Below are 57,671 nucleotides of genomic sequence, written 5' to 3'. Positions count from 1 at the left end.
TAGTGCAACGGCATTGCGACCTGTGGCATAAACGATATGCCCTTGAGCTACTAGTAATTCAGTTATTTTTAAGCCAACCCCACTTGTAGCTCCTGTCACAAAGATTGTTTTGTTAGGATGTTTCATGTATAAACCTACTTCCTTTGAAATAAAAAGATACCTGCTTCTGTCTTTGTTGACGTAATATACTCATTGGCCTCTAGGTAATCTAAATGACCAAGTGTTTTAGATAAAGTTAAACCAAGCTGATGCTGGAAGATAGCCGGATACAAGCGTTTTGTTACTTGGACAACTGTTAATTGATCATCGCCTAATAATTCAAAAACCTTCATTGATTGTTGGTGCTGTCGCTCTAATCGTTTATCAATTAACAACGGAATATCCTCTAGCTCTGCTCCATGCCCTGTATGCATCATTTTGACAGGTAATTGACGTAGAATTTCAAGGGATGCATTATATTGTAGTAAAGATTTTGTACGTCCTACAGTACGATCCAATGGTGGCTCTATTAATGGATTGGGTGTTATTTTTTCAAGCAATAAATCTCCACCAATCACATGATGAGTTTTTTCATCCCAAAAAATAAAGTGACTTTGTGCGTGACCTAATGTTTCGATTGCCTTTAATCCTGGATGCCCAGGAACTTCATCTCCATCTGCCAAAATTTGCGTTAATGGTCGTTCCCCTACAAGCTCCAATTCACGACGAACATGGACACTTTTTGCAATATATTCTTGTGGTACCCCATGCTCCAATAAACGTTCACTGTAAAATTGTTCATGATAGCGTAAAAAGTCTTCATCATGACGAAGCCATTTGTCATTATAGGCATGCCCTAAAATTTCTGCATATGGAAAAGCATCGACCCATCCCGCATGATCTGGATGATGATGGGTTAACACAACCTGTTCAATATCTTGCATGTCAAAGCCTGCTGCTCGAATCCCCCATTTTAAAGCATCATAGGCTTCCATTGTTTTTGGGCCAACATCAAAAATGCTAAGTGCATCGCCTTTTACAATAAATGCATTGACATCTCCTACTGCATAGGGTGTTGGTATTTCTATTTTGTATATAGACAAAGTTGTCTCCCCCTTTTCACGCACTTGTGAATACTGATTCATTCTATTTTACAAGTTTTTTCTGTTTTCGTCATCCTCCTGTTGACAGGTTGCCTATTCCTCACTATAATTTTGAATAATCTAATTATTTATGTGCGTTGAAGAAGACGAGTACGTATCTGGTGAAGGTGTTAGAGAGTGTTACATTTGCTGAGAGTAACATCACCCGCTCCCATTACCGAACCTACTTCTGAGCAGTTATGCAAACATAACCGTTTCCCTTGCGATAAGAGGGCTAAGAGTTGTGCCAACAATTGGCAAACAAAGGTGGTACCGCGGAAACGAGAGCGTTTTCGTCCTTCTAGATAAGGACGAGAGCGCTTTTTTATTTTGAACTGGAGGTTTTGTTCATGAAAAAAATTTTATTTATCGGTGCAGGCTCAATGGCGGAAGCATTGATGCAAGGCTGGATTAAACAAAAGGTGTTCACACCACAGGAAATTTACGTCACCAATCGCTCAGACAAGGAACGCTTACATTTCCTACATGAAACATATGGTGTCCATTGTGTGTTTGATCCTGCGATTTTTCAACAGGCAGATCTGATTATCTTAGCGATGAAGCCGAAAGATGCTATTGCTGCTATGTGTGATTTAAAGCCTAAACTTACGGCACACACTGCTGTACTATCTATTTTAGCAGGCATTGCGATTGATACAATTACAGAATTTTTAGGGAGTCGCCCAGTAGCAAGGGTGATGCCGAATACTTCCGCTACAATCGGCATGTCAGCAAGTGGCATTGCATTCAATAACGAGGTATCTGCAGACCAGCGTATCCTATTCCTCCAGTTATTAGAGGCTGTTGGCTCCGTTATTGAAGTCGATGAAGATCAGTTACATGCAGTCACAGCCCTTTCAGGTAGCGGCCCTGCCTATATCTATTATTTAATGGAAGCTTTTGAACGAGTAGGGACGAAGGTAGGCTTATCGAAAGATACGGTGCGCTTGCTAATGACTCAAACACTTGCGGGGACAGCTGAGATGCTCAAGCAGTCATTAGATGAACCAGATGTCTTACGCAAAAAGGTGACGAGTCCTGGTGGCACGACGGAGGCAGGGATACAGGCATTAGAGCAATATCAATTTAATGAAGCCATCGAAGCCTGCATTAAAGAAGCGGAGGCACGATCTCGTTCACTTGCAAATGGGTAGCATTATGTGCAAAATAGAGTGTATCACTAGGAATTAGGAGGCTTTATTTTGAGTAAATTATTCGAACCCTATACATTGCAATCTATCACCTTAAAAAACCGTGTTGTGATGGCACCTATGTGCATGTACTCAGCACAAGACGATGGCATGGTAACACCCTTTCATTTCGTCCATTATGCAACACGTGCAGCTGGTCAAGTAGGCTTAATCATTTTAGAAGCTACTGGTGTTGTGCCAGAAGGTCGTATCTCAAATAAGGATTTAGGGATTTGGGATGATGCACATATTGAAGGATTAAGTCAATTAGTTGAGGGGATGAAAGCGTACGGCGCTAAAACAGGCATCCAGCTTGCACATGCTGGTCGCAAAGCAACAGTAGATGGCGAAATTTTTGCTCCATCAGCTATTGCCTTTAGTTCAGACTATAAAACACCAACAGAAATGACAGAAGAGGACATTCACTATGTCATCGAGGCATTTAAACAAGCAGCTATTCGTGCCGCAAAGGCTGGCTTTGATGTACTAGAAATTCATGGCGCACATGGCTATTTAATTAGCGAGTTTTTATCACCTGCTACGAATAAACGTCAAGATCAATATGGGGGCTCACAGGAAAATCGATATCGCATTCTACGTCAAGTCATCGATGCTGTTCGCAGTGTATGGGATGGTCCTTTATTGGTACGTGTCTCTGCGGAAGATTATGCGGAAGATGGTACAACAATGGATGACTTTATTGTTTTTAGCCGCTGGATGAAATCTCAAGGTGTTGATTTAGTTGATGTGTCAACAGGGGGCGTTGTACCAGCAGCCATCAATGTCTTTCCAGGCTATCAGGTACCACATGCAGAAGCGATTAAGCATGGGGCTGATATTCCTACTGGTGCAGTTGGTCTTATTACCACAGCCATTCAAGCCGAAGAGATACTCCAAAATAATCGTGCAGATTTAATATTCTTAGCGCGTGTTTTATTACGAGACCCTTACTGGGCACTACATGCAGCTAAAGAGCTAGGAGAAGACGTGCAGCCTCCCGTACAATACGTTCGTGGTTGGTAATTACATTTCCATCAAAAAACAGCTTGTGCTCCAGCAAGCTGTTTTTTCATTAGAAAAGTGGATTTTGTTTTAATTCTACATCAATAGCCTGTACCAATGTCTCCGCGTCATCTGCTGTCACAACTTCCCCATTTACTATCGCAAAAATACCTTGCTCACAGATTTCACAATGGGATGTACAACCAGATTCCTCTATCTCAATATCTTCTCGTTCTACTAATACATCATACGCATCTGCCGCACCAAGTGCTAAATTAGTGATACAAAACTCCACTCTATTTTTTAGCTGCTGTGGTTCCTTCTTTTTTTTAAAAAGAGAAAATACCATGTTTATTGCCCCCCCTACTCTCTAAAAATAATCATACCACAATTCCATAAACTTCATGAAAACTGTAGCGTTAAGCAAAATGATTATCATAAAATACTATTAATCTTTCAGCTCAATCAACATAAGTTTTTCTTATGAAATTAATGTACAACCATTAAACGAAGATGACTGCCTTGAAAAAAGGTAGTTACAAACTTATCATGCAAAACCTTCAAGTACAATTTTGCAGTCAACTAAAATAGCTATTTATGTTGTTCAATCAAATCATCAGTCTACTCCATACATCGTGTAAACAAAACTCCCACACAAATGTAGTGCTTTTATTAAGTAAATATTAAAAACAACCAAGTCTCTTATGTATGACCTGGTTGTTTTATCTCTTATTTAACGTATTGTGTCTTTTTAATAACCGATTTTAACGCCACCCCTACTACACATATAAATCCAATAACTAACAATAAAAATCCTATTGGAATAAGAAAGAATGGTTCTTCTAATGTACCATCAGGTGCTACATTACTCCCTTTCACCATAAAGATTAAAAAACTAAGTACGCCTAATATGATTGGCATTAATGCAAAAATATATTTTTTCATAACTTTTTCTTCTCTCCTAAATATTTTTATGTTTAATTCCTACACTGCAGCTTTCTACAACTCGCTGTAACAATCATAAATCCAAAATATATTCTAAGTCAATTATTTTTTATTGATAAACAATAAATTTTTATTCTAATTCAACCAATCTCAAAATTGACATTTTGAAATTCTAACTATAAAATGACCATAATCTCAAGTGATAATATGGAAGGGTGATTTGTATGAACTATGAAGATTTAATGCAATGGAAAGGTTATTTGTTTTTAGATAATATAGTAGAGCCAGGGACAAACTCTTTGAGAGTTTCTATTTCTAGAGCTTCCGTCAGCGCCGAAAGCGAGGATATAAGTTTTGAGGAATATACTATAAATGATGTCTATCCTATTGAAATTGATAAGACATTACCGGCCATACATATAGAATTCGATTCATATGTAGCCTATACTGTTTTTGACGAATCATTTCATTTTGTCAATCAAGAAGATGATTTCTTGGGTAACTCAGTACGTCTTTTTACAAAATCAACTTATTTAGATTTTATAAGTAAAGGAACTATAGCTCTCGATATCTATTCCTACAAGGAGCTATTCCATTATCAGATTGTTTGTTTAGACCATATTATTGATATTGTCTCATTCGATAAACCCACTATTATAAGCGAATAAGTAGTTTTTAAAACAGTCAATGAAATCTTGTTGTCTGTTTTCTTTATTTCTATTAAAGCATCTCGTAAAAGAGCTCCCGTAAGTTCAATTATTTTTTAATAGAAACTTTAAAATATTTTTTGTAAACTCTTCGTATGAAGTATTCTTTCCACGTTGGTTATACCACTTTCGTATTGTTTCTACTAACCAAAACGGCACAGAATTTCCATCAATTAAATGATAGTATTGCTCATATCCTTTTTTTAAATGCTCCCATCGATGATCATTACCCTGTAGTGTGTACTCAGAGACATCAATTATTTTTGCCCTTCCATTCTGTAGCAAAATATTTTTCAAATGAATATCACGAGGGTTAAGGCCCTTCTTCCGAACATATTCTCTTGCATCCTCTACTTCATTTATAACCTGTTTTGGAATGTGAATACCTTGTAGAATGCAATCAAAAAGCGTTTTTCCTTCTTCGTAACTTAAAACAAGGTATTCTTCATGTGAAGCAAAGCATGTTGAAAAGAAAGGTGAATCTCCAAGTATTTGATACACATTTGCTTCAACTTTTACTTTGTGCACTTTGTCTTTGGCATATAGTTTAAATGCATACGCTGGGGCGGAAAGAGCTTGAAAAACAGCCGCATCTGTCCCAACACCTATACATTTCAAATCATCAGCTTCACCACTTATGGTAACAGGCTCGTTATTTGGATTTGAAAAAACGTTTATTTTAGAAAGAGAACCTATAGCTTTATCCCAATCGTTTTCCATTTCCATCTCTCCCATCATTTGCATTGAAGTATACTACACTATCTAATTACTTTAGTAGGGATTCTATATCGCCCCTAACAATATTCAAATCTCAAGTTTCCTACACACACTCTTTAATTTTAAAACGTTGGGAACTACTAGAAGTTTCTATATCCATTTCTCCATATGGAAAGTATACGGCTTTGTTAGCTACAGAAGAACCAGTTCTATCCTCTATTTACCCTTAACCACCTTTATTAAAAACTCAAAGTGATTTGGGTTTTATTTTTATCATGATTGTCACGAACTTATAGCTAGCCTTGACACAAAAAGAAACGCTGTGTCAGACTACTTCACAGCGTTTCTTCTATTAATCTTTAAAAATCATATTCAGCATCTTTTTTGGCTCGAATTTCTGCAAAAGCCTCTGTAACCATCACGGTATCCTCTGCTAACCGTTCTAAACGAAAAAGGACATCATCATTGACAATTTCTTTACGTAAAAAATCCTTTTCTTCTATAAATACATAGGTCGGTACGATGTGCGCTTTCATATAAGCAAGGATCGGCTTTAGTTGCTGTTCCACCATTAAATAATGCTTGGATGTACCCGCTGTAACAATAACACTGACGACTTTATCGCGGAAGGCATTGACAGGTAAAAGGTCAAAGATGTTTTTTAATGTAGCTGGTATAGATGCTTGGAATGTTGGCGTCCCAATAACGATCGCATCTGCAGCCATAATGGTTTCCGTCACATATTTTGTATCGCCTTCATATTCAAAGTAATTACGTCCATCACTAAAAACTAGCTGATAGTCAGCAAGATCTAGTAATGTTACTTCATGCTGTGGGTATTTTTCTTGTAACATCTCGACTAACTTTTGTGTAGCTGTTCTTGTCTTTGAGCCGACAATAGAACCCGCAAGTGCGACAATTTTCATAATGAGCCACTCCTTATTTTGCTGTGTGTTTTTTTATCGCTGGAATTATATCATTACCAATGATTTCAATATTTTTCATCAATTTTTCGAACGGTACGCCACCAAAATCGATTTGTGCCATAAAGCGTTGCATGCCATATAGTTCGTATTGATAAAGTAGTTTTTCAATAATTTGCTCTTTACTGCCCACCATTAAAGCATCACGTGTATCAGGCGCTTGTGCAAATTGTTGCTTTGGATAGCCCCCACCACGAATCGCTTGGAATCCACCGTTTAAATGTGGATACATGCCCTGTAATGCCTCTTTTGTTGTGTCTGCTACATAAAACAAGCTTGTTGTAGCAATAGGTAATTCATTTGGGTCAAAGCCTTTGCGCTCTGCCGCTTCGCGATAGGCATCCACTGATGGTTTAAAGTTGATAGCAGGTCCACCTAATGTTGTAAGCATCATCGGAATGCCCATATAACCTGCTTTAATGGCACTGGTAGGTGGTCCACCCACCGCACGCCATATTGGCAACGAGCCGTTTTTTGGCTGCGGTAAAATTTGTGCATGGTGGAGAGGTGCTCTAAATTGCCCTTCCCAAGTCACAAGCTCCTCGTCATTGATTTTCATAAGAAGCTCTAGTTTTTCCTCAAAGATTTCTTCATAATCTTGTAAATCAACACCTAATAAGTGATAGGCACCTACACGTGAACCACGTCCCGCTACTATTTCTGCACGACCATTTGATAATAAATCAATTGTGGCAAAATCCTCATATACTCGTACAGGGTCTGAAACACTTAATACGGTTGCGGAGCTAGACAATTTAATAGTCGAAGTTGCTTGTGCGATAGCACCTAACACGACCGTATGTGCCTGTGTTGTAAAATAAGACTGATGACTTTCACCTATGCCAAATACATCAATTCCAGCTTGCTCTGCTAATTGACTTGCCTCGACTAGCTCTTTTAGTCGTTGTTGAGCAGAAATACGCTCGCCTGTTAGTGGATTAGGGATATGATCACCTAAAGAGTAAAGTCCGAATTCGAGTCCTTGTGCTTGATCAATACGATATTTTTCCATCATGTGTTATCTCTCCTTATTCTAGCGGTTCTAAAATAGCTTCAATTTCTGAACGTCTCTCTTCTAAAAATGGCGGGAGGTCTAACTCTTTGCCAAGTTCTTCGACTGCTGAATCTACCGTAAACCCTGGCCCATCTGTCGCCATTTCAAATAAAATACCGTTACGATCTCTAAAATATAGACTTTGGAAATAATAACGATCAACCACACCAGTACTATCCAATCCAAGCTCCTTAATTTTGGTATCCCATTGCTGTAATTCTTCAACGGTTGCAACACGTAACGCAAGATGGTGAATACTGCCTTTACCAGGTTTCTCGCTTGGTCCTTCTAATTCTTTGACAACAATCTCGCCAAGCACTTCCCCTTCTATTGATTGTAGGACCGTTTCTTTGTCCTTTTCTGCAATAACTGTATAGTGAAATAAATCTTGTAATAAATTGACCGTTCTTGATAAATATCGCACAGTGATTTCAATAGTTCCCATGCCTAAAATACGATGTTCCTGCGGTATATCATTTCCATCCCATGGTTGCCATTGAGCAGGGGTTTCTTGTCCTTGGTGGTTTAACAATACCATCCGTAAACCTTCATGATCTTCAAAAAATAAAGCCTCTTTGCCTGCATAAGTAGTGATTTCGCTATGTTCTACCTCTAGCTGCTGAAAGCGTTCTTTCCAATATAGTAGGCTTTCGGAGCTAGGTACAAGTAAGCCAATGCGCGTAATAGCATTCGTCCCTCGCACTGTACGTCCTGCAACAGGCATTTCAAAAAATGTTAATTCTGTACCTGCTGCGCCTGTTAAGTCTCCATAAAATAAGTGATACATGGAAGGTGAGTCTTGATTCACCGTTTTTTTCACACGTCGTAACCCTAAAATAGTTGTGTAAAAGTGATTATTCTGTTTACCATTTTTCGTTAGCATTGATATATGATGGTGTCCGCTTAATTTGTTCATCATAATTGTTCCTCCTCATTATTTTCACTTGACTAAGCAAGTGATTTCACAAAAAAAATTACACGGGCGGCAATTTTTTTTCTCGGCTATGTTTTTCAAGCTTTGTCATTGCAATATATAAAGATTTAATTTCTTCAGCTGATAATACTTCTTCAAAAAACGAAGACTGGAAGTGAAGTTGACTAGGTGTTGCTGCATCAATCATTTGCTCCCCTTTTGATGTCAATGAGATGGTTTTCGTCTTCCAATTTTGTTTACGCTCGATTAGTCCCTCTTTTTCTAGTCGGGCAAGCATGCGAGACATGCCACCTTGTGTTACAGTTACTTTTTCTGCTAATTGAGACTGTGTAATCGGGGCATATGTTTTAATCTGGATTAACACATCAAATTGTGCTGTCGTTAAGTCGAAACGTTTTAAAAATTCATTCGATAACTGATTACTTTGCGTTGTAAAGCGCATCATCCGAATCCACGTTAAGGTGCCTAGTGTATGATTTCTCATGACTTCACCCTCCCTTCAGTTATCACTTTACCACGCAAGTGATACTTCCGCAAGAAAAATATCTCGAATTCAAGATATTTTTTTAACATAGGGAGACCCCCTATATGATGCCAGGTGTTGTAACAGGATATAAATTGCCCTTAAGAGCAAAAGAAATTCTACCCGTTTCTTCTGATACAACCATTACAAGTGCATCACTTTGCTCACTCAATCCCAGCGCTGCACGATGCCTTGTTCCTAATTTCTTTTCCCCTGTATACCGCTCTGACAATGGCAGTACATTGGCAGCTGACTCAATTTGATTTTGATGGACAAGTACCGCTCCATCGTGAAGTGGATTACCAGGGAAGAAAATAGATTCTAATAAAGAATGGGTTAAATCTGCACCAATATGAATACCAGGCTGAATTAAATTCTCTAAAGCATCCTGTCTTTGAATAACAATTAAACCACCATGCCTTCTCAAAGACATATTTTGCACACTGTGTGATAGCTCTGGATACTTTTCAGTAAACGGGGAAAGATAACAATTTAAATAGAACGTTGCAGCTTTCATTTCAATTGTCATAAACTTCTCTTTAATTTTCTCAAAATTACCAAGGAGACAATTTGCATCTGTATCCATTTCCTGCACACTCTGCTGTAAGGACATGATCACTTCGAGAAGCTCATCTTTTAAAGTTTCTTTCATTGGTGAAAAATCACAATTTGTTGGATCCATATGATACACACCTCTTCATTTCATCACTGTTTACGATAGTTTTTCTCTCTATATGTTTTTTATTCTCCTTTAAGTAAAACGACCTCCTACAATGTTGAATAGGAAGTCGTTAATATCCTTACATATGCCCTGCTCGGATTTTCTTTACGATGCTGAAAGTCGTGTAGGCAGCAGCGGGTGCTAATACAACAATAAAAATAATCCACACAGTTAAATTATTTGTTGCTTTTAATGTTTCATAATTTGTCATGACAAAAATAATCAGACCGAATAATAGTAAATAGCTCAGCACATTGGGAAAAATGACGATTAATCGTAATAATGCTGGCGGCATCTTTTGTTGATTCATTTAAACCACACCCCTTTTTTCAATTATACGGGAATCTAGTGATTTATCGTACTATATTTTTCCTTTTATACTTTATATTTGCCTGCTGATAGTTGGAGGTTTGCCGCTGTTGTATTTAATTGGTCGATAAATGCGGTCATGCTCTCCATATTTTCCGCTTGATGTTTAGCCTTTTGAGCAACGGCATCAACACTTTGCGATGTCTGCTTAGCCAAGAGCGAAACATCTTCCATGGTAGCTGTTACTTCCTCTGTACTAGCAGCAATTTCCTCAGTGGAGCTTGATACTAAATCCACTTGTGTTGCTAACACCTGTACATCATTATGAATTCCTTCAAACGATTGCTGTGCTTCTTGTACGATTGCACGTCCTGCATGTAAGACATCTGCTGTTGCTTGGATGGTTGCTACAATATTGGCTGTTTCCTTTTGGACATTCATCACCACCTGGGTGATTCTATCCGCCGCACTCTTAGAATCTTCAGCTAATTTCCGAACTTCTTCAGCTACAACGGCAAAGCCTTTCCCCGCTTCACCAGCACGCGCCGCTTCAATAGATGCATTTAATGCCAGTAAATTCGTTTGATCAGAAATTCCCGTAATCACATTGGTAAATTCCCCGATCATTGTGGATAGTTTTTCAAGCTCCTGTGTTCCAATCACCGCAAAATTCGTTTTCTCATGAACAGTCACTAATTGCTTTTGTAAGGACTGCATAATTTGTAATCCATTATCTGCGTTTTCCTCGGTATTACGTGAAATACTAGAAATTTCTGCTATGGATTCCGAAATATATTGAATGCTACGCGCCAATTCCTCCATTGAATGCGCACTGTCTGCCGTATTATTCTGTTGTGCAAAGGAGGCCTGAGCTACCTGACTAGATTCTCCTTGGATAATTGCGGCTGATTCAAGTGTTTCATGAGCATTTTCTTGAATTGTATAGGTAGCTTCTTTTATTTGATTGGCCCCTTGCTTTATCTCACACATAATTTGTTGGAAATTATCCATCATCCCATTAAATGATGTCACTAATTGGCCAATCTCATCTTTTGCATGGATTGGAATACGCTTGGTTAAATCTGCTTCTCCTTTACTAATTTCCTCTAAGGAGTTGCGCACGTTTAAAATACGCGATACTTGTTTCGAAATAGACAGGCCCGTAGTGAAGAAAATCACACAGACAACGATCAATGAAGCTACAATTGTGCCTACCAAAATTTGTGAGAGGATAGCATTGGATACAATAATAGCTAAGTATGTACCGTTTGATAATGGCTTTACATATTGCGTGACACGTGTGCCATCGTAGCGTCCTGAAAATTCAGTCGACTTTTGTGCTGAAAATTGGGCTGGCTCAAAACCAATATTCGCAAAATTTTGTTTTGCTGTAGCGGCAATGGCTTGGCCTTTTTCATCTACAATAGCGGCGAATAATACGGTTGAGGATAAATAGTTGTTCAGTTGATCGATATAAGATTCACTGCCGATACTTGCTTCTAAATCTAGTAGCTGCTGTCCATGGCGAGCCACCTGTACAATTTGTGGAGTTGCCGGATTCCAGCTACCTACCCCGACAAATTTGAAAAATTGATCATCGACATCGCGAATTTGTGCTTTTTGGACAATTTCTTTCGCTCTTCCATCTAAAAGTTGCATATATTCGGCAGCTTGTCCGTTTGGATCAGCGCCAAAGTTAAAATCAACAGTTGGAGCTACTGATGTCACCGTTGTATTCCCTTTATCATCTGTACTCCAAATCTCGTCGAGGCCACCACGCTCAGCAATGGCCTTTAAATCCTCATATGTAGCACCTTTGTCAATGATATAAGAAGCCATTACAGATTCGGCAATCATTTCTTTTTCCATAATTTCTTCTGCTTTTTCTCTAGATTGAATTGCTCCTTCCAACCCCATGACAATGGAGTTGGCGATTGCTTCTCCATTGCTTTTTTCACTTTTATATGTAGCTTGATAAACATAAATAGAAAATGCCGCTATAATGAACACCACAATGCCCATAATCTCCAGAAGCATTTTCCATTTCATTGACTTTCTCATGATGAGATCCCCCTAAAAATTACGATTATTTCCACTTCATCATACAATATTACTTCCATATATTTCATTAACAATTTATTAAATATAAAATAATAATTTTTGAAGAAGTTTAAATTGTCATTAATTTGTAAAAATTCTGGAATAGATAAGCAAGGAGGATAAATCTAACTATTTTGTACTAGTAGAGGCATGCAAAAAAGGATCATTCTCATGATTAAACAGTAATATTTAAACAAAATTATCTACACACCTTTAGGACTATAAACTAAAAACATCTATTAGAAGAATCTCCTCTAATAGATGTTTCTCACTTAATAACTATATCAAAATAATTTATTATGTTGCCATGTATATACGGCTTGATCAGCTGTTAGGAATGTATTCGGAAAAATCCCCTGTGCTTCAGCTAAAAATTGAGGTAAGTCATATGGAAGAAAACGTGCGCTTAAATGATTTAATAATAAATAGTGTGCTCCAGCTTGCTGTGCGACTTTTGCTGCCTCCACATTTGTTGCATGACCGTAGCTTGCTGCTAAATCTGTTGTTGTACCATCAAAAGTTGCTTCATGGACAATGATATCAGCGCCCATTGATAATTGGATTGCTTCTTCACAATATTTCGTGTCGCCTAAGACTGACAATGTAAAGCCCTTTTTGGCTGGTGCCACCACGTCTTTCGCAAGCACCACATCACCATTTTCAAGTACAATATCGTGGCCATTTTTTAATTGGCCTAGTAAAGGTCCCTTTGGAACACCAAGTGCCTGTGCTTTGTCGATTAATAATTCGCCTGGTAAATCCTTTTGTTCGATACGATACCCATAGCAAGGTACAACATGGCGTAATTCCTTAGCATGAATTATAAAATGAGCATCCTCAAAAATAATGCCTTCTTGTACTTCTACAAAGCGTAAAGGATATGTTAAATGGGTTTTTGATAGGGCCAATGTTTGTTCAATCCACTGTTGTAAGTCAGATGGTCCGAAGATCGTTAGCGGCTCATCCCCACCTTGAAAGGAACGCGAGCTTAAAAAGCCTGGAAGTCCAAAAATATGATCCCCATGTAAATGTGTTATAAATATTTTCGTCACTTTCCGTGGCTTTAACGACGTATGAAGGATTTGATGCTGTGTCGCCTCCCCACAGTCAAATAGCCACATTTCACTCACTTCGTCTAATAGCTTTACCATCAGAGCACTTGTATTTCGTTCTTTTGAAGGCATGCCTGCGCCTGTCCCTAGAAAATGTAGCTGCAACATAAGCCACCTCACTTCTTATTTATATCGTTTTATTGTACCTTATCCATTCCCATAAGAAAAACCTTTGGTGTACAGTTTCTCCAAAGGTTTCTTGATTATTTTGGTTGCCATGAAACAAGCGCTGCATGGAAATCATGACGATAATAATAACGTCCATCCTTTTCTTCGATAAAAGGTAGCAGTGATTCTTCTACATGGGCTCGCTGAAAATTCGTCGTTAATATTTTTTTACTCTGCGTTGTCACAAGCTGTTCATAGCTTTCATATTCATAGACACGTTCGAGCGGGATAATCTGACAATCCGCGTAAATATCCATTTCATAGAGTAGATTCAAAAACTCGATATAATCTCTGCGCGGAAATTTAATGTCATAACCATACTTTTCATATAACTGTTCATAGTGTGGCTGAATGGGACCTGTCGTCATCCCAATGATAGCACGCTTTCTCGCCAGCCGATTCATGTGATATAAAGCTGCTTTTATTTCATACATTCGGTAAAAACAATTCACGCCCAAGACGATATCATGTGGTTCAATCTCATCATGCTCTAAACTTTCCCACTTTGCATGAATATAGGAAACATGCTCCTCCTGCGGCATACACTGTTGTAAGTAATGCAAAATGCTTTCAGAGCTATCCACACATGTGAGCTTCCTTACTTTATCAGCTAATGGAAATGTATAATTGCCCCACCCAGGACCAATTTCTAATACAGAATGCTGAGGTTCAATCTTTTTTTGAAGCTCCTGAAAAATCAATGCAGCATAACGATCTGTTTGTCCCACTTTTTTACGTGCCACTGATTGGGCCCAAAATTGCTCCTCTAGCTGATCATTCACCATTCGTTCAGGCATATTGCCATGCCAGTCCTTCATGCCTTCCTGCCATAATGCCTCATAGTTAATGGCTAACGGTCCTTTTCTCGTCATATAGATACCTCTAACGATAATATTTCATATATTTTTTTCATATCAAGATTTGCACGAACGTGGTCGGCTAACATATTATAGGCATCTTCTCTTCGTTCTGCGTCACTTTTCACATCACTTGGTAAAGCTGCTAGCCCTTTTTTCACTCGTATTTCATTGACGAGTTGGCGGGTAAAGGGACGATTATGGAACAAGCCGTGGAAATATGTGCCAATCACTTGCTCATCTTGACTAACCGCACCATCTTCTCTTCCATCCTCTAATAGTAAAAACGGTGATACCGCACCACGTAAAATTTTTGTACGCCCTAGATGGATTTCATAGCCTGTCAATGTGTCCTGCCCTCTTACGCCTGTCATTTGCACCGTTTTTTTATTGCCTACAAAAATGGTTTCCATCGGCAATAGCCCAAGACCATCTGCAGATTCACCATTCCCCTCCACTGCTTCTGGATCAAGTAATGTTTCACCAAGCATTTGGAAACCGCCACAAATGCCAATAATTTTAGTACCGCATTCACGTAAATGTGTGATGGCTTGATCGAAGCCCTGTGCTTTTAGCCAAGCTAAATCATCCATTGTACTTTTCGTTCCTGGCAGAATGAGTAAATCTGGTGTACCTAATTCATTGACATGACCAATTAAACGTACACCCACCTCAGGCTCATCGAAAAATGGATCAATATCGGTGAAGTTTGAAATACGAGGTAAACGAATCATGGCTACATCTACAGCAAATTCGCCTGGCTTTGGTTTTTTAAAACGTAGTGACGATAATGCAAGAGAATCCTCTGCTTCAATATTGACATCGACATAAGGAATCACACCAAGTACCGGAATACCAGTTTCGCGCTCCACCCATGCCAAACCATCATCCAGTAATTCACGCATGCCTCTAAACTTATTGATAATTAATCCCTTAACACGTGCTCGTTCTTCCTCATCTAACAATGCCAGTGTACCAACAATCGAGGCAAAGACACCGCCACGATCAATATCAGCAACGAGGACTACCGCTGCATCTGCTAAATGAGCCATTCGCATATTCGCAATATCGCGATCCTTTAAGTTAATTTCTGCTGGGCTACCAGCGCCCTCTAGGACAATAACATCATATGTATGTTGAAGCGTGCGAACTGATTTTTCTACGATTGGCATCGCTTCTTGCACAAAATTATTGCGGTAGCTTTTGGCATCCATATTTAAAAAATGCTTACCATGAACGATAACCTCTGACATCATATCTTGCTTCGGTTTCAGCAAGATAGGGTTCATATCTGTCGTTGCAACAACACGAGCCGCCTCTGCCTGTACCCCTTGTGCGCGGCCGATTTCACCGCCATCCTTTGTAACAAATGAATTAAGAGCCATATTTTGTGATTTAAATGGGACTACCTTCAGTCCATCATCTGAAAATATACGACATAGTGCAGTACAAATCATACTTTTTCCAACATCGGAAGCTGTTCCTTGAATCATGATTGATTTTGCTGGCATAGTCACTCTCCTCCGTAATTATTCTATGGCAGAACGCATGTATTCGTTTTCGCTTCGTGTGTATTTCCTCCAGCAATTGTAAAGGGCTTTAAAATTCGAGCCCTTTCACCGCTGGAATCCCTTCATCATAGTAATGCTTTGTCGCCTCAATGGTTGACACTAAATCAGCCATTGCTAGTAATGCTGGATTCGCACTTCGTCCTGTGACAACCAAATGCATTGTAGAAGGGCGGTGTTGGATTGCCTCGATGACTTCTGCTAGGGGAAGGACATCATCGATTGGAAACTTGGTGATCGCTAGGGCATTGTTGAGTTCATCTAGGACCAATAAATCAATGCTGTCATCCTGTAGAGCTGCCTTCGTTTTTTTCCAAGCCTTGGCTAATGCAGCTCGATGCTCCTCAGGTGTTTTTGTCCATGTAAAACCTATGCCCATTTGTTCCATTTCTACGCCTAGCTTACGAAGGGCAATTTGCTCTCCATAAGTACGTTCTGGGGATTTGATAAACTGCAGATAACGCACATTTAAGCCTCGACCAACTGCACGCAATGTAACGCCAAGAGATGCTGTCGTTTTGCCCTTACCTTCACCTGTATATACTAAAAACAAGCCTTTTCTTGCCATGCTGATAGCCTCCTTACAGCCATGTTGTCTTTTCTGCAAACGGTGTTCGTTTCTTGTCGGTTTGTTCTTGCTCCTGTGGGTAGCCAATAAATATTGTACCAACTACTTTTTGAGCGTCGCTTGCACCAATAAACGTATGCATACGAGGATCATGTACGAGGCCAACACCACGTGTACGCCAAACAAAGCCAAGACCTAGCTCCTCTGCTGTCAACCACATAGACATAATGGCACTACATACAGCAAAGACATTATCTTCTGTCGCATCTGTGTCCCCTTCTACTATGTCAGCTGTCACCACAATGGCTACAGGGGTTGTTTGTACAACCTTTAATGAACTTTCCACTAAATTTGGCTTCGTGGGAAAGCGTTCTTGTAAATAAGCACTTGCCATTTCTTCATAACGCTTCATGGCTTCATCTTGAATGACATAAAAATGCCAGGGCTCACGCATCCGGTCATTTGGTGCATAGGTTGCTGCCTGTAAAATTTGCTCAATTTTTTCTTTCTCTACTGGTTGTGTCGTGTAATTACGAATTGCTCGACGTTTTTTTAATGCTTCAATGACAGTCATAGTGCTTCCTCCTTGTGCGCTTATAAGAAATGATTATGAAAAGGTAAGACCTTGCTCTTCAAACCATTGAATTTTTTCCCGTACATTGACAACCTCGCCAACAACAATCATAGAAGGGTTATGGTACCCTTCACGCTCAATGATGCTGGCTATCTCATCTAGCGGCCCTGTAATCGTGCGTTGCTGAGCAGTTGTTCCCCACTCAATGACCGCTACTGGCGTTGTTGCCTTCCGTCCATTTTCGATTAATTTGCGAGCAATGTAGGCAATATTACCAACGCTCATATAAAAGGCAACGGTATCTATACCCGTAGCTAAAGCGGGCCAATTCAAAAAATCTTGTCCTTTTTCTTCACGACCATGTCCAGTTACAAGGGCAAAGCTTGTCGCGAAGTCTCTATGTGTAACTGGAATTCCTGCGTATGCAGGAGCTGCAATTCCTGCTGTAATCCCCGGAACGATTTCATAGGCAATGCCATGATTTTTTAATATTTCAGCTTCCTCCGCGCCACGTCCAAAAACAAAGGGATCGCCACCTTTTAGGCGTGTAACAATTTTACCTTCTTGTGCTTTTTCAACGAGTAATGCATTTATTTCCTCTTGAATGAGATGATGCTTCCCAGGTAATTTGCCACAATAAACTAGCTCCGCATCCTTTTTTGCAAAATCAAGCAATTTAGGATTTACAAGACGGTCATAAGCAATTACATCAGACTTTTGAATACATTCCAGTCCATACACAGTAATGAGCTTCGGATCACCAGGACCTGCTCCCACGATATATACGATTCCATCCTTCATTGCGTTGCTCCCATCAATAGTTGTTGTAAATATGCTTCTCGTCGATCGATCTCACCATGACGTGTCCATTCAAGGATGTTTGGCTCTAGCAATGCTTGTAATGCCGCACGTCTTTGTGGACCTTTATCATACTTAGCAGCAATCATTAATCGAGCTTGCTGTAAAAAGCATACATAGTCATCATAAGCATCATCGAATTGCTCTTCTAAATCTGCTTTAATCTTGCGGGCTAGACTTGGGCTTGCTCCCGATGTCGAAACAGTTACCACCAATGGACCACGGCGAACAGTAGCAGGCGTAATAAAATCACTTTCACTTTGTTTATCTGTTCGGTTGATTAATTGCCAATGCTGTGCTGCTTCTTGAACGGCTTCGTTAACTGCTGTCACATTCGTTGCAGCGATAATGAGAATGGCGTCATCTAAATCACGAGGTTCAAATTCCTTTTGCTTCCAAGTAATTTGCCCTGACTCTGCAAGTGACTGTAATGTGTTATGTAAGGTTGGACTGACAATCACGATGTTTGCCTTTGCTGGTAACAGGGATGCTACCTTCTGCGTTGCCACGTGACCCCCGCCTACAATCACAACTGTTTTATATTCTAGATTGATATGAATAGGAAAATAATTAGTCATTACTTTTCACCTTCTTACAAGCTGTTAACCAATTGTCAACTAGCTTTGGGTTTGATACAAAATGGAAATGAGTATAGCCAGCCACTAAATTTCCTTCTTGATAGCCTTCTTTCTTTTTGCCAAAACGACCAATTGTTTCATAGGCTGCTGTATTGTGAGAACCACTATATTTGGAATAATGGAACTCATGGCCCTTCGCTTGTTCCTCAGCACCAATTAAGAAATTATCGGCTGTGCCAAAAATTTCACGATAACCAAGTGCTGCTAGTTTTGTTTGCATCGCCACTTCTCCAGGAATTACCCCTACCATGTCATAGCGGTCGCCATGGCTATTTGTAATGGCCTCTGTTAAATACATAAAGCCCCCACACTCAGCTAATGTTGGAAGACCTTCAGCAATGACTTGACGAATAGAGTCTTTAACGACTGTATTGGTAGCAAGTGACTCTGCAAATTCCTCAGGAAAGCCACCACCAATATACAAGCCATCTGCTTCAGCTGGTACAGGCTCATTCGCAAGCGGTGAGAAAAACTGTAGTGTCGCACCTTTCGCACGTAACAAAGCCAAGTTTTCTTCATAATAAAAATTAAAAGCTGCATCTCTTGCAACTGCTATACAAATATTTCGTGAAGGCTCCTCCCTAAATAAATGGCCTGATTCTTGCAAGATAGGAGCCTTTGTTAAATGTATTAATTGATCCAAATCAATCGTTTCCGCAATCAGGTTCCCTAGTTTATCAAAAAATGAATCTAGCTCTCCTCTTTCAATAGCAGGTACTAACCCTAAATGACGACTCGGGATATCGATCCCTTCCTCACGCTTTAGGTAGCCAATAACAGGTATGCCGCATTCTTGTTCAATAGCTGCCTTCGCAATTTCGTAATGACCGACACTACCAACCTGGTTCGCAATAACACCAACGATATTCGGCTTATCTGATAGTAATTGGAAGCCTTTCACAACTGCTGCTACGCTACGCGCCATGCTAGCACAATTAACAATTAAAATAACAGGACTCTCTGTCACTACGCTAATATCAGCAGCAGACCCAGCGTCAGATAAAGGGCTTTTACCGTCATAAAAGCCCATCACACCTTCAATAATAGATACATCTGCATCTATACTTGCACGTGCCACAATATCACGGACTGCTTCGTGTGAAAACATCCAGCTATCAATATTACGTGATACTCTGCCCGTTACAGCTGTATGATAGGTTGGGTCGATATAATCAGGACCGCATTTAAAGCCCTGCACCACGTTCCCTTTGTTTTGAAGTGCCTTCATCAGTCCAATGGTAAAAGTAGTTTTGCCTACACCACTACCCGTACCAGCTAGTACAAAGCGATTTGTTTGCATGGACTTCCTCCTTAAAATAGGTATCTAGCAACTGAAATCGTAGCATTACCCGATTTTTTCTTCTCTAATAGAAGTGATGGAACCTGTGCATAGCGCATAGCTGCTGGTTCACTCACTCCGTATGCACCTGTATATTTAAAGACTGTTTCAGAGGGTGATGGAAATTCGATTTCATTTAATTCATCCGGTGTATACGTAACGAACTCCCAATCATATTTCTTCGTAATCTCTAAGAAACATTGCTCATCTTTCTTCAAATCAATCGTGCATAAGGCTTTCACACTTTTTTTCGAAAGCTTTAGCTCTGCCAAGGTTTCATCGATTACTTGTTCAATTTCCTCTAAAGATGTACCACGGTTACAGCCCATTCCTAGCACAATGGATTTTGGGCGATAAATAACACCGTTTTCTAGAAGAACCTCTTCTTCAGGTTCAATGATTCGATCTGTTATTAATAATGTGGCATGGGGAGTAGCTTGGATGGCTGCCTGTGTTGATGGATAGATTTTAATTTGCTCTGGCATCGGTGTATCACGCATCCACCAATCACGTTCGCCTGTTTCCTGTACAATGGCTACATGTTCCTCATTTACAACAGATGCACTAACTGGTGTCAATTTATCCGCACTATCCCATACCCAGCCAAAGCGGGCTCCAAATAAATCAACTGGAATCGTCTTTTGTACATCAGAAGCCGTTGTAATAATCGGATTTGCACCAAGTGCAGCTGCCACCTCGTGTGTTAGCTCATTGGCACCACCTAAATGCCCTGATAATACGCTAATAACATTTTCCCCTCGATCATCAATCACCACAACACCTGGGTCTGTCTTTTTATCCTTTAAAATCGGCGCAATCATTCGTACAACTGCCCCTAGTGAAATAATTAAAATCAACCCTTTATATTGCTTAAATAGTGTTGGCAATAGCAGGCGCACTGTTCCTGTAAATAGTTGAATATGCTTTTCTTCTTCATCGCCTTGTTCAAATTTACTCATATAATATAAATCACTTGCTGCAAAGGTTTGCTGCAGACGACGTCCTATTTGGACACCATGCTTCGTAATGGCTACAACGGCATAAGGATTACGTTGATCAACCTCTGGTAACACACCCTCTTGTAACTCAATCACTTGTCTTCACACCTTTTCTAAAGCCGTGTGTAAAGCTTGCATCATATAACTTCGAACGATATTGATCTTTATCATGAATGTTCGGGTCTAATGCCCAGCCCGCTAAAATCATCGCATGCTTACGAATACCATTCACACGCATCGCTTCATCTAATTCGATTAAAGTTGTTCGTACGATTTTTTGATCGGGCCATGAAGCTCGTTGAATAACTGCTACAGGCGTGTCATCAGCCCAACCAGCACTTTGTAGCTCTTTGACAATTTTTTTCGTCAGCGTTGCACTAAGGAATAAGGCAATTGTACAATGATGGCTCGCTAAATCACGCAGCTTTTCAAATTCTGGTACAGGTGTGCGCCCCTCTGCACGTGTTAGAATAAGGGTTTGTGTTAGATCAGGAATTGTTAGCTCAGCTCCGATTGCAGCGGCCGATGCAAATACAGAGCTAACTCCTGGAATTACTTCATACCCAATGCCTTCCTTTTTTAATAGCGCAACTTGCTCCATAATGGCACCATACATCGCTGGATCACCTGTATGCATACGTGCCACTGTTTTACCAGCATTGACTCGGTCCACCATCACAGCAACCATTTCCTCCAAATGCATACCAGCTGTACGAATGACCTCCGCATCTGGTCTAGCTTTCGCAATAAGGTCCTCACTCACTAAAGAATCTGTATACATGACAACGTCCGCTGTTTGTAACATATGTAAACCTTTGACTGTAATTAAATCCGGATCACCAGGACCAGCGCCGACAATATAGATTTTTTTCATTATTTACGCACCACCATTAATGTTAAATATTCTAAATCGACCCCATCCAACTCACGCACATCCCAAATGATTTCTTCATCAGATGTTACCTTTGTCACCACGGATGCTTTATCTAATAAATCTAAATCGCGTAGCACTTCAAGCATTAAATCAATCACTTTCGCCACTTTAATAAAAACAACAGCATCATGTGTTTCAATCGCTTCACGCATAGCTTCGTAATTGTCATACGCAGGAATAATCGCAACACGATCATCACCATCCGCTAACGCAATGCCTAAGCGTGATGCAGAGCCATTAAACGAAGAAATTCCTGGTACCGTGCGAATTTCGACATCTGGATGCTTGTCCTGCATTAGCTTCATCATATGAATAAACGTACTATACAATAAAGGATCGCCCTCTGTAACAAAGGCTACATCTTTGCCTGCTTGTAATTTTTCGTAGACAAGTTCTACTGACTTTGTCCATTCACGTTCTAGAACAGCCTCATCTTTCGTCATTGGGAATACAAGACCAAGCATATCTTTTTCTTCTGGATTAATATACACATCTACAATACGATGGGCATAGCTTTTACTGCCTTTTAGCTTTTTTGGGTAAGCAATAACAGGTGATTCCTGAATCACTCGAAATGCCTTTACTGTAATTAATTCTGGATCGCCAGGACCAACGCCCAAGCCATATAAAATTCCTAGATTACTCATGATTTTCTTCCTTTCGATAAGCGGAAATAATGTATATTGGATTTAATGGAACAAAGCGTGTCATATCTAAAATTGGTTTACTGCGTGCCAGCTGAGCCTGTAAAATGTCAACAGCAAAACCACAAGCTTTAAATGCCTCAACAGCTTTATATAAATTTTCAATAGTCGCCGCATTTAAGACAATGCGCCCATTTTGCTTTAAACGCTGACAGCATAATTGCAGTAACTCAACCATTTCACCACCAGTGCCCCCGATGAAAATGGCATCAGGGTCTGGAAAGTTGTCTAAACCCTCTGGTGCTTTACTATGGATAGCAGTTATATCGACTCGAAATTTTTGTTGATTTTGAAGACAGTTTTCTAAATCAGGGGCATTTTTTTCTACAGCAAAAACTTGTCCCTCAGGAGCAAGCTTACCTGCCTCAATAGCCATGGATCCCGTACATGTGCCAATATCCCAAATAATGCTATCCCGTTGAAGCTGCATGGCTTGCAAACTTAAAACTCGAATTTCTTTCTTCGTAATAAGTCCTTTATCTGGCTTTCGTTGTGAAAATTCCTCATCATCAATCCCAAGTGTGTAGCGTTTCGGTGCTATTGTTTGTTTTAAAACCACGACATTTAAAGGAGAAAAATGAGTAACTTCCATTTCATCGAGCGAGTACCAGCCACTTTTTTCGTTGTCGCCCTGTAAATTTTCGGCTACAAACGCACGATATTCCGTCATACCAAAATACTTTAAATATCGAGCAAGAGCATTCGGACTATTCTCTACATCTGTTAAAAGTGCTACTTTCTTTTTGCCATCAATTCGCTGTGCCAAGCCCTTCATTGGTCGTCCATGAATACTCGTTACGTAAGCATCCTGCCAGCTCTCTCCCATTTTCGCAAAGGCCAGCTGGACAGAGCTCATATAGGGATAAACCTCTATTTGTAGCTTTTTGGCTAAATAGCCTCCGATGCCATAAAATAATGGATCTCCAGATGCAAGAATCACAGTATTTCTTGTTTCTTCAGACAATCTTTCAACAAGTGTTGAAAGACCTCCTTTTATCAAGATTTTTTCACCCATAAAGTCTGGGAAAAAATCAAGTACTCGCTCACCACCAACAAGTACCTCACAGTCTTCAATCCACTGAAGGTATTGGGGTAATAAGCTTGCTAATCCGTTATCCCCGATCCCAATCAACTTCATCGATCGATGCAATGTCATCAGCCCTTCCTAATAATTGTCCCTGCATCGAATAGATCGATGTGGAAAGCGTTAAACCGCCCTTAATATGATGGATAGAGGAATAGCAGCAAGCCTCACATAAACGATGGAAGAACGCATCATAGCCCTTCTCCATCATCATCTCACCTACTTGTGAAGCTGTATTTGCCTCCAGAACTTGTGCTATCGTTTCTCTATCTGCCCCTATATCCTTTGCCAGTTGTGCTAAAAAATTAAAATCGATTGGTGCACTTTTGGAATGCACCATCATGACTCCTTGTGCGACTTTAGAAAATTTCCCCATCATCCCAACGAGTGAAACTTGTTTGATGCCTAGACGCTTACAATGCTTTAATGTAAAACCTACAAAGTCACCCATTTCAATAAACGCTTCTTCTGCTAGATGTGGGTATTGTTTCATCGCAAACTTCTCACTTCGTCCACCTGTTGTCACCACTAAATGCTCACAGCCAGCCTCTTTCGCTACACTGATGGCTTGGACAATACTGGCCATATAAGCAGAACTCGAAAAAGGCACGACGGTTCCCCTTGTGCCTAAGATTGAGATGCCCCCAAGTATACCGAGTCGTCCATTTAACGTTTTTTTAGCAATCTCCTCACCCTTAGGTACAGAAATCACCACATTCACGCCTCGTGTAATGTGAAATTCGTCCAACACACCTTGGACCGTGCTATAAATCATTTTACGAGGTACAGGATTAATGGCTGCCTCTCCGACAGGCACTGGCAAGCCAGGCTTTGTGACACGCCCGACGCCAATACCTCCATCTAAATGAATCCCAGGTGTATCTGCCCAGCTCACTGTGCCAACGATGAGTGCCTGATGGGTCGCATCAGGATCATCACCAGCATCTTTAATCGTCTCACAGCTGACAGCATTTTCTTCAAATATGCATTTTTCAATTGTAAAGGTTGCATCTCGACCAATAGGTAAATGAATCGTACTTGTCTCTTGCTCCTCCTTAGTAATAAGGGCAAGCAGTGCAGCCTTTGATACAGCAGTTGCACAGGCTCCCGTCGTATAACCGTGACGCATGTCCTTGGGGTCCTTTTTTGGCTTCCGCTCCATTATTTTTTCGCCTGTTCGTCCGCTAAAAGTGAGATGGCATTTAAAGCAGCAACCGTCACTGTACTACCGCCTTTACGACCAACATTTGTAATGTATGGAATCCCTTCTAGTTTAAGCAGCTCTTCTTTTGACTCAGCTGCTGACACAAAACCAACAGGCATACCGATAATTAAATCTGGTTTTGCTAGCCCTTCTTTAATTAATCGAATCAATTCCAGCAATGCAGTTGGTGCATTACCAATGGCATAAATACCACCTTCATGTAATTTTGATGCCTTTTGCATCGAAATAATGGCACGTGTTGTATTTTGTTTTTTCGCTTCTATTGATACATCTTCATCCGCAATATAGCAATGCAAATCACCACCATGTTTTTGGAAACGCTTTTTACCAGAGCCACTTTCAATCATTTGCACATCTGCAATGACATGACGTCCTGCAAGAATAGACTTGATACCCGCTTCAATAGCACCTGGTGTAATGATGACACTACGACCTAGCTCGAAATCAGCTGAGGCATGGATAATGCGACGTACAACTTTCCATTCATCTTCTGAGAAGTCATGCTCGCCCATTTCCTCTGCAATAATAGAGAAACTGTAATCGTAAATTTTATCTGGGTCTACCGTTAATGGTTTAAAATCTGTTTTAAAATCCATGGAAAATGCCTCCTAAATTGTATGTTCAACAGCCTGTAATACTTCTTCAAATGTTGAATATTGTTGGCCGTACTGTATATTTGGTCGTGCAATAAGAATCGTTTCAATCTGGCATGCGAGAGCTGCCTCTAGCTTCTCATCAACTGAGCCCACTTTACCGCTTTCCTTGGTAATCATCAATGTCACTCCGTATTGACGAAATAGAGCTTCATTTAATTCCTTTGAAAACGGACCTTGAATAGCCACAATATCTCGCTGCGCCACGCCAAGTGCCTCACATTTTTCCATATTATCCAGTCGTGGAAGCATACGAGCGATTACTCTTGTGTTTTCTAAGCCCTGTAAAACCCTTGTAAATGTAGCGAGTGTTTTACTACCTGTCGTTAGCATAATGACACCGCGTTTTTCTGCAGCTAGCTGAGCTGCCTCCTCATAATCCTTTACAACAGTAATCAAAGGATGGGCATAATGTTCATGAGCTCTTTCATAGCGAATATAAGGAATCTTTGCCTGCTTTGCCGCTGCCATCGCATTTTTAGAGGCTTCCTCCGCAAATGGATGAGAAGCATCTACCACCAATTGATAGCCCTGCTCTGTCATGATGGTCGCCATTTCCTCAGCTGTCAGTCTACCGATTAAATGTGGCAGGCCAACGTCAGCAAGACTAGAGGCTGCCGACTCAGTGACGACCGTAGCGGTTACCGCATAACCTGCACGTTGTAATGCTAGGGCTAGATCCCTTGCATCACTTGTCCCTGCTAACATGAAAATCATTTTACCGGCTCCTCTTCATGATGATGGTGATGGTCATGCCCATGATCGTGATCGTGATGGTCGTGATGATGATGCGCATGTCCATGATCGTGATCGTGATCATGATGGTGATGATGATGTGCATGTCCATGTACTGCCGCATAGGCGCGATAATCTTCTAGATCTTGCATACCTGTTGATGTACCGTTGATTGCCTGTTCAATACGCTCTAATAAAACATTTTGTAACCGTACATGGTAGCCAAAATAGTTAGCAATTTGAATATCACAATCTGGATAAAGTTCATTAAACTTCTCACACATGCCATGCATGCGTTCCATCAAAATGCCTGTGAATAAAAAGTATGGTAACATGATGATTTTTTTTGCACCTAGTTTGACACAACGTTCAATTCCTTCTTCAACTCGTGGATCTGTGACACCCATAAAAGCACTTTCTACGTATTTTACAGGTAGTTTTTCCCATAAAAGTCGCGTGATTTTATAAAAATCACCATTAGCAGATGGATCACTGCCACCTCGTGCAATCAATAAAATCGCTGTGTCTTCCTGCTCTTGTTCTGAATTAAAGCCAATTTCAGCTAGGCGATCTTGTAAAATGGCAAAGATTTCATCATGGATACCAATTGTTTGACCATATGTGAAGGTAATCGTTGGATAATGCTCACGCGCATGCTCGATTTCCGCTGGAATATGCAGTTTTGAATGGCCTGCATGCAGTAAAATGATTGGAATTACATGTACCTCTGTAGCTCCCTTTTTCACACAGTTTGTAATACCTTCTTCGATGTTAGGTGAAGCAAATTCAAGGAAACAAGTTTCCACTAAAAATTGTTCATCAATACGAGGTGTCATTTGTTCGATAAATGTACGAACCTCATCATTTCCTGCTGCTAAACGGCTCCCATGGCCGACAAATAAAATAGCTTTCATCTCTCTACTCCTTACTAGTCGCCGCACGGAGCTGGCTCTACTTTTATTTTGGAAGACATATCTTGATACGTAAAATGCAGTATCTTTTTCACACGTTTAAAATATTTAAACAAGCGTTCATTTGGATGAGCATTTGCTTTATATTCTTCAATAATATCTGTAATGAGTGGAATCAGCTGCTCAGGCTCCAGCCCTTCTACAACAGGCTGTGCTGCGTGTGCTGTACGACCGACTGGTTTTGCTCCAATAAAGACATCGAATTTACTTTTGCGGTAGACAATGCCAATATCATCAAATACAGCCCGATAACAGGCCATCCCACAGCCATTAAAGCCAATATTTAATGTCTTCGGTAAGGACATACCGCCTAGTTTTTCTTGTATTTCCTCTGCATATGGTATTGAATCAGCCTTTTCACCGTAGCAAAAATCACAAGCCTTCAGTGATAACACATCACCAATCGGGGCTAATAAAAACCCTACTTTCTGTAATTTCTCTGTGATCTGTTCAGGGGCAGTCGTTGGTATTTTCAAATGAATTTGATGATCTGGTGTGTATTCCATCGTCCCCTCATCCCCAACGACCTCCGCTAACATCATCATTTGCTGGGGAGTAAAAAACTTATTGGCTACACCAGGACTTACTGCTAATTCAAAAATAGATTCTATTTTTTGCTGTACAAGCTTCGGTGTTACTTTGACTGCGCTTGTCCCTTTTACCATTGCAAGTGCCGCTGTAGCCATTTCAAGAGCTGTTTTTTTCGGCTTTGGCGTAGCGGCTATACTGGGTTTATTAAAGCGCCCTGCATTAGGGTCAGCCGTAAAGTCATTTCGCGCTGTTCCTGTCTCTTGGTTCATTGCCCAAGGTTCATTTTCTTCGCGTAAACGTTGATGTGGACGTAATGGCTGTTTCTCTTCACCCAGGGTATATTTACGTTGGTAACCGCGGGGCGTAATCATCTTATTGTCATAGAAAAATGTTGACGAATTCCCGATAATGACAGTTGTCAACATACCAATATCATGTTCTAGCATTTCTGCTAGTGTTGTCATGGTCACTTCTTGACGTTCTCGATAGGCACTTTTCACAAGCCCAACTGGTGTGTCTGGCGAACGATATTCTAAGAGTATTCGTTGAGCCTCGACAATTTGTCTTGTTCGACGTCCACTTTTAGGATTGTATAAAGCAATGACAAAGTCCGCCATTGCAGCTGCCTCGACACGCTTTGCAATTAAATTCCAAGGTGTTAGATGGTCACTCAAACTGATTGTACAAGCATCATGCATAATAGGTGCACCAAGTATGCTAGCGCATGAATTAATCGCAGAAATCCCAGGAACAATTTCAACTTCAATTCCTGTTGCTTCTGTCCAGCCTAGCTCAATTAACACCTCATAGACTAATCCTGCCATGCCATAGACGCCTGCATCACCACTCGAAATTACTGAGACGATGCTCCCTGCTTCGGCTTGACGAACGGCTTCCTGTGCACGCGACACTTCTTCTGTCATGCCTGTACTAACAATCGATTTTGCACTTACTAAATCTTGAATCAGCTCTACATAGGTTTTATAGCCTATAATCATATCACTTTGTTGTAAAGCCTCTACTGCACGTGTCGTAATATGCTTAAAATCTCCAGGTCCAAAGCCTACTACGAAAATTTTTCCTTTTTGCGCCATGTTGTTACCCCTCTTTCACCTTTTCGATCCCTTTAATGGCAGTTGTTTGAGCAGTACGCTGTAATGTACCTTCACGAAGTGTAAAGACATGTTCGTTGTATAAGGATTCATGATGTAAATCTTGTACTAGTGTTCTAGCATGCTCTGTTGATGGCACACGATACCAGTTTCCTTGAGGATAAGCGATTACCACACAAGCATCCTTGCAGCGTCCATTACAGCGCGTTCTTGTCGTATGTATTTCCTGATCGAGTGCTTGCCGCTGTATCTCATCTCGAATGGCTAAGGTAATTTCCTCCCCATCCTTTTTCATGCAGCTACTGCCATTGCAAATAAAGAGATGTGTTTTCATCCCCTCTAAATTCCAAGTTGTCATCTTCTGTCTCCCCTCATTTGCTTTTTGGAAAAAGAAAAACCTTTACTCTATAACGAAGAGTAAAGGTTTTGTAGAAGCCAAATAAAAACGAATAGAATGAAATACAGGTACTCGCTTTCGCTTCAACTTCTCCCTCCGAAAAGTTTGCATGCACAATCAAATAAGCAGGTTTCCTGACTTAAGCTTCATTTTACTGTCGCACCTTCCCAAGTTTGCACCAGTGGCTTTGCGATTTCATCAGCTATTACAGTAGCGGGGGCTGTATTGGATTTTCACCAATTTCCCTATTATCTCGAGCTATTCGAGCACTTATTGACGTTTTATATGAAATTTTTATTAGAATTTTAAATAGAAAACTGTCTTTATCATATCTTATTATTTTAAAATTTCAATATTTCTTTAAAAATTTATGACAAATTTATCAATTTTGAATGGAACTAGATATGAAATTTATATAAATCTATATAATTTGCGCACAAACTTTTATCAGAATATTCACCGTTGACCTTTAATTTTAAAAATTTTATAAAAGGTATAGCATATTTATGGAAATTCATGTTACACTTTGTCGTGAAATCTCACATTTTGAATGTTTTTCGGTGCAAAGTGTTTGTCATTTTGCTTAAAAGGGAAGCCGGTTTGAGTCCGGCGCGGTCCCGCCACTGTAATAGGGAGCTTTATAGAATATGTCACTGTCCAACGGATGGGAAGACCTATAAAGCATTGAGCTAGAGCCAGGAGACCTGCCGAAAAATAAGTGATCGTTTCAACCTACGAGGATAGGTGTGCGGCTTAGCAGATGAGACTGTTATTTGCTTTTTTAGCTATGCACTTTTCCACCAGTGGAGAAGTGCTTTTTTTAATTACGCACGCAATATTCTAAAAATCTATTAATTAGTTAGGAGGAAAGCTTTTTGAAATTATCATGGTGGAAACTTAGTTATTTTTTACTGGCCTTTTTAATCGTGCCAAAACGTGCCTTTGCCATGCATATCATGGAAGGTTTTTTACCAATCGAATGGGCTATTTTTTGGTGGGTGATCTCTATCCCATTTATCATTCTAGGATTGCGTTCTATTCGAAAAACCATTGATGAAAATCCTGAAACAAAAATGCTTTTGGGGCTTTCAGGAGCCTTTGCCTTTGTGCTATCCGCCCTAAAAATCCCTTCTGTTACAGGTAGTTGCTCTCACCCAACTGGTGTAGGACTTGGGACAGTACTCTTTGGCCCTCTAGCAATGAGTGTAATTGGAACAATCGTTTTATTATTTCAATCTTTATTATTAGCTCATGGAGGAATTACAACTTTAGGGGCTAATGCCTTTTCTATGGCTATTGTTGGTCCTTTTATTGCTTACTTTGTCTTTAAAGGGGCTCAAAAAGTAGGGTTGTCATTTTCACTAGCCATATTCTTTGCAGCTATGCTTGGTGATTTAGGTACATACATTGTGACTTCTGTACAACTAGCACTAGCCTTTCCTTCAGAGGTTGGAGGCTTTATGGCATCCTTTACAAAGTTTGCAGGTATTTTTGCCTTAACTCAAATTCCTTTAGCAGTGAGTGAAGGAATTTTAACGGTCATAGTGATGAATTTCTTGAAAAAATACAATGTTAGCGAATTAAAAACGTTACGTGTTTTCTCAACAAAGGAGGCACATTAACAGATGAAAAAAAATTTATTGTTATTAGCAATTGTTGTGTTGTTAGCCATCATTCCCTTGTTCATACAAAAAGGTGCTGAATTTGGTGGTGCTGATGGAGAAGCAGAAGCCGCTATTGGGGAAATCAATGCGGAATATGAACCATGGTTTGAAAGTCTATGGGAGCCACCAAGTGGTGAAATCGAAAGCTTATTATTCGTGCTACAGGCAGCTATAGGAGCTGGCTTTATTGGCTACTTCATCGGCTATATGCGTGGCAAACACAAAGAAGGTTAACCATTATGTTACTCATTGATAAGTATGCCTATCTGAATAAGCTAGCGTCCGTTCATCCGCTAGAAAAAATGATATTTTCACTTGGACTACTTCTCATAACGCTCATCATGAGAGATGAACGACTTTCACTCATTACATTTTTTGTAATGAGTGCTTTTATCATTTTAGGTGCAAAAATTCCGCTTGCATACTATGGCAAATTATTATTGCTACCTGGCTTTTTCTTATTAACAAGTCTCGTATCTATTTTACTTTCCTTTACATCATCAACGAATACACTCCCTGCCCATATTTGGTCGTTTACATGGAGGAATTGGACTGTCTTTATTGGGAACGCAAGTATGTTAGTAGCGCAACAGCTGTTCTTTATTGTCCTTGGCAGCATTAGTTGTTTATACTTTTTAATTCTAACCACTTCCGTACAAGGAATATGTTATGTGCTACGACAATGGCGACTCCCCTCTTTATTAGTGGAGCTCGTCGAACTAACCTATCGTTTTATTTTTATGTTTTTAGAAAGTATGCAAAATATACATCTCGCCCAGCAAGCACGTCTTGGCTATCATTCACCGATGCAATGGCTACGCTCTGTCTCCATGCTTATTGTGGCATTATTTGTGGAAATGTTTCAGCGTAGCCGAGAGCTCAACAATGCCATGCAATCACGTGGAGGCGATGCCGTCTACTGGCAAGAGATGGGCTCTTATAGCAAGAAAAATTGGCTAGGCATGGCAGCTATTTTACTAGTCCTCATCGTATACGGAGGGTATTTTACATGACAGCATTTTATTTTGAACTCAACCAATTATCTTATGCCTATGCGGATGGTACGAAGGCGTTGTCAGATATTACATTAGACATTCCAAAAGGTAAAAAAATCGCCATACTCGGGCATAATGGCGCAGGAAAATCGACTTTATTTCAACATCTTAACGGTATTTTAAAACCTACAGCTGGGACGATTGTATTCGAAGGCAACGATCTGGAATATAGTCGAAAAGCTTTAAAGGCCCTACGCCAAAAAGTCGGCATTGTTTTTCAGAATGCAGATCATCAGCTTTTTTCAGGGACCGTCAAGCAAGATATAGCATTTGGACCATTGAATCTCGGCTGGTCTACTGAAAAAACGGAAGAAAAAATAGCATGGGCCGTTGCGCAAACCGAAGTGGAAGATTTGCTTGATAAACCCATTCATTTTTTAAGCGTAGGTCAGAAAAAACGTGTAGCAATGGCAGGTGTTTTAGCGATGGAGCCCTCTGTCCTTTTGTTAGATGAACCAACAGCCGGTCTTGATAATTATTATGCTACACAAGTATTACAATACTTAGCCAAATTAGATGATGGTGAGAGAACCATTTTACTAGCAACCCATGACGTTCCTCTCGCCTATGAATGGGCAGATCTAATCATTGTTATGGAGGCTGGAAGAATTATTTATAACGGTGATCCAATCACCTTGTTTTATGAAGACGAATTGTTACATCGCGCGCATCTTGAACGTCCATGGATTTTTGAAATGGTCATAGCTTTGCAAAAAAAGAAGCTATTGCAGGAAAATATCAACATCCCTCGTTCCAAGCAGGAGCTACAACAATTAATAGAACAGATCTAAAGCTTTTAACAAGGCTTGGTTTTTTCGTTATACCTACCAAAAGTTAAAATAGCAAAGAAAAATTTTCCTCCATTACGAAACTTTTCTAATCTTTGTCCGTATTAATATAGTCGAGATTTAATTTATAACACCAAGGAGAGATAACAATTGAAAAGTTGGTATAAAAAATCAGTCGCTGTTGTAGCATCTGCTGCACTCATGGTTCCTGCTGCTTCTGCCTTTGCTGAGGCACCTCAGCATAAAGCGAAAAACATGCTGGCAAACAGTGCGAAACAAACAGAGAAGAATGAAGAAAAATGGATGAGTAAGGATACAATTGTTATCAAGCATTCAGGTCTTGATAAAAACGTACATAAAAAAATTGGCTCCAAGGTCATCCGCTCCATTCCTTCATTAGGGTATGATGTTGTACAACTAAATAAGGGCGTATCGATCGAAAAAGCCGTCTCTTACTATTTAAAGCAAAACGGAATATCAAGTGTATCTCCTAGTTACATCTATCATTCTTTTAATAAAGAAGCTGATCCTAAAAAACAAGAGATGTATCATTTAAACTTACTGCAAATGGATAAGGCACTAGAATTAGCAGGCAACCATGATGTCACAGTTGCTGTCATTGATTCTGGTGTAGATTTTAAACACCCCGATCTAAAGTCACAAGTACTCCCACCCTATAATGCAGCAGCACCTGCTAATACTACCTATTCAGGCGATCACGGAACACATGTGGCAGGTATTATCGCCGCAGCAAAAGATAATGGCGTAGGTGGGCATGGGATTAATCCGAATGCAAAGTTACTGCCAATTGATGTATTTAACGGCAAAGAAGGTGCTAATGATTTCATCATTGCACAGGGTATTCTTTATGCAATTGAGCAGGGCGTTGACGTCATTAATATGAGTCTAGGAGGCTATGGTGAATCTCCCCTGATGAAGGAAGCCGTTCAGAAGGCAATTGATAGTGGGATTACAATTGTGGCGGCCGCAGGAAATGAATCGACAGATGAATATTCCTTCCCCGCTTCTTTCGAAGGTGTCATTAGTGTTGGTTCAACAAACGAACGCAACAAACTATCAAGCTACTCCAATTACGGACCATCTGTGGATATTGTTGCACCAGGTGAAGACATTTATAGTACCGTTCATGATGCGAAGAAAGGATCATCTTTTGTCAAGTTTAGTGGAACATCCATGGCCTCTCCTGTCGTGGCAGGTATCGCCTCTCTTCTTAAATCCAAAGACCCATCTTTAAAACCGCATCAAATAGAAGCGATTTTAGAAATGACCGCACAAGATTTGGGCGAGAAAGGCTATGATCTTACTTATGGTCACGGATTAGTTGATCCTGTAAAAGCATTACAATTTGATTTAAATAAACTGCCTAAGCATTATTCAGAGACAAAGGAAGATCGTATTAAGAACGCCAAGATCCTTGCTAAAAATAAGCTAAATACAGAACAGGGTGCTTTTGAACAGCAAGACGAAAAGAAATGGTATAAAGTCGATTTAGAAGAAAATGAATATGCTCAATTAACATTAAAAGGCGCTGACAAATACGACTATGCCTTTGATTTATATTTCTACCCAAATAGCGGGATTGGTGATGTAGAGCCTATCCATGTCAATGATGTTCGCGTAGGAAAAAAAGAAGGTTATCTATTTAAAGCAGATCAAAAGGGAACGCTTGTCATTGGTGTCAAAGACCATAATGGAAGCTATAGTTTAAAAGGCAAATCTACTTACATTTTTACAGCACAAACGACGAAGGACTTGCCAATTGATACAATAGACAAGTCTACGATGGAGCCTATTAAAAAGTTCCCATATAGTACAGCAGGTAAAAACTATACATTACTGTCAAAAGATCAACAACAAGATCAAGATTACTTCACGTTCTCTGTCAAAAAACCGACGACGTTACAATTTGATCTATCGGGAATTCCAGGTGTCACTGCCTCTATGGAGCTTTATCTAAAAGATGACTTTAATCCTGTGCCACCAGAAGAAATCGATCAAGCTGAAAATGATGAAGGTGAAGAAGAAGCCTATCCAATGCAGACCGCTTATGGTACAGCAAAAGGTGAACCGGTTCGTATGATTATCGACGCTGTTCCAGATCAAGAGTACGTTTTAAGTGTATCTAATGAAAGTAATAGCGAGTTTTCTATGGAGATGTTCTTTAGTGGCGGCATCGAAAAAGAAGAAACGATCAGCGAATCGATGATCCCTTACACATTAAAAGGTGAAGTAGTTTCCCTCCCACCTGATGAGGATGGTCTACCTGTAGATGAAGCCATGATCGAAGAAAATGTTCCAGAGAGCCAATTACCGCTTATAGAAAACAACATAAAAAAACGTAATGAAATTGACAGCCTGATGAGTATGTTATTGAATCCTACGGCTTCAGGCAACCTAGAAAATGTTGACCCTATCATTAAGCAGGCAATCCGCTTTGAAATAGGTGACGATCAAAAAGCTTATTTCCAAACAGATTATGATGAGGATTATTTCTTATTTAAAGCGAAGGAAGACGCCCTTTATAGCTTCAGCTTTTTGAAAGGCATGAACCAAATGCCGACAGGTACAGTGTTTGAATATGATGAAGAAACAAAAGAATTAATTCCCGTTTCTTCCTTAACTAATGACCTTGGTATACTGGCACTACTACTTGGTTCAGCTGGTAACGAAGACGATGCAAAGGTCATACCATTGAAAAAGGACAAAACATACGTGGTAGCCGTTGTCAATGCTGGAGAACGATCTGCTGAGCCTTATACATTGAAAACAAAGAAAATAGGCGATATTCCAGCAGAGTACAATCCAAACAATCATGAGGAAGCAAAAGCGCTAAAAATTCAACCAGGTACTACTTATAGAGACCACCTGATTTATCAAGATGATGTAGATTATTATTACTATAAGCAACAAGGCAATGATGAAGTCATGAGTCTGCTTCTTTCTTCGGTTCCCTTTACAAATGAACAATTAGCTCAGCTACCTAAAGAACTACAAAAAGACTTGAAATTTGCAGGAGCTATCATCGAAGATACGAACGGCAATATGAAGATTGATGCCAAAGAAATGGAGACAGAAATTCCATTTGGCTTAGGTGATAATATTCTTGAAATGTTACTTGGAATGATGGGTACAAACGATGTAAATACATCGTTTAAGGCGAAGAAGGATCGAGGCTATTTTATTCTAGTCAACAGCATGGGGCTTGGCCAAGTATCGATTCAGCCTTATACATTAACATTGTTTGATCATAAGCATGTGGATGAAGATGCGGATTCAAAATTAGTAAATGGAGTACCTAGCAAGCCATCTGTTCTTGTGAAAAAGGATGAGAAATGGGTTGCAACGCAATATTTAAATGCAGGTATACCATTTGGTGATAAAGACTATTTTGAATGGAATAACGATCAGAAACGCGAAGTCTTCTTCTCACTCCAAACAGAAAAAGCGTTGGATGGTGTTATTCGAGTGTTAGATGCAAACGGAAAAACCGTCAAAACATTCGATCTTTACGGTGTTGGTGATGCCGAGGTTGGTACGGTGGAGCTTGATGCAGGCAAATACTATATTGAAGTAAGTGAGTTTGATGGCAAAGCTAGCACACAACCCTATACGCTTGAAATAAAATAGTTAGAATTAAAAATATCCCCTAGATCAAAACGATCTAGGGGATATTTATGATCTGAAAGAAGCATTTTCATCCAACGATGAGATTCACCACTTCGGCTTACATAAAATATTTAACATAATTACAATATTCATCTTGCTTCATTTGTAGCTTTTCATAAAGCTTACGTGCATTTACATTATCAGCCGCCGTTTGTAACGTGACATAGCGAGCATACTGTTGCTCGCAATAATGAAATACCTTTTCCATCAATGCCTTGCCCACCCCTAGGCCTCTAGCATCTTCTGTTACATAAATATCATTTAAAATATAGGCTCGCTGTAAAGCAATGGACGAAAATGTTGGATATAATTGTGTAAATCCAATTATCTTGTCATCCATCAGCGCGATAAAAATGACGGATTCTTTCAAGGCCAATCGTAATTGTAAAAATGCCTTGGCACTGCTTATATCTGACTCAATTCCATAAAATTGACGATATTCATCAAACAGTTTTGCTAAGTCCTCTAGTTCATCCATTGTTGCTTGTAGTATTTCCATTCTAGTCTCCCCTTGTGTCTACCCATGATTGTCTAGCTTTATAAAACTAGTTTTTATTATATAGGAAATACTGGTATAAAGAAAAGAATACTCCTCTCAATCCAGAAAAGATTCACTTTTATTCACCTAAATAATTGGCAACCTTCTTGACGATCTGCCTCCAATTTAATTCCTTGCGGGCAAATGCTTGAAGCTGGACACAAGTATCTGCCAATAATGATTCGTGTGCTGCAACTTGTTGCAATGTCTGACCTATCGCCTCCCAATCATGTGTAGGATGGATTGTACCAAAACGCTGTTGTTGTGTAATATCAGCAGCACCATCCACATCTGTTGTCACGATATAGCAACCATTTTTAGCTGCCTCCGCAAAGACATGGGCATAACATTCGACTAAAGACGTTAAGCAAAAAATTTTAGCCTTACGATACTCCTCTTCTAGCTGGACCTTATCAACAATAGGTCCTACCATCGTTACTTGAGCGGCAAACGGATGACTATCTAGTAATAGTCTCAGCTCTTCTTGAAATGAGACTGACATCGGCCCTACTAAACGAAGCTCCCAATCTGGCAGTTGTGCTGCTAAAAATGCCTTGACTGTCAAAATTGTTTGCTTCTCTGGTGCATCCAATCGCCCAACTGTTAGAATTCTATTTTCTTTCTCGTGAAACGGCACTGGCTCTGTGGGGAAATGTTCATAAAAACCATTGGGTATATGTTTAACATCCAATTGTGAAAAGTCTTTGATTGCTGTTTGAATAGATATGCATTCAGAGGTAAGGAGATCACAAAGCTGCAACAACTCTAAAAAATAGGGATAGGTTTTTAATCGATTTAGCCAAAATCGATTAACATCTAATTTCATATAAATTTTGCCATTTGGATTAAAATGCTTATAGGTTTTCAAAATAGCTAAATAGGATGGATAGGGTCCAATAGCAAAGGCAATGTCGATGTCCCTTGCATGCTGGGCTAAATAGGCATTCATATTCACCACATAATCATCTTCAAATGGTACAGACTCAAATTTTACAGTGGGAAAGACTTGTTGAAGTAGAGCTTCATTCATTTCTGTCGTGACAATAGTGACCTCATAGCCTAAATGTTCCCCCAACAAAATAGGCACTAGACACAAATCTTTGAAAATATGGGCATCCGAAAGTTTGTAAGATTCTACGCTACAAATAAATGCTATCCTTTTTGTCATCGTATCCCTCTTTCTAAAAAAAGCGCTCTCGCTAGTTTATGACCTCTCTTGCTAAATGTGCTTATATTAGTAAATTTTCGTCTTTCTTATGCCATATCTCTAGTAAACATAAAAATTCTATCTAAAAACACTCTCTTAAAAACATCCTAAAATAAGCAATTGCCTACAGTAGCACTACGTCTACGCATATTGTATTAAAGGATCTACTCAGTCACATGGAACAACTCTACTAATGAACATAGAATGGAGGGATCAGATGAAGATTAGTTTTTTATCACCTGCATTTAATAGCGAAGAATGGATCGTAACGATGCTTGATAGTATTCCAAAAGAATATGCCTATGAAATTATTGTGGTAGATGATGGATCTACAGACAATACGCTAGCCATTTTACAGGATTATCAGAAAAACTGTGCAGCTTTAAAAATCATCGTTCACCCAACGAATTTAGGTGCGAGTGTTGCCTACAATCGCTGCATTGCAGAAGCAACAGGAGATTATATAGCCATCATCGATAGTGATGACCACTATTTACCTGCTATTCGCAATGTACTAGCACAAGTGGATGGCACATTTGATATTTACTATTACAACATGATTATTAAAAATGGCTTTGCTTTTATTAAAGATGAATCCAACCGCTATTCCTTACCTGGGCAATTTAAGATTATCAGGAGAAGTTTAATTGGAGATGCGAAATTTACGATACGCAAAGATATTGCAGGAGATTGGGATTTTAATTGTGCCCTGATGGATAAAAATCCGACAAGTAAATATACTAACGAATTTGCTTATTGGTACAACTACCCTAGGGAGAACTCAGAATGTGACCTACATCAAAGAGGATTGAAATAATAGCATGCAGGAGGTGTAACGAACTATACAATGTTTACAGATAAAATATTATTGATTACTGGAGGCACGGGCTCTTTCGGGAACGCCGTATTAAAGCGATTCTTAAATACAGATATCAAGGAAATTCGGATTTTTTCAAGGGATGAAAAAAAGCAAGATGATATGCGAAAACACTATCAGCATACAAAAATTAAATTTTATATCGGGGATGTCCGCGATATTCAAAGCATTCACAATGCGATGTATAATGTTGACTATGTATTTCATGCCGCCGCTCTCAAGCAAGTTCCCTCCTGCGAATTTTTTCCCTTAGAAGCTGTGAAAACCAATATTTTAGGAACAGATCACGTACTAACAGCCGCCATTCAAGCTGGCGTCAAGAAAATCATTTGCCTGTCAACAGATAAGGCAGCGTACCCTGTCAATGCGATGGGTATATCCAAGGCAATGATGGAAAAAACGTTTATTGCAAAGTCACGAATGGTTGACCCTCACCATTCCCTAATTTGTGGCACTCGATACGGTAATGTCATGGCTTCACGAGGCTCGGTTATCCCATTATTCATTGAACAAATAAAGGCTGGGAAACCTTTAACGATTACGGACCCTCATATGACACGTTTTATGATGAGCCTTGAGGAAGCGGTAGAATTGGTATTGTACGCATTCTCGCATGCTCAAAACGGGGATATTATGGTGCAAAAATCACCTGCTGCCACAATAGCAAATTTAGCACAGGCTTTACTTGAGATCTTTCAAGCGAACAACGCCATGCAAATTATCGGAACACGGCACGGAGAAAAAATGTATGAAGTATTATGTACGAAAGAAGAAGCGGCAAAAGCTATTGATATGGGCCATTTCTATCGAATCCCCGCGGATAATCGGGATTTAAATTATGGAAAATACCTCGATGAAGGCTCTCCAAAAATTACATTAACGGATGAATATAACTCGAACAATACCCAACAATTAAGTGTGGCTGACATTAAAGTAAAGCTATTAACATTGCCTCTTATACAAGAAGAGCTCCTTCATTGGACAGGAGGAAAACCATGAAATTTTTAGTGCTCGGTGCTACAGGCATGGCTGGTCATACCATTGCCATCTATTTATGTGAACAAGGGCATGATGTAACAACATACTCTCGAACCCCTTTTCCCTATGGCAATAATAGAACAGGTGATGTGACAGACTCCCATTTTTTAAGGTCGCTACTACTAGACAATGAGGTAGATGTCGTCATTAATTGTATTGGTGTTTTAAACAATGCTTGTGAGGCTCATCCTGCCCAAAGTGTTTTACTGAATAGCTATTTACCGCATGCCATTGTATCTCTCCTTGAAAATCGACACACAAAGCTTATTCATCTAAGTACCGACTGCGTATTTTCAGGCAAAAGTGCTCCCTACTATGAAAATAGTGTACTAGACGGGGAAACCTTTTATGACCGCACCAAAGGTATAGGGGAAGTGAATAACGACAAGCACATAACATTTCGTAATTCCATAATTGGTCCTGATTTGAAAAAGGATGGCATCGGACTCTTCAATTGGTTTATGCAACAAAAAAGTCCCGTCTATGGCTATTCGGGTGCTATTTGGACGGGAGTGACAACACTTACTTTGGCTAAAGCCATTGAACGCGCTGCACAACAAGATTTAACAGGACTCTATCATCTCGTCAATACGACAAATATTTCTAAACACGATCTACTGCATCTATTTAATAAGCACTTCTTGAACAACAGTATAAAAATTCTTCCTCATCACGTTGTTCAAATCAATAAAACATTAATAAATACAAGAAATGACTTTTCATTTATTGTCCCTAGCTACGAAGAAATGATGATAGAGATGAAGGAATGGATATTGCAGCATAAACACTTATATCCTCACTATTTTCAATGATCCATACATCAACTCCATTATGGATGACGATTCGTAATGGGGTTCCCCTACCGAATAACTGTCCCTTCAGGTAATTGACCATCCTTAATCCAATTCTCTACAAAGCGATTAAAAAATGCAGGTTGGGCTAATGAGACGCCGTGACCGATGTTCTTCAATAACACACCCTTGCTATTTGGATGACTTCGCACAAGTGCTTTAGCAGATTTTCTCATGTTGCTTTTCTCTTTTTCTCCCACAGTTATTAGAATCTTTCCTTGAGCTTTGTTAAAGTCAGCTGGGATGGAAAACGACATATTTTCTCGCAAAATTTGAATCAATGTATCTACTTTCATCGTGGCACTCTCTTGATAGTAACGCTCAAAATAATCTTCTTGAATGTACAGGGCTTTTGCTTGAAGTTTCGCAAATGTTTTATTTTTTATAAGCGGAAATGACAGTCGAATAAAAGGTTGAAGCATCCTTTCTACAGTAGGAGAGGGTATCACGAGCGCACTATTGATGATCGTAAAATCGATTAAACTAGGCTGTAGACTTAGCATTTGAATAGCGATTTGCGCTCCTAAAGAGAAACCAATTACTATAACAGGCTTCCCATTGGCTTTTTTCTCAATAAGCAGAAGAAGCTCTTTCGCACTTTGTTCAATGGAAAATGGATTGTGTGTCATTAGCTCAGGTATAACACAGTGATAATGGGAAAAATGGTGAACTTGCTGATCCCACATCCACCCTCCAACGCCCCCTCCATGAATAAACATCATGAAAGGATTGTTAGCATCCCCATACTCCTTGTATTGCATAGATACACCTACTTTCATTCTTTCTCATTCATGGTCATCTAAAAAATCTTTACTAAAGCTTGTTTGGGATTGATAGGAGGAACGTTTCCCTAAATCTACACCACGTTTTATAATCCCCTTGCCAAACCGTCCCTCAATTTCATCGACAAGCTTGAGAATCGGTTCATCTTTCGCATGCTCCTGAAAATCAAATATCGATAATTGCTGTGAATAATCTTTACGATCCACCACATTGGAAACCGTTACACCAAGTAATCTTACAGGAGATTCATCCCAATGCTTATCAAATAAAGTACAAGCAATGTCGTAAATTTCATCATAACGATACAGGACATTGGACATTGTTTTCGAACGTGTATGATTATGCCAATCAGCATCCCGAATTTGAATGCTCACAGTTGAACCTGCTAAGCGCTTCGCATCAAGACGCTCCACCACTTTTTTACATAGACCTTCGATTGTTTTATGAAGTGTACGAACATCTGTTACATCTTCTGGTAATGTTGTTGAATTCCCAACGCTTTTCGTATCAAAGATTGCCTCAGGATCGACCATGCGCTGATCCACCCCATTGGCCCTTGCTCGAAGCCGTACCCCATTCTTCCCTAAAATTTGCTTCATTTTAAATTCTTCTGTCTTAGCTAAATCACCTATTGTAAAGATGCCTTGTGCATTTAATTTTTTAGCAGTACTTGCTCCAATCCCATGCATGTTGACAACCTCACGATGCCATAATTGCTGTTCAATATCCCGTATTCGTAGTACGGTAATCCCCATTGGTTTCTTCATATCAGAGGCTGTTTTCGCTAAAAATTTATTCGGTGCAATACCGATGGAACAAGGTAAATCCAGCTCAGCTAAAATGCGCGCTTGTATTTCCTGGGCAATACTTAAGGCATGCCGTTCCTTGCTTAGCTCAGTCACATCCAAGTAGCCCTCATCAATCGAAACAGGCTCTACTAATGGTGTATAGCTTCGAAGAATGGTGAACATTTCTTTAGATGCATGACGATACTTTTGAAAATCTGGAGGTAATAACAATAGCTCAGGACATTTACGCTTCGCTTCATGAACAGTCATAGTTGTATAAATGCCTAGCGCTCTTGCTTCATATGAACAAGTTACTAAAATGCCACGCCGTTCCTTTGGGTTCCCTGCAATTGCGATAGGCTTCCCCTTTAAACTTGGGTCATGTGCTTGCTCCACAGAAGCATAGAAACTGTTCATATCCACATGCAAAATAACACGCCCTTTATGTGCCATGCTCATCACCTCGTTTCTTTCTTAGCCTTATTATACGCCCCATAACCTCTAATCAACAAATGCATAATCACCATTACTTTCGAGGAGGTCCTTTAAAATAATTAACGCTTGCTCAAGTTGAGATTCTGGTGCTGCAATGGCTAAACGAACGGCATTGACAGGCTTTGTATTCCCTACGGCAAAGCGTTCCGCTGCATAGACTTGTACACCAGCTTTCGAAGCTAACAATTCAAATTGAACACCCGTAAATTTGTCAGGCAATTGGATCCACCTAAAAATACATTCCTCATCCCCTAATATGTGATAATCCCCTAAATACTGATCGACAAGCGCATTTTGCTGCTTGGCATATGCTCGGTGTTTTTCTAATATCGTTTGGGCAACACCTTCATGGATTAATCGTGCTGCAAGCTCCAGCATGATAGGAGAAACGGAAATGTTGATATTATAGAGCGTTTCCATTATTTTTTTACGTAGCGCAGGTGGTGTCACAAGGAAGGATAATCGTAAACCAGGTGATAGTGTTTTAGATAGGCTAGCAATGTAAACAACCTTATCAGGTGCATAAGAAGCAATCGGAGCAAGCGGTTGCTCCTTGAGAAAGCTATAGATAGCATCCTCGATTACAAGCAAATCCTTCTGTCTTGCCACGTCTGCAATCATTTTTCTTGTTTCTACTGACATCGTATGAGTCGTTGGGTTATGAAAATCAGGGATCACATAGATTCCTTTGATATGTTCATTTTTACAAGCATATAGTAATCCTTCTTTTGTCATTTCACCCTGACATTGTTGGATAGCCACAAGCTGGATACCAAGCATATTTGCAGCTGTTTTAATGCCTGCATAGGTAATTGGATCTGTACCAATGCGGTCGCCTGGCTGAAATAAAGCTGCAAGGGTTCCCACAATGGCATTTTGTCCGCCTGCTCCTAGAAGAATAGGCTGGTCTGTTTGAAAATTTACTAGTTCGAGTAGCTTCATCACGGCTTCGTTTTGCCATGCATTGCCCTCTGGTCGTCCATATTGAAATAGCATGCTAAAACTAGGTTCGTTTATCATTTTCTTCATAAAGCGTGTAATATCATCATTAACAAAATTATCTGGTAAAACAGAGCCCATTTCAATGATAGGTGTGGCATGGTTGGTTGGCAGTAACATTTTATTGCTAGCCGCATCTGTTGAAACGAATGTACCGCTGCCAATTGAGGCATAAATTAATCCTTTTTGGCCACAAAGCTTAAAGGCTCTTGTAATCGTACTCAAATTCACATCTAAAAAATCAGCTAATTCACGCTGGGGTGGCAATTTTGTTCCTGGTACTAGCTTTCCATCCTTAATATCTTGTTCTAGCTGATGTGCGATGGCTATATATAACGGAGCAGAAATATTGCTAATATCCGGCTTCCAACTCATTGGATACTCGTCAAATGAATTAATAGGCATTCACTAGGCCCTTCTTTCTCTTAATTTGCATACAATAGTTTAATTGTCTTGCATACAATGATAATATTGTATGCACACGATGACAATGATATAATTTTTAAAAAATCAGAAAAAAAGGACCGATAATTATGCAATATTCTGAAAGAATCTTAAAAACACCATCCTCATTTATTCGAAATATTTTAAAAGTGACAGATGCCGAGGACGTTATTTCCTTTGCAGGCGGGCTTCCAAACCCGATTTCTTTCCCGATTGATGCATTGAGAGCATCCGTAGACCATGCTATTACAGTAAATGGCAGCCGATTATTCCAATATTCATCCACACAGGGTTATGCACCATTGCGTGAATATATTGCCGCGAAATATCAACGTGTCCATGGACTTGATGTACATGCTGACGATGTCTTTATTACTACAGGTTCACAGCAAGCGCTTGAACTAATTGGTAAAGTACTTATCAATAAAGGCGATGGCATTATCATCGAAGAGCCAGGTTACCTAGGGGCTATTCAAGCCTTTACTTTAACAGAGCCAACTTTCCATGGTGTTACGCTAGAAAATGATGGTCTTAACTTAGAAGAGTTAGAGCGTGCTCTACAACAACCAAATGTAAAATTCATTTATACGGTGCCGAACTTCCAAAACCCAACAGGACTCACATATTCGAAAGAAAAGCGTGAGCAAATTTGCGAAATAGTGGCAAAATATGATGTTGCTTTAATTGAGGATGATCCATACGGGGAGCTACGTTTCCAAGGGGAGCCACTTCCATATATCGGTGCTGGAAAATTAGAAAATAGTATTTTACTAGGTTCTTTCTCTAAAACGGTCACACCAGGCATGCGTCTTGGCTTTATTATCACAAAAAACAAAGAGCTATTGCAGCATATTGAAACAGCGAAGCAAGCGTCTGATCTTCATACTAATATTTTTTCACAATATGTTATCTACGATTACTTAGCAAGTAATGATTATACCGAACATGTAAAGAAAATTATTGCTTTATATAAAAATCAGTCGGATGCGATGCTTGATGCTATGCAGGAGTTTTTCCCTGCCCATGTTGAATATACTCGACCTGAGGGTGGCATGTTCATTTGGGCAACAATGAAGGACGGTACACCGGCCCTTGATGTATTCAATAAAGCGATGGAACAAAAGGTAGCCTTCGTGCCTGGCGATCCATTCTACACATCAAAAACGAATGTGAATACAATGCGTCTTAACTATACAAATGCAACACCTGAAGTCATCCGTGAGGGAATTAAACGTTTAGCTAGTATTTTATAAAACGAAAACGTATAAACGCTGTGAAAAGCGTTTATACGTTTTTTAATGTGGATAGTAAATAGTCATACTAAGTCGTGTTACTGTACTACCTGGATTGCTGTATGTGTGTGGACGGTCAGCCTTAAATCGTATGGCATCACCACTTGTTAATCGATAATCCTGACCCTGTATATGGATGATTAATTCCCCATCAAAAACGGTTATATATTCCTCCGTTCCTTCTCGATGAGCCTCAGCATCTAACGTTCCATTTTCTTTGATTTCAATTGTATATATTTCAAAACGACTATCCTTTTGATAGGGGAAATGAGGATAAACCATATATCGGCCATGATCTTCCTTCAATACTTGAATTTCTTTACCGCGAATAACCTCCGTCTCAGGTTGGGGAGGATGAATAAGCTCTGTAAACGAAACCTTTAATCCATTTGCAATTTTCCAAATTGTTGTCAAAGTTGGACTGGATTCTCCCCTCTCAATTTGACCAATCATCGTTTTACTCACGCCACTAAGCTGAGAAACCTTCTCTAAGCTTAATTTCTCCCTTTCTCGAATTGCCTTTAAATTTCTCGCAAAGACGAGATGAATTTCTTCCATCCAAAAGCCCTCCTTGTATGTACAATATAACGCACGTTTTGTATAATAAAAAGACCGACGTTATACAGTCTATTTCGTGCATTATATCATACAACTTGAAAGAAGGGATTGTTTTGCCTGTATTTTCCTTTTTATTATTTATCATCATTACAAGCTTTACACCTGGCCCGAATAATTTTATGGCGATGGTTTTTGCTAAACAATATGGCTTAGCGAAAACGATTCCATTCTGTTTAGGTGTAGGGATTGGTTTTTTCATCATTATTGGTCTTAGTAGCTTTTTTAACACGATCATGTTAAACATTTTACCTGCCATTGAATTACCCCTAACCATATTTGGTGTAGGCTATATGTTGTACCTGGCTTATAAAATTTTAACAAGCAAAGAATTAGAGGATCACGACAATGAAGAAAAAAAACGAAACCTATTTTTTTTAGGAGCGTTCGTTCAATTTATTAACCCAAAAGGTATTTTATTTGGTCTTACTGTTGTCGTAACTTACATCCTACCCTACTACTCATCCTACATAAGCTATCTACTCTTCTCGTTCTTTTTAGCGCTAGTAGGGGTAATCAGTACATTTAGTTGGGCATTATGTGGCTCCGTTTTTCAAAAAGCACTACAGCAATACCGAAAACCATTTAACATGATTATGGCACTATTATTAATGTACAGTGCTGTTTCCATTGTTGTACATTAAAAAACAGCCCTCTGTCGGTAGAGGGCTGCTTTATCAGCAACTCATTTTGTATACGTTAAAACGGCATTTTTCTTGAATTTTGCTAAAGCTTCTGTTGCCTCATTTTTGCTCGCGTACTCAAAAATTCGAACGTCCTTTTTATCAAAAACTGTAATAACCCACATGTGAAAAGCTCCCTTCACTCATTATTTTTGTAATATAACAACCACCAAAATTTGTGATATGACTTATCAACTGTTTTATAACAATTCCTTACTTGATTCTTATTTTACGCTGATTTTTTTAAAAAGAAAGCTTTATGTGAAGGTCTTCACAAACTGTTCAATTTCAAAACGCTTTCATTGAACAATTTGTGAAAACCTTGATTTTATAGGTATATCCACTGCCAGTGATGTCAGGTCTATCCGTCTCTTTTCACTACAACCAAAAAACCGTACAATAGTACGGTTTTTGCTGTAGTAGTAGATTTACATGTCATAAGTTTAACAAAATACTTCTTCTTGTTTATGTGTTAATTCTATTTCGAAGCCCAAATCCTCCAGCATGCGATAATCGCTATTCGCTTCCTGTCCTGCTGTTGTTAAATAATCCCCAACAAAAATACTATTAGCTGCATAGAGACCAAGTGGCTGAAGTGAGCCCAAATTGATTTCACGACCACCCGAAATACGGATTTCCTTTGTCGGATTGATGTAGCGGAATAAAGCTAAAACCTTTAAACAATAACGGGGATTTAAATCCTTAGTCCCTTCTAGCTTTGTGCCATCAATTGCATTTAAAAAGTTTACAGGAATAGAATCAGCGTCCAATTGATGGAGGGCGCGTGCAATATTGACGACATCCTCTTTTGTTTCCTTCATCCCAATAATGGCACCCGAGCAAGGTGAAATTCCATGCTTTTTCACAATCTCTACCGTATTGACACGATCCTCATATGTATGTGAGGTCGTGATGAAGGAATGATGACGTTCCGATGTATTTAAATTATGATTGTAGCGATCCACCCCCGCTTCCTTTAGTTGCTGTGCCTGTTCTTCTTTTAGTAAGCCAAGACAGGCACAAACCTTCAAGCCATACTTTTCTTTTATTTCAGCAACCGCCTCACTCACGACATTGACATCCTTACGTGTTGGCCCACGACCACTGGCTACAATACAATACGTCCCAATCTTATTGTCAAACGCTCGTTTTGCACCTGCTAAAATTTCCTCTTTTGTAATAAATGGATATTTCTCAATAGGAGCCGTTGATTTAGAGGACTGGGAGCAATAGCCACAATCCTCGGGGCAATATCCGCTTTTGGCGTTCATAATCATATTCAATTTAACTTTTTTACCATAATAATGACGACGAATCGTAAAAGCACCATCCATAAGCTGTAATAGCGCATCATCCTCACTATTTAATATGGCAAGTGCCTCTTCATTGCTAATGATCTTTCCAGCAATAACTTCTTGTGCTAATTGGTAATAATTCATATTACATTCTCCCCCTCTACGTGTGAAAATTTCACATTTCTTGCTGACTGAAATACTTTATACAAGCGCTCAGCTAATAGCGCTGATGTAATAGCTAAGCAAAAATCAGCGACAATACTACTTAAAAAGCCGACAACAAACACATGTGACCAGCTTGACTTCATGTCTAACCAGAAATTCAATGCTACATACAAATAAGGAACAGCCACAGCATAAATAATAACCAGCCCAATAATGGTTGCTGCAATAAAATGCTTTTTCGTCGGCGTCTCAATCCTTTCAATAATGAACCCAATCACATAGGCGGCTAGGGCAAAGCCAATCAGATAACCAAAAGTTGGCTGTAAGACATATGTGATACCACCACCCTGTGTAAAAACAGGTAAGCCTACTAAGCCCACGCTGATATAGACAAGTTGACTATAAAAACCATTCCGACTTCCCAATAAACAGCCTGCTAAAAATACAAAAACAATTTGTAATGTAAACGGTACGACAGGCAATGGAATTTTAACAAAAGCTCCGATTGCTGTTAGAGCAGCAAACATGGCAATCATGACTAGCGCTAATGTTTGTTGTCGCTTACCCAACCTTAGCCCCCCTGTCCTGGAAAAATTGTTCGATTGTCTCTTTCGTTGTATGAATCATAAATGACATTTCCTCTTCAGAAATAATATAAGGTGGCATAAAATACAGAACATTGCCGAGCGGTCTGATGAGTAAGCCTTTCGTTAAAGCCCGTTGATAAATTTGATAGCCGATACGCTCCTCACTGGCGAACGCTTCCTTTGTCCTCCGGTCCTTTACTAGTTCAATCGCTCCCACTAAACCAACTTGTCGGTATTCACCCACATAAGGCATATCACAAAAAGCTTCCATGGCTAACGCTCGCATGTATTGTCCCTTGTGCTGAATCATCTCCATCACTTGTTCCTCTTGAAACATCGTTAATACTTCCAGTGCCACACGACAGGCCAATGTATTGCCTGAATAGCTATGCGAATGTAAAAAAGCCTTCATTGTTCCGTAATCATCATAAAAAGCGTCATAGATTTGCTCCGTCGTTAAGACAACTGATAAAGGTAAATAACCACCTGTTAGCCCCTTTGATAAACACATAAAATCTGGCATGATGTCCGCTTGTTGACAGGCAAATAATGTACCGGTCCGACCAAAACCGACAGCAATTTCATCTGCAATGAAATGCACATCATAATGTGAGCACAACGCCCGTAAGCGCTGTAAATAGACAGGTGGGTACATTTTCATACCTGCTGCAGCCTGAATTAATGGTTCAATAATAACTGCCGTGATTTCCTCATGATGCGCTTGAAGTTGTTCCTCAACAAATTGACTACATGGTGCATTACAGCTTGCTGGATCTTCCTGAAATGGACAGCGGAAGCAATCTGGCCCTTTAGCACGAACAGTATCTAATAACAGAGGCTGATAAACTTCATTGTAAAGCCCTACCCCTCCTATGGATAAAGCACCAATAGTTTCTCCATGATAGGCATCCGTCAAGGCGAGAAAGCGCTTTTTTGCTGGTTTCCCCGTCTGCATATGGTATTGAAAGCTCATTTTCAGTGCAACTTCAATAGCAGATGAGCCATTATCGGCAAAAAAGACTTTATGTAATCCCTGTGGTGCTAATGCGGTTAATTTTTCAGCCAATTGTATGGCTGGTTCATGTGTAAAATTAGCAAAGATCGTATGCTCTAATGTAAATGCTTGCTCACTTAAAGCTTTGCTAATACGCGGATTGGCATGTCCAAATAAATTAACCCACCAAGAAGATACAGCATCCAAATAACGCTGATCATGTTCGTCATAAAGCCACACGCCTTGCCCCTTTTTTATGACGATGGGTGGAAATGCCTCATAGTCCTTCATTTGTGAGCATGGATGCCAAACATGACGTAAATCTCTTAGCTGTAAATCAGTTAATACTTGTTTCATAGTTAAAAAGCCTTTCAAACAGTGTTGTGTGCGTCATGGCATAATCCATTAGCTGTGACAAATTTTGTAGCTTTGGAATAATCGCATTGGGCAAGGGATGGTACTGTAAAATCGTTTGTATATTATCTTGCTCCATACTGCTACCTGTGTTCCCATTAAACACTATGCCAAGAACGTCAACTTCACGAGAGCGCAATGCATCTATTGTTAATAATGTGTGATTGATCGTTCCTAGGGATGTCCTTGTAACAAGCACTACTGGCAGCTTGCTACTGACGATGACATCAAGCAGCGTCATCCCATGGGGAGCAGTAAAAGGAACAAAAAGCCCACCCGCTCCTTCACATATCACAACATCATAGGACGCTTGTAATAATTGAATCCGCAATAATAGCTCATTGACATCAATTTGCTGCCCCTCCAGTTGTGCAGCAAAATGTGGCGATGCAGCTTCTCTAAATGAATAGCTATTGAGATGCTCTTGTTGAAGCTTTTGTAAGGAATACTTTTCATACATGGCTGTATCATGATAATAGCCACGACCGTTTTCGTATACCTCTCCTGTTTGCACAGGCTTGTATGGTGAAACTTTCAAGCCTTGTTTTTGTAAATGACACATCAACATGGTGGTGACAATTGTTTTCCCAACATCCGTATCTGTACCGACAACCCAAAAATGTTGCATTGTTAACCTCCCTCTTTTAAGTTAACCATTAACACTATTTAAGTTAACACATATATTTTTGTTTTGTAAATGCTATTTCTATATTTTTCTGAATACACTATTTTTGTTAATAAAAACAGCAAATTTTGTATTAAAATAAGAAAACGCTAAACTCCCACCATTTATGGCAGAAATCTAGCGTTCATTGATAGTCATGATAATAATCTCTCAAAAATGATTTCATAGTCTGTTGGTTTCCCATGACCATTATAAGCAATCGGCAATACTTGCACTAAACGCCAACCTTGCTTCGCGTATTCTTCGATTGTTTTCCGATAGGTAGATTCCTGAAAAAAGCTACCTAAATGTGTTTGTACAAATTTATACTCATACATTGACTCACCCCCTGTAAATCTTTACGTAACTACGGAGTCAGGGTTTCAATAATTAGCAGGTTCTCGCTTTTGAATATTATGATTATTTTAAAGGATTTTAATCTTCACTCGTAGTATTAAACTACATGGGGGTGGTAGTATGTTTGGCATTTTTAAAGAACCAGCGAAGATCATCGATACATATGAACAAGTGCATTCAATTTTAAAATCATTACTTACCTATGAACTAAAAGAATTACCTAATCGTTATGAATTTTGGTATCGTGTAGCCATCCGTCAAGAGGAGTATCGGACATTACAAGCAGAGCATCGGGCAAAAATCTCAATGACTTCTGCAGTAGGACGTTTTCATCAAACACAATATGAAGTGATGACACAGAAATTAGCAAAGTTTGAACGCTTATCCGATATTTATAAACTATTTTGTATTGAAGAAGAACGAGAGCTATTAAACCATCGTCTCTCTTTTCATCAAGAAACGATTGCTGCCATCTATGAGCATGTTCAACATAAAGAGCTTTATACGTACAGTGATAGTGTTCAACAGCAATTTTGGGAGGCCATCCGTGACGATCTACTCCATGCTATCGCACACCTAGATTAATTTTTTAGAGACTTCATTTTCTCATGGGAAATAGAAGTCTTTATTTTTTTAGTAAACTTGCATGATTATTTTGACTAAGGTTATGAGGGATTCTAAAATCATTCGACCTCTAAGTCTTCTAATTCCCAACCTAGACAAAAGTTGGTATATTTGAAATAGGAAGGTGATTAATAGATATGTCGAACGAGAAAATTTTAATAGTGGAAGATGATATAGATATTATGGAGGTTTTATCGCTCACGCTAGCTAATGCTAACTATAATGTATTAAAGGCATCATCTCTATCCAGTGGCTGGCATCTCGCTGTCACGCAACAACCAGATTTAATCTTGTTAGATGTTAATTTACCAGATGGTACAGGCTTCGAGTTAGCCAAAAGAATCCGTGATGTGTCGGATGTCATTATCATTTTTGTGACCGTCAATCACCTAATTGAACAGAAACTTGAGGGCTTTGAGGTGGGGGCTGATGATTATATGACAAAGCCATTTATTCCAAAAGAATTATTGGCCCGTATCCAAGCAAATTTAAAAAGAAGAAACCCAACAAAGAAAAGTAATATTGTACATATAGATAATTTGTCCATACATTTAGATGAGAAAAATGTTTATAAGGATGGACAGCTTTTAAATTTATTTACGAAGGAGAAGCTACTCCTCTTTTTTCTAATTGAGCATGCGAATCAAGTGATTAGTGTCGATCAACTCATTGATCATGTGTGGGGCTATGACGGTGTCACTGATTTGAAAACCGTATCTGTCCATATTAGTACGCTTCGTCGTAAAATTGAAGATATCCCCTCAAAGCCGAAATGGATTCAAACAGTGAGAGGTTTTGGCTACCAATTCGTTTATAAAAAAGAGAGTGGTGAGAAGTAAGAAAACACTCACCACCCCTTTTTAATTTTTTACCAATACCTTAACTAGTGGTAATGTAAAGCTAAATATGCTTCCTTCATTTTCAAGACTTTCAACAAAAATCTCACCATTATGCTGGCGAACAATTTGTTTACAGATAGCTAAGCCAATGCCATGCGAATGCGCTTCATGAGTGTTAGTTGCTCGATAATAGCTATCAAAAATAAAGGGAAGATCACTCTCAGCAATACCAATGCCACTATCTGCAATCGAACAAAACAAGTGCTTGTCCTCTACATGGAAGGACAATTGAATACCACCATTTGATGTATATTTCATTGCATTGGTCATGATATTTTCAATCACTTGATTGATTCGCGTTTTATCAATCAGTAGCTGAGCTTCTTCATGACCGTAAAAGTGAGCACTGAATGTTAATCCTGATTGTTTTACTTCATCCTCATAACGGGTTGCCATTTGTAAAAATAATTCCTTTGCCTTTACCTCTGTAAAAGAAAATTCTGCTCTACCAGCTTCTAGATTTGCTAAATCAAACAAATCTTGAATTAAGTTATTTAATGATAATAGCCTTTCTTTACTTCGTATTAAATATTTCTTTCTGGCTACTGCGTCATCAATCACGCCCTCTAGCATAAGTTCTATATACCCTAATGTAGAGGTTAACGGGGAGCGTAATTCATGGGAAATACTATGCAAGAGTTTTTTACGTTCCAGTTCATTTTTTTCTAAACGTTCATTCATTTTTATCAAATGCCGATTCGTCTCATCTAGCTCCCTAGTACGCAACTGAACACGTTTTTCTAAATCTCCATATATTTTCGCATTTTCAAAAGAAACGGCAATTTGAGCCGCAATTACTTTCAATAGCTGAACATGAGATGGATGGAAGGCATTCGTCATTAAGGTATTCTCAAAATACAATATCGAAATAATTTCATTTTGATGGATAATCGGTAGGCAAAGAATAGATTTAGCCGTCGAATAGGAGAAAGGAGGATGCTGTGTTATTTGTGTATTGTCGATAATCACATGCTCTTTACTATTAAGAACATAGCGTATAATCGATTGCATATTCGCATTAAAATTCTCCATACTTTGTTGATCATACATCGTAAATGTTTTTTCCGCAGCTTCCGCCTTTGCTAACACCAATAATTCATGCTGCTGTTTATGAATGAAATAGCCACTATCTGCCCCCACATGCTTTAACAGTGAAAACAATATTTTATGCAGTAATTCTTCCATACGAATAGCTGTTGCAAATGATTGAGTCGTTTCAAAAACCGTCATCATATCAAACGTGAGTGATTCTCTACTGTGATTCTCCAGTTTGCGATGCACTTGATATTCTCTTGCCCATCTGCTAGCAACTGTTTCTGCTCCCCACGTTTCAATACTTTGAATACCATTCAATATATAATGCCTTGCCGTTTTCTTTTGCTGTTTTGCGAGATAATAGTTAGCAGCTCGTTCATATGCTAAGGCTGTATCCTGGACAAAACCATTCATACTTGCTAATCGTATTGCTCGGTCATAATAGAGTTCTGCCTCACTGTCGTTGTTGTGTAAACGGTAATTCTCTGCCATTAATAAAGCATAGAGATGCTCATAATTTTCTGAAGAATAAACAGCCCATTTCTTAAATTTCTTGAGGCTTTGACGTATATCCGTTAAAAATAACCTCTGCTCCTGTACCTGACAATTTTGACTATGCAGAAAGTGAAATTGCCACATGGCCCGATAAAAATAATAGACTGTGGTGATTGGTAATGTATAACTGTCCTTACTTAGCTTCTTTAATTCAATCAGAATCGCTTTCCCTTGTATTTCATCCGCTAATAAAAAGGACATTTGTAAACGCACTGTATAATGCATGATTTTAATAGCAGGCTGATCCTGTATTGTGATGGGACAAGCCCAATGTACAGGATGATGTGGAGAGCGGAGGATATTCATCCATCTCCCCATTTCGGCTAAAAAGTCAATCGAAAGGGTACTTGCATGAATAGAAAATTCCTCTTGTTGTCGTCTAATTTCTTGTTGTAAATCCTCTAGGTTAACACCCTGAATAAGGCGTATAGCGACAATAAAACATGATGCTGAGGATACTAAATGATATAAGCCAAGCTCTTGGCTTTTTGCTTGAGCCTCATTAATATATTGAATACTGGTTTCATAGGGCTCTGTCCAATGACTGATAAACACGCCATACACATAATAAGTATGGCCCTTGATATATATGCTTTCTTGGTTATCCGCAACAATGATGGCAAGTTTGCCAAAGCGAGTGGCTTCTTTTATATTGGCAAAACCTGCATTTAAAAGCATAGCATAGTTAATCAATACCATGCCGCTTTTCGATGTAGCGCCATACTTCAACTGTAAACGCAGCCCTTTCATTAAAAGAATGCCTGTTAAGTTAGGATTTAATAGGAAAGCACTTGCCGTCATATTAATAATTAAATGAATCAAAATATCAATTTCTTTACTATTCGTTGGCGGATGCTGAAACAAGTCTTGGTCAGACATATGTCGCAATGCCCATTTCAACAATAGATACTCTTTTAGAAGCTGTGACTTTTTAGGATATGCTGAAATTTTAAGATTCGCAACTTGAAAACCTGCCAAGCCTGCTTCTAGACCAATAGTAGGGTTATCGGACTCAATGTATAATACCGTTTTCAAATTGTTAATCATCAGTTTTTCTAATTTTGTCTCTGCGTGCTGCAAAGCTTCTGTTAAATGCATTTCCGATTGTTCGTAGTGGCCAGTTAAATATTCACATTCACCTAAATTTGCATATAATTTAACCGACTGTTCTCTCCTAGTCTCCCAATGATCAGGCGTCAATAGTTCTTTACTAGTTGTAAAAAATTTTAGCGCATTATCAAAGAGCCCTATTCTTTTAGCCTCAATACCGAGTTGATAATTCCAGATAGCCAGCTTTTGCTTTTCTTCCCCAGTCAATAAGTGGCGACTGTAATTGAAATGCATGACGATTTCGCTTAATCGATCATGATCTGCAGCCATTTGAGAGTCATCTGTTAAAAGCTGGCCAATTTGATAATGGTATTTAGCACGCAATTGCCCTGATAAGTCCTGATAAGCTACTTGTTGAATACGATCATGAACAAATCGGAATTTGGTAGAAAATGTATGTAAAATCCCTTCATGCTCTAACGTACTTGCCCATTTATAATGGGCATCTAACGGAATAATAAAGCCATTTTCAACAAGTGTTTCCAGGTGTTTTAATAACGCTTGAGCTGATAAGGACACGAGCTTTAAGACATCTGTAAATTCAAAGCGCTGACCAAAACATGCAACTATGCGTAAAATCTCATGGGCTTCTGTTGTTAAATTAGCCATTCTAGTTTCAATAAAGACAAGTAGCTCGTTGTTCAATCGGGATAAATTAAATTTCTTACGATTAAACTCCCATTCTTTTGTTGTTGCATTAAAATAAATTGTGTTATCTTGCTGGAGTGATCGAAACGCCTCTTTCACAAATAACGGATTCCCTTTGGTCAAATTAAATAATTGCTTGGCAATTATCTGTATGGTATGAGGCTTTGCCTGGAAAGATGCCTCCAACCATTGTTGAACATGTTGTTCCTGAAGCAAGGGTAAATGGATATGATGACCGCTCGAAAAACTAGAAGTTCTTTGCTGATTTTCCTCCTCTGCGCTGTCCTTATTCACTCGGAATGTACCAATCATCATAAAGTATCCTGCTCGGTGTTGCTCAAAAATTTGGGTCATAATTTCAACTGTACTTTGATTGGCCCAATGCAAATCATCTACAAACCATATAACTGGTTTCTTCTGCATAGCAAATGTTAATAAAATTTTTTGAATCGATATAAACGTATAGGAATGGAGCTGTTTTGTATTTTGGCTAACTTCTTTTTGGAAGTGTACTTCCTCCTTCACAAACCATTTAAGTTCAGGTAATAGATGGATAAGTTCATCTGTCACAACTAATTTAACCTCTTGAAATAATTTTTTCCATAAATGGACAGACCTTTCACCTTCCATATAAATAAATTTCAATAAACTCCTTAAAGGATGGATAACAATGGAATAGTCATTTTCTAATTGCAATTGCTCATACTTAGTTGTAATAAAATAGCCTTTTGCGGCCGCTATTTCACCCTTTAATTCTTGAACTAACTTGGACTTTCCATACCCTGCTTGTCCTGATATCGTAACCATCTTTTTGTCACCTTTTGCAACCTGACGAAAAACAGAGGAAAGCTCTGCGAATTGCGATTCTCTCCCATAAAGCTTAGTAGACAGTCCCGTATTCAGATGCAAATCCTGTTCACCAAGCAGGAAATTTTCAAGCGGTTCGTTTACTAAAAGTTTCTGTTGGATTTGTAGCAAATCCTCTCTCAAACCAATGGCACTTTGATAACGATCAGCTGGGTTTTTAGCTAATAGCTTTTCAATCATTTCCCAAAGCAATGAATGATAACGACTGTCTAAACTTACCAATGGTTCTGGTTTTTTTGTGATGATTTCATAAATCAAATCGACAGCATCCTTTGCTTGAAAAGGCAATTGACCGCCCAGTATTTCGTAAAAAATGGTCCC

At 39.3% G+C, this 57,671-nt stretch carries 58 protein-coding genes and 2 riboswitches (2 of these 60 running past the window's edge); of the genes, 15 read left to right on the top strand and 43 right to left on the bottom strand.

The window, feature by feature from the left end:
- A protein-coding gene (locus AAJG31_RS23255) for an SDR family NAD(P)-dependent oxidoreductase (protein ID WP_048392368.1) crosses the window boundary here: on the bottom strand, positions 1-126 show its 5' end (the start). The gene continues 630 nt to the left of window position 1, outside the view; the window shows 126 of its 756 coding nt (coding positions 1-126); the start codon lies at positions 124-126; its stop codon lies beyond the left edge, outside the window.
- Between the two features lie 8 nt (positions 127-134).
- The gene (locus AAJG31_RS23250) at positions 135-1,124 is read right to left on the bottom strand and encodes an MBL fold metallo-hydrolase (RefSeq protein ID WP_279495387.1); all 990 of its coding nucleotides are present in this window, start codon (positions 1,122-1,124) and stop codon (positions 135-137) included.
- 347 nt (positions 1,125-1,471) lie between these two features.
- Here AAJG31_RS23250 and proC point away from each other — a divergent pair, with 347 nt between their 5' ends.
- Entirely contained in the window at positions 1,472-2,275 is an 804-nt protein-coding gene (proC, locus tag AAJG31_RS23245; protein ID WP_004231357.1) for a pyrroline-5-carboxylate reductase, read from the top strand.
- A 48-nt stretch (positions 2,276-2,323) separates the two neighbouring features.
- Positions 2,324-3,334 carry an NADPH dehydrogenase NamA gene (gene namA, locus AAJG31_RS23240; RefSeq protein WP_048392367.1) on the top strand — a complete coding sequence of 337 codons (1,011 nt, stop codon included), beginning with the start codon at positions 2,324-2,326 and terminating at the stop codon, positions 3,332-3,334.
- 49 nt (positions 3,335-3,383) lie between these two features.
- Here namA and AAJG31_RS23235 read toward each other — a convergent pair whose 3' ends face one another.
- Positions 3,384-3,662: a DUF1450 domain-containing protein gene (locus tag AAJG31_RS23235; RefSeq protein ID WP_279495389.1), complete on the bottom strand. Its 279-nt coding sequence runs from the start codon at positions 3,660-3,662 to the stop codon at positions 3,384-3,386.
- A gap of 380 nt (positions 3,663-4,042) precedes the next feature.
- Positions 4,043-4,258, bottom strand: a complete 216-nt coding sequence (locus AAJG31_RS23230; protein ID WP_048392365.1) for a DUF3955 domain-containing protein — start codon at positions 4,256-4,258, stop codon at positions 4,043-4,045.
- Positions 4,259-4,482: 224 nt separating this feature from the next.
- On the opposite strand from AAJG31_RS23230, the gene AAJG31_RS23225 reads away from it, so the two are divergent.
- Positions 4,483-4,926 (top strand): hypothetical protein, encoded by a 444-nt coding sequence (locus AAJG31_RS23225; RefSeq protein ID WP_279495391.1) that lies wholly within the window; start codon positions 4,483-4,485, stop codon positions 4,924-4,926.
- 84 nt (positions 4,927-5,010) lie between these two features.
- Here the strand turns inward: AAJG31_RS23225 and AAJG31_RS23220 are convergent, their stop codons facing one another.
- The 26 genes from AAJG31_RS23220 to AAJG31_RS23095 form a co-directional block, all read right to left on the bottom strand.
- Positions 5,011-5,685, bottom strand: a complete 675-nt coding sequence (locus tag AAJG31_RS23220) for a serine/threonine protein kinase (RefSeq protein WP_115673351.1) — start codon at positions 5,683-5,685, stop codon at positions 5,011-5,013.
- 356 nt (positions 5,686-6,041) lie between these two features.
- Positions 6,042-6,608: an NADPH-dependent FMN reductase gene (locus tag AAJG31_RS23215; protein WP_269898231.1), complete on the bottom strand. Its 567-nt coding sequence runs from the start codon at positions 6,606-6,608 to the stop codon at positions 6,042-6,044.
- Between the two features lie 13 nt (positions 6,609-6,621).
- A complete protein-coding gene (locus tag AAJG31_RS23210) occupies positions 6,622-7,677 on the bottom strand; it encodes an LLM class flavin-dependent oxidoreductase (RefSeq protein ID WP_279496357.1) in 1,056 nt (351 codons plus the stop codon).
- A 16-nt stretch (positions 7,678-7,693) separates the two neighbouring features.
- Positions 7,694-8,635 (bottom strand): ring-cleaving dioxygenase, encoded by a 942-nt coding sequence (locus AAJG31_RS23205; RefSeq protein ID WP_103119093.1) that lies wholly within the window; start codon positions 8,633-8,635, stop codon positions 7,694-7,696.
- A 58-nt stretch (positions 8,636-8,693) separates the two neighbouring features.
- Positions 8,694-9,137 (bottom strand): MarR family transcriptional regulator, encoded by a 444-nt coding sequence (locus AAJG31_RS23200; protein WP_048392361.1) that lies wholly within the window; start codon positions 9,135-9,137, stop codon positions 8,694-8,696.
- Between the two features lie 100 nt (positions 9,138-9,237).
- Entirely contained in the window at positions 9,238-9,858 is a 621-nt protein-coding gene (cdaS, locus tag AAJG31_RS23195) for a sporulation-specific diadenylate cyclase CdaS (protein WP_054549207.1), read from the bottom strand.
- Between the two features lie 118 nt (positions 9,859-9,976).
- Positions 9,977-10,207: a hypothetical protein gene (locus tag AAJG31_RS23190; RefSeq protein ID WP_009370265.1), complete on the bottom strand. Its 231-nt coding sequence runs from the start codon at positions 10,205-10,207 to the stop codon at positions 9,977-9,979.
- 65 nt (positions 10,208-10,272) lie between these two features.
- A complete protein-coding gene (locus tag AAJG31_RS23185) occupies positions 10,273-12,267 on the bottom strand; it encodes a HAMP domain-containing methyl-accepting chemotaxis protein (RefSeq protein ID WP_279495394.1) in 1,995 nt (664 codons plus the stop codon).
- Between the two features lie 323 nt (positions 12,268-12,590).
- On the bottom strand, positions 12,591-13,523 hold the full coding sequence (rnz, locus tag AAJG31_RS23180) for a ribonuclease Z (protein ID WP_279495396.1): 933 nt from the start codon (positions 13,521-13,523) through the stop codon (positions 12,591-12,593).
- Between the two features lie 98 nt (positions 13,524-13,621).
- Complete coding sequence (locus AAJG31_RS23175) at positions 13,622-14,458, bottom strand: class I SAM-dependent methyltransferase (RefSeq protein ID WP_279495398.1); 837 nt, start codon at positions 14,456-14,458, stop codon at positions 13,622-13,624.
- The gene (locus AAJG31_RS23170) at positions 14,455-15,954 is read right to left on the bottom strand and encodes a cobyric acid synthase (protein ID WP_279495399.1); all 1,500 of its coding nucleotides are present in this window, start codon (positions 15,952-15,954) and stop codon (positions 14,455-14,457) included. The genes AAJG31_RS23175 and AAJG31_RS23170 overlap by 4 nt, the downstream gene beginning before the upstream one ends.
- Before the next feature lie 88 nt (positions 15,955-16,042).
- Positions 16,043-16,579, bottom strand: coding sequence for a cob(I)yrinic acid a,c-diamide adenosyltransferase (locus AAJG31_RS23165; RefSeq protein ID WP_048392354.1), 537 nt, complete (start codon positions 16,577-16,579; stop codon positions 16,043-16,045).
- Between the two features lie 13 nt (positions 16,580-16,592).
- Positions 16,593-17,153 carry a nitroreductase gene (locus AAJG31_RS23160; RefSeq protein ID WP_048392353.1) on the bottom strand — a complete coding sequence of 187 codons (561 nt, stop codon included), beginning with the start codon at positions 17,151-17,153 and terminating at the stop codon, positions 16,593-16,595.
- Between the two features lie 33 nt (positions 17,154-17,186).
- Positions 17,187-17,954, bottom strand: a complete 768-nt coding sequence (gene cobA, locus AAJG31_RS23155) for a uroporphyrinogen-III C-methyltransferase (RefSeq protein WP_054549204.1) — start codon at positions 17,952-17,954, stop codon at positions 17,187-17,189.
- Positions 17,951-18,589, bottom strand: coding sequence for an NAD(P)-dependent oxidoreductase (locus AAJG31_RS23150; protein ID WP_009370253.1), 639 nt, complete (start codon positions 18,587-18,589; stop codon positions 17,951-17,953). The genes cobA and AAJG31_RS23150 overlap by 4 nt, the downstream gene beginning before the upstream one ends.
- On the bottom strand, positions 18,582-19,949 hold the full coding sequence (locus tag AAJG31_RS23145) for a cobyrinate a,c-diamide synthase (protein WP_279495404.1): 1,368 nt from the start codon (positions 19,947-19,949) through the stop codon (positions 18,582-18,584). The genes AAJG31_RS23150 and AAJG31_RS23145 overlap by 8 nt, the downstream gene beginning before the upstream one ends.
- An 11-nt stretch (positions 19,950-19,960) precedes the next feature.
- On the bottom strand, positions 19,961-21,082 hold the full coding sequence (locus AAJG31_RS23140) for a cobalamin biosynthesis protein (protein WP_048392350.1): 1,122 nt from the start codon (positions 21,080-21,082) through the stop codon (positions 19,961-19,963).
- A complete protein-coding gene (gene cobM, locus AAJG31_RS23135) occupies positions 21,075-21,860 on the bottom strand; it encodes a precorrin-4 C(11)-methyltransferase (protein WP_004231312.1) in 786 nt (261 codons plus the stop codon). Before cobM ends, AAJG31_RS23140 begins: the two co-directional genes overlap by 8 nt.
- Positions 21,860-22,567 (bottom strand): precorrin-2 C(20)-methyltransferase, encoded by a 708-nt coding sequence (cobI, locus tag AAJG31_RS23130; RefSeq protein ID WP_004231310.1) that lies wholly within the window; start codon positions 22,565-22,567, stop codon positions 21,860-21,862. Before cobI ends, cobM begins: the two co-directional genes overlap by 1 nt.
- Positions 22,560-23,780: a precorrin-6y C5,15-methyltransferase (decarboxylating) subunit CbiE gene (gene cbiE / locus AAJG31_RS23125; protein WP_279495408.1), complete on the bottom strand. Its 1,221-nt coding sequence runs from the start codon at positions 23,778-23,780 to the stop codon at positions 22,560-22,562. The genes cobI and cbiE overlap by 8 nt, the downstream gene beginning before the upstream one ends.
- Positions 23,737-24,870 carry a cobalt-precorrin-5B (C(1))-methyltransferase gene (locus AAJG31_RS23120; protein WP_048392348.1) on the bottom strand — a complete coding sequence of 378 codons (1,134 nt, stop codon included), beginning with the start codon at positions 24,868-24,870 and terminating at the stop codon, positions 23,737-23,739. The genes cbiE and AAJG31_RS23120 overlap by 44 nt, the downstream gene beginning before the upstream one ends.
- The gene (locus tag AAJG31_RS23115) at positions 24,870-25,529 is read right to left on the bottom strand and encodes a precorrin-8X methylmutase (RefSeq protein ID WP_004231303.1); all 660 of its coding nucleotides are present in this window, start codon (positions 25,527-25,529) and stop codon (positions 24,870-24,872) included. The genes AAJG31_RS23120 and AAJG31_RS23115 overlap by 1 nt, the downstream gene beginning before the upstream one ends.
- Before the next feature lie 12 nt (positions 25,530-25,541).
- Positions 25,542-26,303, bottom strand: coding sequence for a precorrin-6A reductase (gene cobK, locus AAJG31_RS23110; protein ID WP_103118386.1), 762 nt, complete (start codon positions 26,301-26,303; stop codon positions 25,542-25,544).
- Positions 26,300-27,235 carry a sirohydrochlorin chelatase gene (locus AAJG31_RS23105; RefSeq protein ID WP_279495412.1) on the bottom strand — a complete coding sequence of 312 codons (936 nt, stop codon included), beginning with the start codon at positions 27,233-27,235 and terminating at the stop codon, positions 26,300-26,302. The genes cobK and AAJG31_RS23105 overlap by 4 nt, the downstream gene beginning before the upstream one ends.
- A 14-nt stretch (positions 27,236-27,249) precedes the next feature.
- Entirely contained in the window at positions 27,250-28,917 is a 1,668-nt protein-coding gene (gene cobJ / locus AAJG31_RS23100) for a precorrin-3B C(17)-methyltransferase (protein WP_279495413.1), read from the bottom strand.
- A 4-nt stretch (positions 28,918-28,921) separates the two neighbouring features.
- Positions 28,922-29,293 (bottom strand): (2Fe-2S) ferredoxin domain-containing protein, encoded by a 372-nt coding sequence (locus AAJG31_RS23095; protein ID WP_004231296.1) that lies wholly within the window; start codon positions 29,291-29,293, stop codon positions 28,922-28,924.
- A gap of 145 nt (positions 29,294-29,438) precedes the next feature.
- Positions 29,439-29,621: riboswitch (cobalamin riboswitch) on the bottom strand.
- 252 nt (positions 29,622-29,873) lie between these two features.
- A riboswitch (cobalamin riboswitch) is annotated at positions 29,874-30,059 on the top strand.
- 148 nt (positions 30,060-30,207) lie between these two features.
- On the opposite strand from AAJG31_RS23095, the gene AAJG31_RS23090 reads away from it, so the two are divergent.
- From AAJG31_RS23090 to AAJG31_RS23070, 5 genes are all read left to right on the top strand, one after another.
- Positions 30,208-30,954 carry an energy-coupling factor ABC transporter permease gene (locus tag AAJG31_RS23090; protein ID WP_048392343.1) on the top strand — a complete coding sequence of 249 codons (747 nt, stop codon included), beginning with the start codon at positions 30,208-30,210 and terminating at the stop codon, positions 30,952-30,954.
- A 3-nt stretch (positions 30,955-30,957) separates the two neighbouring features.
- Positions 30,958-31,230 carry an energy-coupling factor ABC transporter substrate-binding protein gene (locus AAJG31_RS23085; protein WP_009370241.1) on the top strand — a complete coding sequence of 91 codons (273 nt, stop codon included), beginning with the start codon at positions 30,958-30,960 and terminating at the stop codon, positions 31,228-31,230.
- 5 nt (positions 31,231-31,235) lie between these two features.
- Positions 31,236-32,009 (top strand): cobalt ECF transporter T component CbiQ, encoded by a 774-nt coding sequence (gene cbiQ / locus AAJG31_RS23080; RefSeq protein WP_279495417.1) that lies wholly within the window; start codon positions 31,236-31,238, stop codon positions 32,007-32,009.
- The gene (locus AAJG31_RS23075) at positions 32,006-32,842 is read left to right on the top strand and encodes an ATP-binding cassette domain-containing protein (protein WP_279495420.1); all 837 of its coding nucleotides are present in this window, start codon (positions 32,006-32,008) and stop codon (positions 32,840-32,842) included. Before cbiQ ends, AAJG31_RS23075 begins: the two co-directional genes overlap by 4 nt.
- A 147-nt stretch (positions 32,843-32,989) precedes the next feature.
- Positions 32,990-36,487 carry a S8 family serine peptidase gene (locus tag AAJG31_RS23070; protein WP_115673361.1) on the top strand — a complete coding sequence of 1,166 codons (3,498 nt, stop codon included), beginning with the start codon at positions 32,990-32,992 and terminating at the stop codon, positions 36,485-36,487.
- 97 nt (positions 36,488-36,584) lie between these two features.
- On the opposite strand, the gene AAJG31_RS23065 is transcribed toward AAJG31_RS23070, so the two are convergent.
- Entirely contained in the window at positions 36,585-37,025 is a 441-nt protein-coding gene (locus AAJG31_RS23065; protein WP_048392339.1) for a GNAT family N-acetyltransferase, read from the bottom strand.
- Positions 37,026-37,143: 118 nt separating this feature from the next.
- Positions 37,144-38,232 carry a glycosyltransferase gene (locus AAJG31_RS23060; protein WP_259419672.1) on the bottom strand — a complete coding sequence of 363 codons (1,089 nt, stop codon included), beginning with the start codon at positions 38,230-38,232 and terminating at the stop codon, positions 37,144-37,146.
- A 256-nt stretch (positions 38,233-38,488) separates the two neighbouring features.
- Here AAJG31_RS23060 and AAJG31_RS23055 point away from each other — a divergent pair, with 256 nt between their 5' ends.
- From AAJG31_RS23055 to AAJG31_RS23045, 3 genes are read left to right on the top strand one after another with little or no spacing between them, the layout of a single operon-like run.
- A complete protein-coding gene (locus tag AAJG31_RS23055) occupies positions 38,489-39,088 on the top strand; it encodes a glycosyltransferase family A protein (protein WP_016993848.1) in 600 nt (199 codons plus the stop codon).
- A gap of 30 nt (positions 39,089-39,118) precedes the next feature.
- Complete coding sequence (locus tag AAJG31_RS23050) at positions 39,119-40,147, top strand: polysaccharide biosynthesis protein (RefSeq protein WP_279495423.1); 1,029 nt, start codon at positions 39,119-39,121, stop codon at positions 40,145-40,147.
- On the top strand, positions 40,144-40,998 hold the full coding sequence (locus AAJG31_RS23045) for a sugar nucleotide-binding protein (protein WP_054549191.1): 855 nt from the start codon (positions 40,144-40,146) through the stop codon (positions 40,996-40,998). Before AAJG31_RS23050 ends, AAJG31_RS23045 begins: the two co-directional genes overlap by 4 nt.
- Before the next feature lie 47 nt (positions 40,999-41,045).
- On the opposite strand, the gene AAJG31_RS23040 is transcribed toward AAJG31_RS23045, so the two are convergent.
- The 3 genes from AAJG31_RS23040 to AAJG31_RS23030 are packed head-to-tail and all read right to left on the bottom strand — an operon-like array spanning position 41,046 to position 44,507.
- A complete protein-coding gene (locus AAJG31_RS23040; RefSeq protein ID WP_112118346.1) occupies positions 41,046-41,798 on the bottom strand; it encodes an alpha/beta hydrolase in 753 nt (250 codons plus the stop codon).
- Between the two features lie 24 nt (positions 41,799-41,822).
- Positions 41,823-43,061: a DNA polymerase IV gene (locus AAJG31_RS23035; protein ID WP_112118345.1), complete on the bottom strand. Its 1,239-nt coding sequence runs from the start codon at positions 43,059-43,061 to the stop codon at positions 41,823-41,825.
- Between the two features lie 48 nt (positions 43,062-43,109).
- Positions 43,110-44,507, bottom strand: coding sequence for a PLP-dependent aminotransferase family protein (locus tag AAJG31_RS23030; protein WP_279495426.1), 1,398 nt, complete (start codon positions 44,505-44,507; stop codon positions 43,110-43,112).
- A gap of 128 nt (positions 44,508-44,635) precedes the next feature.
- Between AAJG31_RS23030 and AAJG31_RS23025 the strand changes: the two genes are divergently transcribed.
- Positions 44,636-45,799: a PLP-dependent aminotransferase family protein gene (locus AAJG31_RS23025; protein ID WP_048392333.1), complete on the top strand. Its 1,164-nt coding sequence runs from the start codon at positions 44,636-44,638 to the stop codon at positions 45,797-45,799.
- 42 nt (positions 45,800-45,841) lie between these two features.
- Here AAJG31_RS23025 and AAJG31_RS23020 read toward each other — a convergent pair whose 3' ends face one another.
- Positions 45,842-46,396 carry a helix-turn-helix domain-containing protein gene (locus AAJG31_RS23020; protein ID WP_054549190.1) on the bottom strand — a complete coding sequence of 185 codons (555 nt, stop codon included), beginning with the start codon at positions 46,394-46,396 and terminating at the stop codon, positions 45,842-45,844.
- 113 nt (positions 46,397-46,509) lie between these two features.
- Here AAJG31_RS23020 and AAJG31_RS23015 point away from each other — a divergent pair, with 113 nt between their 5' ends.
- On the top strand, positions 46,510-47,097 hold the full coding sequence (locus AAJG31_RS23015; RefSeq protein WP_279496359.1) for a LysE family transporter: 588 nt from the start codon (positions 46,510-46,512) through the stop codon (positions 47,095-47,097).
- A 41-nt stretch (positions 47,098-47,138) separates the two neighbouring features.
- Here AAJG31_RS23015 and AAJG31_RS23010 read toward each other — a convergent pair whose 3' ends face one another.
- The 6 genes from AAJG31_RS23010 to AAJG31_RS22985 form a co-directional block, all read right to left on the bottom strand.
- Positions 47,139-47,261 (bottom strand): hypothetical protein, encoded by a 123-nt coding sequence (locus AAJG31_RS23010; protein ID WP_004231260.1) that lies wholly within the window; start codon positions 47,259-47,261, stop codon positions 47,139-47,141.
- Positions 47,262-47,579: 318 nt separating this feature from the next.
- Positions 47,580-48,575 (bottom strand): biotin synthase BioB, encoded by a 996-nt coding sequence (gene bioB / locus AAJG31_RS23005; protein WP_112118343.1) that lies wholly within the window; start codon positions 48,573-48,575, stop codon positions 47,580-47,582.
- On the bottom strand, positions 48,572-49,165 hold the full coding sequence (locus AAJG31_RS23000; protein WP_048392329.1) for a biotin transporter BioY: 594 nt from the start codon (positions 49,163-49,165) through the stop codon (positions 48,572-48,574). Before AAJG31_RS23000 ends, bioB begins: the two co-directional genes overlap by 4 nt.
- A complete protein-coding gene (gene bioA / locus AAJG31_RS22995; RefSeq protein WP_066036230.1) occupies positions 49,158-50,534 on the bottom strand; it encodes an adenosylmethionine--8-amino-7-oxononanoate transaminase in 1,377 nt (458 codons plus the stop codon). The genes AAJG31_RS23000 and bioA overlap by 8 nt, the downstream gene beginning before the upstream one ends.
- Entirely contained in the window at positions 50,515-51,219 is a 705-nt protein-coding gene (gene bioD, locus AAJG31_RS22990; RefSeq protein ID WP_279495431.1) for a dethiobiotin synthase, read from the bottom strand. Before bioD ends, bioA begins: the two co-directional genes overlap by 20 nt.
- Before the next feature lie 191 nt (positions 51,220-51,410).
- Complete coding sequence (locus AAJG31_RS22985) at positions 51,411-51,593, bottom strand: DUF4177 domain-containing protein (protein WP_048392326.1); 183 nt, start codon at positions 51,591-51,593, stop codon at positions 51,411-51,413.
- A gap of 139 nt (positions 51,594-51,732) precedes the next feature.
- On the opposite strand from AAJG31_RS22985, the gene AAJG31_RS22980 reads away from it, so the two are divergent.
- Positions 51,733-52,197 carry a hypothetical protein gene (locus AAJG31_RS22980; RefSeq protein WP_103118398.1) on the top strand — a complete coding sequence of 155 codons (465 nt, stop codon included), beginning with the start codon at positions 51,733-51,735 and terminating at the stop codon, positions 52,195-52,197.
- A gap of 176 nt (positions 52,198-52,373) precedes the next feature.
- Positions 52,374-53,075, top strand: coding sequence for a response regulator transcription factor (locus AAJG31_RS22975; protein WP_048392324.1), 702 nt, complete (start codon positions 52,374-52,376; stop codon positions 53,073-53,075).
- 21 nt (positions 53,076-53,096) lie between these two features.
- Here the strand turns inward: AAJG31_RS22975 and AAJG31_RS22970 are convergent, their stop codons facing one another.
- Positions 53,097-57,671, bottom strand: partial view of an ATP-binding protein gene (locus tag AAJG31_RS22970; RefSeq protein WP_279495433.1) — the 3' portion only. It continues 561 nt past the right edge of the window; the window shows 4,575 of its 5,136 coding nt (coding positions 562-5,136); its start codon lies beyond the right edge, outside the window; it ends in the stop codon at positions 53,097-53,099.

Source organism: Lysinibacillus sp. BS3 (genome assembly GCF_039614735.1).
GTDB lineage: Bacteria > Bacillota > Bacilli > Bacillales_A > Planococcaceae > Lysinibacillus > Lysinibacillus capsici.
This window is presented reverse-complemented; position numbering and strand designations above follow the sequence as displayed.

What these genes read in the sequence shown, in the direction of transcription:
- AAJG31_RS23250 (WP_279495387.1), bottom strand. Translation starts at nt 1,124, where the DNA reads ATGAATCAGTATTCACAAGTGCGTGAAAAGGGGGAGACAACTTTGTCT.
- proC (WP_004231357.1), top strand. Translation starts at nt 1,472, where the DNA reads ATGAAAAAAATTTTATTTATCGGTGCAGGCTCAATGGCGGAAGCATTG.
- AAJG31_RS23235 (WP_279495389.1), bottom strand. Translation starts at nt 3,662, where the DNA reads ATGGTATTTTCTCTTTTTAAAAAAAAGAAGGAACCACAGCAGCTAAAA.
- AAJG31_RS23230 (WP_048392365.1), bottom strand. Translation starts at nt 4,258, where the DNA reads ATGAAAAAATATATTTTTGCATTAATGCCAATCATATTAGGCGTACTT.
- AAJG31_RS23225 (WP_279495391.1), top strand. Translation starts at nt 4,483, where the DNA reads ATGAACTATGAAGATTTAATGCAATGGAAAGGTTATTTGTTTTTAGAT.
- AAJG31_RS23220 (WP_115673351.1), bottom strand. Translation starts at nt 5,685, where the DNA reads ATGGAAAACGATTGGGATAAAGCTATAGGTTCTCTTTCTAAAATAAAC.
- AAJG31_RS23215 (WP_269898231.1), bottom strand. Translation starts at nt 6,608, where the DNA reads ATGAAAATTGTCGCACTTGCGGGTTCTATTGTCGGCTCAAAGACAAGA.
- AAJG31_RS23210 (WP_279496357.1), bottom strand. Translation starts at nt 7,677, where the DNA reads ATGGAAAAATATCGTATTGATCAAGCACAAGGACTCGAATTCGGACTT.
- AAJG31_RS23205 (WP_103119093.1), bottom strand. Translation starts at nt 8,635, where the DNA reads ATGAACAAATTAAGCGGACACCATCATATATCAATGCTAACGAAAAAT.
- AAJG31_RS23200 (WP_048392361.1), bottom strand. Translation starts at nt 9,137, where the DNA reads ATGAGAAATCATACACTAGGCACCTTAACGTGGATTCGGATGATGCGC.
- cdaS (WP_054549207.1), bottom strand. Translation starts at nt 9,858, where the DNA reads ATGGATCCAACAAATTGTGATTTTTCACCAATGAAAGAAACTTTAAAA.
- AAJG31_RS23190 (WP_009370265.1), bottom strand. Translation starts at nt 10,207, where the DNA reads ATGAATCAACAAAAGATGCCGCCAGCATTATTACGATTAATCGTCATT.
- AAJG31_RS23185 (WP_279495394.1), bottom strand. Translation starts at nt 12,267, where the DNA reads ATGAGAAAGTCAATGAAATGGAAAATGCTTCTGGAGATTATGGGCATT.
- AAJG31_RS23175 (WP_279495398.1), bottom strand. Translation starts at nt 14,458, where the DNA reads ATGACGAGAAAAGGACCGTTAGCCATTAACTATGAGGCATTATGGCAG.
- AAJG31_RS23170 (WP_279495399.1), bottom strand. Translation starts at nt 15,954, where the DNA reads ATGCCAGCAAAATCAATCATGATTCAAGGAACAGCTTCCGATGTTGGA.
- AAJG31_RS23165 (WP_048392354.1), bottom strand. Translation starts at nt 16,579, where the DNA reads ATGGCAAGAAAAGGCTTGTTTTTAGTATATACAGGTGAAGGTAAGGGC.
- AAJG31_RS23160 (WP_048392353.1), bottom strand. Translation starts at nt 17,153, where the DNA reads ATGACTGTCATTGAAGCATTAAAAAAACGTCGAGCAATTCGTAATTAC.
- cobA (WP_054549204.1), bottom strand. Translation starts at nt 17,954, where the DNA reads ATGAAGGATGGAATCGTATATATCGTGGGAGCAGGTCCTGGTGATCCG.
- AAJG31_RS23150 (WP_009370253.1), bottom strand. Translation starts at nt 18,589, where the DNA reads ATGACTAATTATTTTCCTATTCATATCAATCTAGAATATAAAACAGTT.
- AAJG31_RS23145 (WP_279495404.1), bottom strand. Translation starts at nt 19,949, where the DNA reads ATGCAAACAAATCGCTTTGTACTAGCTGGTACGGGTAGTGGTGTAGGC.
- cobM (WP_004231312.1), bottom strand. Translation starts at nt 21,860, where the DNA reads ATGAAAAAAATCTATATTGTCGGCGCTGGTCCTGGTGATCCGGATTTA.
- cobI (WP_004231310.1), bottom strand. Translation starts at nt 22,567, where the DNA reads ATGAGTAATCTAGGAATTTTATATGGCTTGGGCGTTGGTCCTGGCGAT.
- cbiE (WP_279495408.1), bottom strand. Translation starts at nt 23,780, where the DNA reads ATGACATTGCATCGATCGATGAAGTTGATTGGGATCGGGGATAACGGA.
- AAJG31_RS23120 (WP_048392348.1), bottom strand. Translation starts at nt 24,870, where the DNA reads ATGGAGCGGAAGCCAAAAAAGGACCCCAAGGACATGCGTCACGGTTAT.
- AAJG31_RS23115 (WP_004231303.1), bottom strand. Translation starts at nt 25,529, where the DNA reads ATGGATTTTAAAACAGATTTTAAACCATTAACGGTAGACCCAGATAAA.
- cobK (WP_103118386.1), bottom strand. Translation starts at nt 26,303, where the DNA reads ATGATTTTCATGTTAGCAGGGACAAGTGATGCAAGGGATCTAGCCCTA.
- AAJG31_RS23105 (WP_279495412.1), bottom strand. Translation starts at nt 27,235, where the DNA reads ATGAAAGCTATTTTATTTGTCGGCCATGGGAGCCGTTTAGCAGCAGGA.
- cobJ (WP_279495413.1), bottom strand. Translation starts at nt 28,917, where the DNA reads ATGGCGCAAAAAGGAAAAATTTTCGTAGTAGGCTTTGGACCTGGAGAT.
- AAJG31_RS23095 (WP_004231296.1), bottom strand. Translation starts at nt 29,293, where the DNA reads ATGACAACTTGGAATTTAGAGGGGATGAAAACACATCTCTTTATTTGC.
- AAJG31_RS23085 (WP_009370241.1), top strand. Translation starts at nt 30,958, where the DNA reads ATGAAAAAAAATTTATTGTTATTAGCAATTGTTGTGTTGTTAGCCATC.
- cbiQ (WP_279495417.1), top strand. Translation starts at nt 31,236, where the DNA reads ATGTTACTCATTGATAAGTATGCCTATCTGAATAAGCTAGCGTCCGTT.
- AAJG31_RS23075 (WP_279495420.1), top strand. Translation starts at nt 32,006, where the DNA reads ATGACAGCATTTTATTTTGAACTCAACCAATTATCTTATGCCTATGCG.
- AAJG31_RS23065 (WP_048392339.1), bottom strand. Translation starts at nt 37,025, where the DNA reads ATGGAAATACTACAAGCAACAATGGATGAACTAGAGGACTTAGCAAAA.
- AAJG31_RS23060 (WP_259419672.1), bottom strand. Translation starts at nt 38,232, where the DNA reads ATGACAAAAAGGATAGCATTTATTTGTAGCGTAGAATCTTACAAACTT.
- AAJG31_RS23055 (WP_016993848.1), top strand. Translation starts at nt 38,489, where the DNA reads ATGAAGATTAGTTTTTTATCACCTGCATTTAATAGCGAAGAATGGATC.
- AAJG31_RS23050 (WP_279495423.1), top strand. Translation starts at nt 39,119, where the DNA reads ATGTTTACAGATAAAATATTATTGATTACTGGAGGCACGGGCTCTTTC.
- AAJG31_RS23045 (WP_054549191.1), top strand. Translation starts at nt 40,144, where the DNA reads ATGAAATTTTTAGTGCTCGGTGCTACAGGCATGGCTGGTCATACCATT.
- AAJG31_RS23040 (WP_112118346.1), bottom strand. Translation starts at nt 41,798, where the DNA reads ATGCAATACAAGGAGTATGGGGATGCTAACAATCCTTTCATGATGTTT.
- AAJG31_RS23035 (WP_112118345.1), bottom strand. Translation starts at nt 43,061, where the DNA reads ATGGCACATAAAGGGCGTGTTATTTTGCATGTGGATATGAACAGTTTC.
- AAJG31_RS23030 (WP_279495426.1), bottom strand. Translation starts at nt 44,507, where the DNA reads ATGCCTATTAATTCATTTGACGAGTATCCAATGAGTTGGAAGCCGGAT.
- AAJG31_RS23025 (WP_048392333.1), top strand. Translation starts at nt 44,636, where the DNA reads ATGCAATATTCTGAAAGAATCTTAAAAACACCATCCTCATTTATTCGA.
- AAJG31_RS23020 (WP_054549190.1), bottom strand. Translation starts at nt 46,396, where the DNA reads ATGGAAGAAATTCATCTCGTCTTTGCGAGAAATTTAAAGGCAATTCGA.
- AAJG31_RS23010 (WP_004231260.1), bottom strand. Translation starts at nt 47,261, where the DNA reads ATGTGGGTTATTACAGTTTTTGATAAAAAGGACGTTCGAATTTTTGAG.
- bioB (WP_112118343.1), bottom strand. Translation starts at nt 48,575, where the DNA reads ATGAATTATTACCAATTAGCACAAGAAGTTATTGCTGGAAAGATCATT.
- bioA (WP_066036230.1), bottom strand. Translation starts at nt 50,534, where the DNA reads ATGAAACAAGTATTAACTGATTTACAGCTAAGAGATTTACGTCATGTT.
- bioD (WP_279495431.1), bottom strand. Translation starts at nt 51,219, where the DNA reads ATGCAACATTTTTGGGTTGTCGGTACAGATACGGATGTTGGGAAAACA.
- AAJG31_RS22985 (WP_048392326.1), bottom strand. Translation starts at nt 51,593, where the DNA reads ATGTATGAGTATAAATTTGTACAAACACATTTAGGTAGCTTTTTTCAG.
- AAJG31_RS22980 (WP_103118398.1), top strand. Translation starts at nt 51,733, where the DNA reads ATGTTTGGCATTTTTAAAGAACCAGCGAAGATCATCGATACATATGAA.
- AAJG31_RS22975 (WP_048392324.1), top strand. Translation starts at nt 52,374, where the DNA reads ATGTCGAACGAGAAAATTTTAATAGTGGAAGATGATATAGATATTATG.